This window comes from Rossellomorea sp. RS05 (assembly GCF_039822645.1).
GTDB classification, from domain to species: domain Bacteria; phylum Bacillota; class Bacilli; order Bacillales; family Bacillaceae_B; genus Rossellomorea; species Rossellomorea marisflavi_B.
The window spans coordinates 805,201-862,871 of the sequence record NZ_JBDKWY010000001.1; the positions used below are offsets into that span (position 1 = coordinate 805,201).

The 57,671-nt window shown below is 45.5% G+C and carries 59 protein-coding genes and 2 pseudogenes (2 of these 61 only partly in view); 39 read left to right on the top strand and 22 right to left on the bottom strand.

Features of this window, described 5'->3' with window-relative positions; translation table 11 throughout:
- The 6 genes from ABJ225_RS04125 to map all read left to right on the top strand — a co-directional run.
- A protein-coding gene (locus ABJ225_RS04125) for a M24 family metallopeptidase (RefSeq protein WP_347318597.1) crosses the window boundary here: on the top strand, positions 1-503 show its 3' end. It extends 592 nt beyond the left edge of the window; only the last 503 of its 1,095 coding nucleotides appear in the window; the start codon falls outside the window, past its left edge; it ends in the stop codon at positions 501-503.
- 97 nt (positions 504-600) lie between these two features.
- Positions 601-2,766 carry a DNA topoisomerase III gene (locus ABJ225_RS04130; RefSeq protein ID WP_347318599.1) on the top strand — a complete coding sequence of 722 codons (2,166 nt, stop codon included), beginning with the start codon at positions 601-603 and terminating at the stop codon, positions 2,764-2,766.
- Between the two features lie 113 nt (positions 2,767-2,879).
- Positions 2,880-3,539, top strand: coding sequence for a type 1 glutamine amidotransferase domain-containing protein (locus tag ABJ225_RS04135; RefSeq protein WP_347318601.1), 660 nt, complete (start codon positions 2,880-2,882; stop codon positions 3,537-3,539).
- A gap of 95 nt (positions 3,540-3,634) precedes the next feature.
- Positions 3,635-4,012, top strand: coding sequence for a CidA/LrgA family protein (locus ABJ225_RS04140; protein WP_347318603.1), 378 nt, complete (start codon positions 3,635-3,637; stop codon positions 4,010-4,012).
- The gene (locus ABJ225_RS04145) at positions 3,996-4,682 is read left to right on the top strand and encodes an LrgB family protein (RefSeq protein WP_347318605.1); all 687 of its coding nucleotides are present in this window, start codon (positions 3,996-3,998) and stop codon (positions 4,680-4,682) included. Before ABJ225_RS04140 ends, ABJ225_RS04145 begins: the two co-directional genes overlap by 17 nt.
- A 76-nt stretch (positions 4,683-4,758) precedes the next feature.
- Entirely contained in the window at positions 4,759-5,505 is a 747-nt protein-coding gene (gene map, locus ABJ225_RS04150; RefSeq protein WP_053427049.1) for a type I methionyl aminopeptidase, read from the top strand.
- A gap of 44 nt (positions 5,506-5,549) precedes the next feature.
- Here map and ABJ225_RS04155 read toward each other — a convergent pair whose 3' ends face one another.
- Positions 5,550-5,699 carry a DUF8096 family protein gene (locus tag ABJ225_RS04155; RefSeq protein ID WP_162838948.1) on the bottom strand — a complete coding sequence of 50 codons (150 nt, stop codon included), beginning with the start codon at positions 5,697-5,699 and terminating at the stop codon, positions 5,550-5,552.
- A gap of 247 nt (positions 5,700-5,946) precedes the next feature.
- Between ABJ225_RS04155 and ABJ225_RS04160 the strand changes: the two genes are divergently transcribed.
- From ABJ225_RS04160 to ABJ225_RS04185, 6 genes and pseudogenes are all read left to right on the top strand, one after another.
- The gene (locus ABJ225_RS04160; protein ID WP_347318607.1) at positions 5,947-6,774 is read left to right on the top strand and encodes a 3D domain-containing protein; all 828 of its coding nucleotides are present in this window, start codon (positions 5,947-5,949) and stop codon (positions 6,772-6,774) included.
- 225 nt (positions 6,775-6,999) lie between these two features.
- Positions 7,000-7,578, top strand: coding sequence for a 3D domain-containing protein (locus tag ABJ225_RS04165; RefSeq protein WP_347318609.1), 579 nt, complete (start codon positions 7,000-7,002; stop codon positions 7,576-7,578).
- Between the two features lie 251 nt (positions 7,579-7,829).
- Positions 7,830-9,413 carry a glycine betaine uptake BCCT transporter gene (locus ABJ225_RS04170; RefSeq protein ID WP_218247125.1) on the top strand — a complete coding sequence of 528 codons (1,584 nt, stop codon included), beginning with the start codon at positions 7,830-7,832 and terminating at the stop codon, positions 9,411-9,413.
- A 240-nt stretch (positions 9,414-9,653) separates the two neighbouring features.
- Positions 9,654-9,734: pseudogene (locus ABJ225_RS04175) on the top strand (YjcZ family sporulation protein); the annotation flags it as partial.
- 144 nt (positions 9,735-9,878) lie between these two features.
- Positions 9,879-10,508 carry a lytic transglycosylase domain-containing protein gene (locus ABJ225_RS04180; protein ID WP_079516110.1) on the top strand — a complete coding sequence of 210 codons (630 nt, stop codon included), beginning with the start codon at positions 9,879-9,881 and terminating at the stop codon, positions 10,506-10,508.
- 77 nt (positions 10,509-10,585) lie between these two features.
- The gene (locus ABJ225_RS04185) at positions 10,586-12,751 is read left to right on the top strand and encodes a DEAD/DEAH box helicase (RefSeq protein ID WP_347318612.1); all 2,166 of its coding nucleotides are present in this window, start codon (positions 10,586-10,588) and stop codon (positions 12,749-12,751) included.
- A 7-nt stretch (positions 12,752-12,758) separates the two neighbouring features.
- On the opposite strand, the gene ABJ225_RS04190 is transcribed toward ABJ225_RS04185, so the two are convergent.
- Together ABJ225_RS04190 and ABJ225_RS04195 are read right to left on the bottom strand one after the other, a co-directional pair.
- Positions 12,759-13,157, bottom strand: coding sequence for a hypothetical protein (locus tag ABJ225_RS04190; protein ID WP_347318614.1), 399 nt, complete (start codon positions 13,155-13,157; stop codon positions 12,759-12,761).
- A 103-nt stretch (positions 13,158-13,260) separates the two neighbouring features.
- Complete coding sequence (locus ABJ225_RS04195; RefSeq protein ID WP_063191536.1) at positions 13,261-13,398, bottom strand: small acid-soluble spore protein P; 138 nt, start codon at positions 13,396-13,398, stop codon at positions 13,261-13,263.
- A gap of 533 nt (positions 13,399-13,931) precedes the next feature.
- On the opposite strand from ABJ225_RS04195, the gene acnA reads away from it, so the two are divergent.
- The 7 genes from acnA (at position 13,932) to ABJ225_RS04230 (ending at position 18,866) form a co-directional block, all read left to right on the top strand.
- Positions 13,932-16,643: an aconitate hydratase AcnA gene (acnA, locus tag ABJ225_RS04200; RefSeq protein ID WP_347318616.1), complete on the top strand. Its 2,712-nt coding sequence runs from the start codon at positions 13,932-13,934 to the stop codon at positions 16,641-16,643.
- 110 nt (positions 16,644-16,753) lie between these two features.
- Positions 16,754-17,326 carry a peroxiredoxin family protein gene (locus ABJ225_RS04205; RefSeq protein WP_082529698.1) on the top strand — a complete coding sequence of 191 codons (573 nt, stop codon included), beginning with the start codon at positions 16,754-16,756 and terminating at the stop codon, positions 17,324-17,326.
- A 79-nt stretch (positions 17,327-17,405) separates the two neighbouring features.
- On the top strand, positions 17,406-17,552 hold the full coding sequence (locus ABJ225_RS04210; RefSeq protein ID WP_079516113.1) for an FbpB family small basic protein: 147 nt from the start codon (positions 17,406-17,408) through the stop codon (positions 17,550-17,552).
- 95 nt (positions 17,553-17,647) lie between these two features.
- Positions 17,648-17,791 carry an acid-soluble spore protein N gene (locus ABJ225_RS04215; protein WP_053427041.1) on the top strand — a complete coding sequence of 48 codons (144 nt, stop codon included), beginning with the start codon at positions 17,648-17,650 and terminating at the stop codon, positions 17,789-17,791.
- 22 nt (positions 17,792-17,813) lie between these two features.
- Positions 17,814-18,023, top strand: a complete 210-nt coding sequence (tlp, locus tag ABJ225_RS04220) for a small acid-soluble spore protein Tlp (protein WP_218247119.1) — start codon at positions 17,814-17,816, stop codon at positions 18,021-18,023.
- A gap of 109 nt (positions 18,024-18,132) precedes the next feature.
- The gene (locus tag ABJ225_RS04225) at positions 18,133-18,555 is read left to right on the top strand and encodes an acyl-CoA thioesterase (protein WP_053427039.1); all 423 of its coding nucleotides are present in this window, start codon (positions 18,133-18,135) and stop codon (positions 18,553-18,555) included.
- Positions 18,556-18,560: 5 nt separating this feature from the next.
- Entirely contained in the window at positions 18,561-18,866 is a 306-nt protein-coding gene (locus ABJ225_RS04230) for a hypothetical protein (RefSeq protein WP_347318619.1), read from the top strand.
- Positions 18,867-18,898: 32 nt separating this feature from the next.
- On the opposite strand, the gene ABJ225_RS04235 is transcribed toward ABJ225_RS04230, so the two are convergent.
- From ABJ225_RS04235 to plsY, 3 genes are all read right to left on the bottom strand, one after another.
- A complete protein-coding gene (locus ABJ225_RS04235; RefSeq protein WP_148984270.1) occupies positions 18,899-19,192 on the bottom strand; it encodes a HesB/YadR/YfhF family protein in 294 nt (97 codons plus the stop codon).
- 102 nt (positions 19,193-19,294) lie between these two features.
- Positions 19,295-20,440: a CapA family protein gene (locus ABJ225_RS04240; RefSeq protein ID WP_347318621.1), complete on the bottom strand. Its 1,146-nt coding sequence runs from the start codon at positions 20,438-20,440 to the stop codon at positions 19,295-19,297.
- Between the two features lie 151 nt (positions 20,441-20,591).
- The gene (gene plsY / locus ABJ225_RS04245) at positions 20,592-21,176 is read right to left on the bottom strand and encodes a glycerol-3-phosphate 1-O-acyltransferase PlsY (RefSeq protein WP_056536496.1); all 585 of its coding nucleotides are present in this window, start codon (positions 21,174-21,176) and stop codon (positions 20,592-20,594) included.
- Positions 21,177-21,373: 197 nt separating this feature from the next.
- On the opposite strand from plsY, the gene ABJ225_RS04250 reads away from it, so the two are divergent.
- From ABJ225_RS04250 to ABJ225_RS04285, 8 genes and pseudogenes are all read left to right on the top strand, one after another.
- Positions 21,374-22,648 (top strand): purine/pyrimidine permease, encoded by a 1,275-nt coding sequence (locus tag ABJ225_RS04250; RefSeq protein ID WP_347318623.1) that lies wholly within the window; start codon positions 21,374-21,376, stop codon positions 22,646-22,648.
- 76 nt (positions 22,649-22,724) lie between these two features.
- Positions 22,725-23,132: a CoA-binding protein gene (locus tag ABJ225_RS04255; RefSeq protein WP_347318625.1), complete on the top strand. Its 408-nt coding sequence runs from the start codon at positions 22,725-22,727 to the stop codon at positions 23,130-23,132.
- A 225-nt stretch (positions 23,133-23,357) separates the two neighbouring features.
- Positions 23,358-25,331 (top strand): DNA topoisomerase IV subunit B, encoded by a 1,974-nt coding sequence (gene parE, locus ABJ225_RS04260; protein ID WP_481900593.1) that lies wholly within the window; start codon positions 23,358-23,360, stop codon positions 25,329-25,331.
- The gene (gene parC / locus ABJ225_RS04265; RefSeq protein WP_218247113.1) at positions 25,331-27,763 is read left to right on the top strand and encodes a DNA topoisomerase IV subunit A; all 2,433 of its coding nucleotides are present in this window, start codon (positions 25,331-25,333) and stop codon (positions 27,761-27,763) included. The genes parE and parC overlap by 1 nt, the downstream gene beginning before the upstream one ends.
- A gap of 277 nt (positions 27,764-28,040) precedes the next feature.
- Positions 28,041-29,152: pseudogene (locus ABJ225_RS04270) on the top strand (alanine/glycine:cation symporter family protein).
- A gap of 86 nt (positions 29,153-29,238) precedes the next feature.
- Entirely contained in the window at positions 29,239-29,640 is a 402-nt protein-coding gene (locus tag ABJ225_RS04275; protein ID WP_347318629.1) for a DMT family transporter, read from the top strand.
- Positions 29,641-29,742: 102 nt separating this feature from the next.
- On the top strand, positions 29,743-30,501 hold the full coding sequence (locus ABJ225_RS04280; RefSeq protein ID WP_218247112.1) for a hypothetical protein: 759 nt from the start codon (positions 29,743-29,745) through the stop codon (positions 30,499-30,501).
- Positions 30,502-30,577: 76 nt separating this feature from the next.
- On the top strand, positions 30,578-31,048 hold the full coding sequence (locus ABJ225_RS04285) for a staygreen family protein (protein WP_286188395.1): 471 nt from the start codon (positions 30,578-30,580) through the stop codon (positions 31,046-31,048).
- Between the two features lie 1,026 nt (positions 31,049-32,074).
- On the opposite strand, the gene ABJ225_RS04290 is transcribed toward ABJ225_RS04285, so the two are convergent.
- The 3 genes from ABJ225_RS04290 to ABJ225_RS04300 all read right to left on the bottom strand — a co-directional run bounded on the left by ABJ225_RS04290 (position 32,075) and on the right by ABJ225_RS04300 (position 33,672).
- Positions 32,075-32,395 (bottom strand): CNNM domain-containing protein, encoded by a 321-nt coding sequence (locus tag ABJ225_RS04290; RefSeq protein WP_481900594.1) that lies wholly within the window; start codon positions 32,393-32,395, stop codon positions 32,075-32,077.
- 224 nt (positions 32,396-32,619) lie between these two features.
- Positions 32,620-33,192 carry a DUF4256 domain-containing protein gene (locus tag ABJ225_RS04295; protein ID WP_347318631.1) on the bottom strand — a complete coding sequence of 191 codons (573 nt, stop codon included), beginning with the start codon at positions 33,190-33,192 and terminating at the stop codon, positions 32,620-32,622.
- 3 nt (positions 33,193-33,195) lie between these two features.
- The gene (locus tag ABJ225_RS04300; RefSeq protein WP_218247109.1) at positions 33,196-33,672 is read right to left on the bottom strand and encodes an NUDIX hydrolase; all 477 of its coding nucleotides are present in this window, start codon (positions 33,670-33,672) and stop codon (positions 33,196-33,198) included.
- 99 nt (positions 33,673-33,771) lie between these two features.
- Between ABJ225_RS04300 and ABJ225_RS04305 the strand changes: the two genes are divergently transcribed.
- Positions 33,772-34,155, top strand: a complete 384-nt coding sequence (locus tag ABJ225_RS04305; RefSeq protein ID WP_218247244.1) for a VOC family protein — start codon at positions 33,772-33,774, stop codon at positions 34,153-34,155.
- 853 nt (positions 34,156-35,008) lie between these two features.
- Positions 35,009-35,179 carry a CsbD family protein gene (locus ABJ225_RS04310; RefSeq protein ID WP_218247108.1) on the top strand — a complete coding sequence of 57 codons (171 nt, stop codon included), beginning with the start codon at positions 35,009-35,011 and terminating at the stop codon, positions 35,177-35,179.
- Positions 35,180-35,316: 137 nt separating this feature from the next.
- Here the strand turns inward: ABJ225_RS04310 and ABJ225_RS04315 are convergent, their stop codons facing one another.
- Positions 35,317-36,855, bottom strand: a complete 1,539-nt coding sequence (locus tag ABJ225_RS04315; protein WP_218247107.1) for a DHA2 family efflux MFS transporter permease subunit — start codon at positions 36,853-36,855, stop codon at positions 35,317-35,319.
- Positions 36,856-37,033: 178 nt separating this feature from the next.
- On the opposite strand from ABJ225_RS04315, the gene ABJ225_RS04320 reads away from it, so the two are divergent.
- Positions 37,034-37,909 carry a TetR/AcrR family transcriptional regulator gene (locus tag ABJ225_RS04320; protein WP_347318633.1) on the top strand — a complete coding sequence of 292 codons (876 nt, stop codon included), beginning with the start codon at positions 37,034-37,036 and terminating at the stop codon, positions 37,907-37,909.
- Between the two features lie 39 nt (positions 37,910-37,948).
- On the opposite strand, the gene ABJ225_RS04325 is transcribed toward ABJ225_RS04320, so the two are convergent.
- From ABJ225_RS04325 to ABJ225_RS04340, 4 genes are all read right to left on the bottom strand, one after another.
- On the bottom strand, positions 37,949-38,179 hold the full coding sequence (locus ABJ225_RS04325; protein WP_218247105.1) for a hypothetical protein: 231 nt from the start codon (positions 38,177-38,179) through the stop codon (positions 37,949-37,951).
- Between the two features lie 111 nt (positions 38,180-38,290).
- The gene (locus tag ABJ225_RS04330) at positions 38,291-38,704 is read right to left on the bottom strand and encodes a hypothetical protein (protein WP_347318635.1); all 414 of its coding nucleotides are present in this window, start codon (positions 38,702-38,704) and stop codon (positions 38,291-38,293) included.
- Between the two features lie 159 nt (positions 38,705-38,863).
- Positions 38,864-40,993 (bottom strand): peptidoglycan D,D-transpeptidase FtsI family protein, encoded by a 2,130-nt coding sequence (locus tag ABJ225_RS04335; protein WP_347318637.1) that lies wholly within the window; start codon positions 40,991-40,993, stop codon positions 38,864-38,866.
- Positions 40,994-41,210: 217 nt separating this feature from the next.
- Complete coding sequence (locus tag ABJ225_RS04340; RefSeq protein WP_347318639.1) at positions 41,211-42,143, bottom strand: aldo/keto reductase; 933 nt, start codon at positions 42,141-42,143, stop codon at positions 41,211-41,213.
- Between the two features lie 164 nt (positions 42,144-42,307).
- Between ABJ225_RS04340 and ABJ225_RS04345 the strand changes: the two genes are divergently transcribed.
- A complete protein-coding gene (locus ABJ225_RS04345) occupies positions 42,308-42,904 on the top strand; it encodes a TetR/AcrR family transcriptional regulator (protein WP_218247101.1) in 597 nt (198 codons plus the stop codon).
- A complete protein-coding gene (locus ABJ225_RS04350) occupies positions 42,901-44,361 on the top strand; it encodes a DHA2 family efflux MFS transporter permease subunit (protein WP_347318641.1) in 1,461 nt (486 codons plus the stop codon). The genes ABJ225_RS04345 and ABJ225_RS04350 overlap by 4 nt, the downstream gene beginning before the upstream one ends.
- A 193-nt stretch (positions 44,362-44,554) precedes the next feature.
- Here ABJ225_RS04350 and ABJ225_RS04355 read toward each other — a convergent pair whose 3' ends face one another.
- Positions 44,555-44,710, bottom strand: coding sequence for a hypothetical protein (locus ABJ225_RS04355; protein WP_156450645.1), 156 nt, complete (start codon positions 44,708-44,710; stop codon positions 44,555-44,557).
- 96 nt (positions 44,711-44,806) lie between these two features.
- Between ABJ225_RS04355 and ABJ225_RS04360 the strand changes: the two genes are divergently transcribed.
- Entirely contained in the window at positions 44,807-45,292 is a 486-nt protein-coding gene (locus ABJ225_RS04360) for a hypothetical protein (protein ID WP_347318643.1), read from the top strand.
- Here ABJ225_RS04360 and ABJ225_RS04365 read toward each other — a convergent pair.
- From ABJ225_RS04365 to ABJ225_RS04375, 3 genes are read right to left on the bottom strand one after another with little or no spacing between them, the layout of a single operon-like run.
- A complete protein-coding gene (locus tag ABJ225_RS04365; RefSeq protein WP_347318645.1) occupies positions 45,289-46,347 on the bottom strand; it encodes a DmpA family aminopeptidase in 1,059 nt (352 codons plus the stop codon). The two genes, ABJ225_RS04360 and ABJ225_RS04365, sit on opposite strands and share 4 nt — an antisense overlap.
- A gap of 21 nt (positions 46,348-46,368) precedes the next feature.
- Positions 46,369-47,127 carry a YdcF family protein gene (locus tag ABJ225_RS04370; protein WP_347318647.1) on the bottom strand — a complete coding sequence of 253 codons (759 nt, stop codon included), beginning with the start codon at positions 47,125-47,127 and terminating at the stop codon, positions 46,369-46,371.
- Positions 47,124-47,282: a hypothetical protein gene (locus ABJ225_RS04375; protein WP_218247097.1), complete on the bottom strand. Its 159-nt coding sequence runs from the start codon at positions 47,280-47,282 to the stop codon at positions 47,124-47,126. Before ABJ225_RS04375 ends, ABJ225_RS04370 begins: the two co-directional genes overlap by 4 nt.
- Positions 47,283-47,556: 274 nt before the next feature.
- Between ABJ225_RS04375 and ABJ225_RS04380 the strand changes: the two genes are divergently transcribed.
- Both ABJ225_RS04380 and ABJ225_RS04385 read left to right on the top strand, forming a co-directional pair.
- The gene (locus ABJ225_RS04380) at positions 47,557-48,681 is read left to right on the top strand and encodes a YibE/F family protein (protein WP_347318649.1); all 1,125 of its coding nucleotides are present in this window, start codon (positions 47,557-47,559) and stop codon (positions 48,679-48,681) included.
- On the top strand, positions 48,678-49,454 hold the full coding sequence (locus ABJ225_RS04385; RefSeq protein ID WP_347318651.1) for a YibE/F family protein: 777 nt from the start codon (positions 48,678-48,680) through the stop codon (positions 49,452-49,454). The genes ABJ225_RS04380 and ABJ225_RS04385 overlap by 4 nt, the downstream gene beginning before the upstream one ends.
- Before the next feature lie 145 nt (positions 49,455-49,599).
- Here the strand turns inward: ABJ225_RS04385 and ABJ225_RS04390 are convergent, their stop codons facing one another.
- Positions 49,600-50,370 carry a PAS domain S-box protein gene (locus tag ABJ225_RS04390; RefSeq protein ID WP_218247698.1) on the bottom strand — a complete coding sequence of 257 codons (771 nt, stop codon included), beginning with the start codon at positions 50,368-50,370 and terminating at the stop codon, positions 49,600-49,602.
- A gap of 292 nt (positions 50,371-50,662) precedes the next feature.
- Between ABJ225_RS04390 and ABJ225_RS04395 the strand changes: the two genes are divergently transcribed.
- Positions 50,663-50,878: an IDEAL domain-containing protein gene (locus ABJ225_RS04395; RefSeq protein ID WP_218247697.1), complete on the top strand. Its 216-nt coding sequence runs from the start codon at positions 50,663-50,665 to the stop codon at positions 50,876-50,878.
- 168 nt (positions 50,879-51,046) lie between these two features.
- Here ABJ225_RS04395 and ABJ225_RS04400 read toward each other — a convergent pair whose 3' ends face one another.
- The 3 genes from ABJ225_RS04400 to ABJ225_RS04410 are packed head-to-tail and all read right to left on the bottom strand — an operon-like array spanning position 51,047 to position 53,332.
- A complete protein-coding gene (locus tag ABJ225_RS04400; protein WP_053427006.1) occupies positions 51,047-51,832 on the bottom strand; it encodes a glucose 1-dehydrogenase in 786 nt (261 codons plus the stop codon).
- A gap of 37 nt (positions 51,833-51,869) precedes the next feature.
- Positions 51,870-52,688 carry an SDR family oxidoreductase gene (locus ABJ225_RS04405; protein ID WP_347318654.1) on the bottom strand — a complete coding sequence of 273 codons (819 nt, stop codon included), beginning with the start codon at positions 52,686-52,688 and terminating at the stop codon, positions 51,870-51,872.
- A gap of 17 nt (positions 52,689-52,705) precedes the next feature.
- The gene (locus ABJ225_RS04410) at positions 52,706-53,332 is read right to left on the bottom strand and encodes a nitroreductase family protein (RefSeq protein WP_218247694.1); all 627 of its coding nucleotides are present in this window, start codon (positions 53,330-53,332) and stop codon (positions 52,706-52,708) included.
- A 341-nt stretch (positions 53,333-53,673) separates the two neighbouring features.
- Between ABJ225_RS04410 and ABJ225_RS04415 the strand changes: the two genes are divergently transcribed.
- From ABJ225_RS04415 to katG, 3 genes are all read left to right on the top strand, one after another.
- On the top strand, positions 53,674-54,588 hold the full coding sequence (locus tag ABJ225_RS04415; protein ID WP_347318656.1) for a WD40/YVTN/BNR-like repeat-containing protein: 915 nt from the start codon (positions 53,674-53,676) through the stop codon (positions 54,586-54,588).
- Entirely contained in the window at positions 54,581-55,429 is an 849-nt protein-coding gene (locus ABJ225_RS04420; RefSeq protein ID WP_347318658.1) for a hypothetical protein, read from the top strand. Before ABJ225_RS04415 ends, ABJ225_RS04420 begins: the two co-directional genes overlap by 8 nt.
- Before the next feature lie 260 nt (positions 55,430-55,689).
- A protein-coding gene (gene katG / locus ABJ225_RS04425; RefSeq protein ID WP_347318660.1) for a catalase/peroxidase HPI crosses the window boundary here: on the top strand, positions 55,690-57,671 show its 5' portion. The gene runs 232 nt beyond the window's last position; only the first 1,982 of its 2,214 coding nucleotides appear in the window; its start codon is at positions 55,690-55,692; its stop codon lies off the right edge, out of view.

Consider the following 57,671-nt stretch of genomic DNA (forward strand, 5'->3'; position numbering starts at 1 on the left):
GTGAAAAAGGCGGGGATCCCCATGGAAATCCAGGAGACCGTAGGCTCAAGTCAGGTGATCTCGTCCTCTTTGATCTAGGCGTGGTACTTGATGGCTATACGTCTGATATTACAAGAACCGTTGCCTTCAAATCGATCTCGGACAAACAACGGGAAATGTACGAAACAGTACTGAAAGCGGAACTTGCTGCACTGGAAGCAAGTAAACCGGGCAACCGTGTTGGGGATCTTGATTCAATCGCCCGTCACATCATTACAGATGCAGGATATGGGGGAAACTTCCCACACCGCATCGGACATGGCCTTGGGATCAATGTCCATGAGTTCCCTTCCATGAGCCATACCAATGATGGAGTCCTTCGGGAGGGAATGACCTACACAATCGAACCTGGGATCTACATTCCTGAAATCGGCGGTGTGCGAATCGAAGATGATGTGCTGATCACGAAGGACGGCTGTGAAACGCTCACATCTTATCCGAAGGAACTACAGATCATTGAATGACTTTTTACCAGCAGGTAACGTCCTGCTGGTTTTTCATATTTATCTCAGCGTTGCATGATATAATAGGAGGAAATATTCCATAAGAAAGGATAGGCCAATGAAACTTGTAATTGCCGAAAAACCCGACCAAGGTGCCACATTGGCAAAACCTTTTCCCCATAAGAAACGGCAGGGATATATCGAGATCCAGCCAAACCCGGTTTTTCCGAACGGAGCCTATGTGACATGGGCCGTCGGACATCTGCTTCAATTGAAGTCTCCTGAAAAGTATGAATCATCATGGAAAAAATGGTCCCTCGATACCCTCCCCATCGTACCCGACCGCTTCCAATATGAAGTCCAACGCAGCAAATCGAAACAATACAATGTCATTAAAAGTCTCCTTCAAAAAGATGAAGTGTCTGAAATCATCCATGCGGGAGATGCAGGACGGGAAGGAGAACTGATTGTCCGTAATATCACTACCATGGCAAAAGCTAGAAAACCGATGAAAAGATTGTGGATCTCTTCCTTAACGGAGAAAGCCATTGTGCAAGGTTTTCAGAATCTGAAAGATGAAAGTGAAACGCGAAGTCTTTACCATGAAGCCTACTCAAGGGCATGCGCGGACTGGCTTGTCGGTATGAATGCTTCAAGGGCCTATAGTCTCCTCCTGCAGGGGCAGGGCATGTCGGATGTCTTTTCAGCGGGCAGGGTCCAGACCCCGACTCTTGCTTTGATCGTAAAAAGGGAAGAAGAGATTGAACGATTCAAAAGTGAACCCTTCTGGGAAGTGAAGGCCACCTTCAATATGGAAGGAAACCTTTACGAAGGAACCTGGGTCAAGGATGGGAACACACGCATCCAGTCAAAAGAAATGGCTGAAAAAATTGCCGCGTTCTGCAAGAAAGACAATGCCCGTGTAAAAGAAGTGAAGACAGAGAGAAAAGAATTTGCACCACCGATGCTTTTCAATTTATCCTCACTGCAGGCTACCATCAATAAAATGTATAAGTTCTCTCCCAAAAAGACATTGGATATCCTTCAGAAACTCTATCAAAAAGGAATCGTCTCTTATCCACGATCCGATTCCCAGCATGTCACGAAAGGGGAGGCGGAAGCATTCCCGGAAATCCTTTCAAAGCTGAGTCAATTCAAGCCTTACTCCGAATGGATCGTGGAATCACCACCCAGCCTCATGAACAATAAACGTTTCGTGAATGATCAAAAGGTATCCGATCACTATGCCATCATTCCAACGGAACAAGTAAAAGATCCCGCCAAACTTTCCGAGGAGGAACGAAAAATCTATGATGTGGTGATCAGGAGGCTGATTGCCGCCCATCATGATAAGGCAATCATTGATTACACTTCTGTGTCCACGCTGGTAGAGGAAAGAGCAGAATTCTCATCAAAAGGAAAGCAAATCATTCAAGAGGGTTGGCGGAAGGTCATCGTCCCGACTGAAAAAGACAACGACGTCATCCTGCCTCCTCTTTCAGAAAATCAAAAGGGAAGGGTGACAAAGGCCTCTATTAAGGAAGGGAAGACCCAGCCTCCCAAGCGATATACGGAAGGCCAGTTGATCACATTGATGAAGACTGCCGGAAAACACATTGAAAATGATGAACTTGAAAAAGTCCTGAAAGCAACCGAAGGACTTGGAACGGAAGCTACACGAGCGGGGATCATCACGATGCTGAAAGATAGACAGTACATCTACATCCAAAAGAATATAGTCTATCCGACTGACAAGGCAAGGGTGCTGATCAGAGCGGTTGGCCCTCATGTACTTGCCTCCGCCGAGATGACCGCCAAATGGGAGCAAAGATTGCAGGAGATCGGAAAGGGACAAGCCTCCGCACCTGAATTCATGGAGCAAGTGAAAAAGCTAAGTGCGAGCCTTGTAAAACAGGCCACAGAAGAATCAAATCGCTGGGATTTCAACGACCTTGATACATCTTCCATCCAAAGGGAAAGAGGGAAGGGTAAGGGGAAAAGCGGGGTGAAGACACCGGTCGGCACCTGTCCTAAATGCGGAGGGAAAGTCATACCCAAAGGGAAATTCTATGGATGCAGCGAGTATAGTAAAAGCAAATGCAGCTTCAGCATTTCAAAAAAGATCCTTTCGAAAACGATTCCTCAAGCCCAGGTGAAGAAGCTTCTCAAAGATGGGCGTACGGACCGGATTGACGGCTTTAAAAAAGGAGAAAAAGAATTCTCTGCCTATCTTGGCTGGGACCCCCAGGCAAGGAATATACAGTTCCTATTTGACGTAGAGTGACGTATCTTCCATCCATTTCCTCTGGATTCCATGATGGTTTGATCGAAAACAATGTTTAATTCAAACGAAAGTGGATAAAACATAAGAGAAAGATCAAACTTGGAGGTTTTAATGTGAAGAAGATTTTAATGGTATTGACCAATTCAAGTAAAATTGATGATGAACATGAAACGGGACTCTGGCTTTCAGAGTTTGCTGAACCATATGAAGAATTTACGAATCAGGGATATGGTGTAGACGTGGCCAGCCTTAAAGGCGGAAGGATCCCCCTCGATCCGAATAGCCTTGAAGACGGCGATCTCGTCGAAAAATGGAAGGGTGTCACGAAAGAGCTTGATCAAACCCTCGTCTTATCTCAGCTCAACATGGAGGAATATGTAGGGATCTTCCTTCCGGGAGGACATGGTACGATGTTCGATCTTCCAGACAGTCCTGAATTGAAGTCGGCGCTTGCTCATTTCGCTGACAACGATAAGGTGATCGGCGCTGTATGCCATGGACCGGCAGGGTTTGTCGGTACGAAGCTTTCAAATGGTAAATGGCTCGTCGAAGGGAAGATTATGACCGGATTCACGAACGAAGAAGAGCAACAGACAGGGCTTGACTCACTGATGCCGTTCCTTCTTGAATCCCGCCTTCGCGAACAAGGTGCGAAGTTTGAAAAATCGGCACCGTGGAGTGACTATGTGATAACAGATGGTAAATTTATTACCGGACAAAATCCTCAGTCCAGCCAATCAACGGCAGAAGCCTTCGTTAAAGCATTATCATGATCCAAAAGCCAAGGGGTGTAACCCTTGGCTTTTTTTTGTCCAAACCACCACCTGGATATGTTAAAATTTTCTTACTAATCCAGGAGGGATCATTCATGCACTTCTTGCGGGTCGCTTCACAAATTTTGGGACTGATCGTTCTGTTCGAGACAGGAAAATGGCTCTCAGCCGCACTCCATCTCCCTTTACCCGGTGGGATTTTGGGAATGGGGATCTTATTTCTACTCCTATCAACGGGAGTCGTTCATGATCAACTGTTGGCACAAGGGGCATCCATTCTTTTGAAATATCTTTCGTTCCTGTTCCTTCCTTTGTCAGTCAGTGCCATCGTACTGATTCCATTCATGGATCTATATGGGTGGAAAATTCTTTTGGTACTCATCACCTCAAGCTTCATAGGATTTGTGGCCACTGCAATCCCTGCTATGCATGTCGTACGGAAAGGAAGTGCTTCCCATGACGATGACCGGTGAGATCGTGGCCATATCCGCCAGTGCGGTAATTTTCCTTTTTGCCAATCTCTTGTATAAAAAATGGACTTATCCGCTCCTGCTACCAATCTTCACCTCCACACTGGTGATCATCGGGGGACTACTAATCATCGAGCTTCCTTACGCTCAATATGCTGAATGGACCAGAGGCATCACCTATCTTCTAGGACCGGCAACGGTTGCTCTTGCGTATCCCCTGTATCACCAGAGGAGATACTTGAAAGCCTATGCACTTCCGATTGTACTCGGTTTGGTGATTGGGAGCCTGGCACAAATGACGATTTCGTATTATATGGGGAAATTCCTACGCCTTCCAGAAGATTGGAACCTTGCCGTCATGATCAAAACGATCACCACTCCCGTCGCACTTGGGGTGGGGGATATCATCGGGGCAAAGATCGAGGTCATCCCATCAGTCGTCATCATAACAGGAATGCTTGGGGCCATGGCCATTATTCCACTTCTGAGAATCCTGCGCATAAACGATGCCATCGTTACCGGTCTGACTTTCGGCGTCACCTCTCATGGAGTTGGCACGGCAAGGGCCCTTAAAGAGGGGGAAGTGGAGGGAGCCGTTAGCGGAGCCACGATGGCGCTGACGTCCATGGTACTATCCGTCATCATTCCTCTTTTGTTTTTCCTTTTTTCCTGATCCTATCGCTTTTAAAAACGTCATCCTTTAGGTATGATAAAGGATGGAGAATATATAAATAGTAAAGGAAGATTGTATGATAGTACGTAATGATGAAGAACTGAATGCACTCAAAGAAATAGGCAGGATTGTCGCGGAGATCCGTGATGAATTGAGAAACCAAACGAAACCTGGTGTGACGACCAAGGAACTCGATGAGATTGCAGGACGCATGTTTGAAGAAGCGGGCGCCCTTTCAGGACCAAAAGGAGAATATGATTTTCCAGGGTACACATGTATTTCCGTGAATGAAGAAGTAGCTCATGGCATCCCAGGCAGCCGGATCATCAATGAAGGGGATCTCGTGAATGTGGATGTATCGGGCTCTAAGAACGGTTTCTATGCCGATACCGGAATCTCATTTGTGGTTGGTCAAGGAGAAGGCGTTTTGACAGAGCTTTGCGAAACGGCAATCAAATCATTCGAAGCAGGACTGCGTAAAGCAAAAGCAGGATCCAAGCTCAATGGAATCGGAAAGGCCGTACACAATGAAGCAAGAAAGAATGGATTCACCGTCATCATGAACCTGACTGGCCATGGAGTGGGGAAATCCCTTCACGAAAAGCCGGATCATGTGTTGAATTATTTCGACCCATGGGATAACGCTCTTCTTAAGGAGGGGATGGTTCTTGCGTTCGAGCCTTTCGTTTCAACCGAAGCACAAAACGTCATCGAAAAAGGGGATGGTTGGACATACATCACTCCTGATGGCAGCAAAGTAGCTCAAATTGAGCACACCATCGTCATTACTAAAGGTGAGCCGATCATCCTGACGCAACTATAAAAAGAGAGCGATCCTACTATTAAAGGGGATCGCTCTTTTCCTGTTTAGACAATTTTGGTTTTGCCGCACTCCTGGCATTTACGGTAGAACTTCCCGTCTTCCACTCTTGATTTGAAGACATTGTTGCCACATTCGCAGCGACCGCTGTGTTCATCGGGTTCGTCTTTATATAAAACGATATTTTCCTCAGACATAACATCTTCCTCCTCATGCTCATTCCTATTCATTCTAATATAAGTCCCCAATATTGTTAAGATGAACATAATTCCAATTCATTTCCATATACACCACAATACACCTGGAAAACGCTCTCTATTACATTACTGAAATATTCTTGACTTATTATTATAAAGTTCCTGTTATTGAAATGAGATTTTACTATGTTAGTATGGTCACTGTTAGCTAATACAAACTCGCTAGCTACATAAGGAGGAATTTTTCATGAAACTAAAGAAATCGATCATTTCTGTAGCAGCTTTCACCACACTCGCGGTTGCCGGTGGTGCCAGCGCATCAGCACAAGATATCGATGTCAAAAAGGGAGATACGTTATGGGGAATAGCGAAGGAGTATGGTACATCTGTTGATCAACTCAAAAAATGGAACAACATTTCCAGTGACTATATTTACCCTGATCAAAAACTTACGGTATCTTCTAAAGAATACTACACAGTGAAATCAGGAGACACACTTTGGGGCATCTCTTCTTATTATGGTCTTTCAGTAGAAAACCTTAAGAACTGGAATGCACTGGATAGCGATTTAATCGTTCCGGGCCAAGAGCTCGTTATAAACTTTGAAGATAAATCACCTTCAGCCCCTGTAAATACTTCTGATGAGGCAGCGCCTGCCCAAGAAAAAGCAGAGGTAGCTCCAGAAGCTGAAGCACCAAAGGCAGAAGCTCCTAAAGCTGAAGCTCCTAAAGCAGAAGAACCTGCCAAGGAAGCCTCAACTGAGCCGGCTCAAGAAGAAAGCGTGGCAAAAGAACTTTCAGTGGAAGCCACTGCATATACTGCTGACTGTGCAGGATGTTCAGGTGTGACGGCTACTGGTGTCAACCTGAAGGATAATCCTGATCAAAAAGTAATCGCCGTTGATCCAAGCGTGATCCCACTAGGATCTAAAGTATACGTTGAAGGATATGGTTATGCGACTGCAGCTGATACAGGCGGTGCCATCAAAGGAAATAAAATTGACGTATTCATCCCTTCTGAAGACCAAGCAAGAGATTTTGGACGTAAAACAGTAACGGTAAAAGTCTTAGACTAATAAAAAGTCAACCGGGAACCATCCAAATCATGGATGGTTCTTTCTTTTTATGGTACCCGGTTTTCCTCATTTATACTCTGTTTTATAACAATTTCCATTATTACATCTCTGTCATCTAACTGTCATGGAGTTATAAACAGTTTGTTATAGAGATGAGGCATGACTATGTTACTATTTCCTCTGGTTGGTTCATTAGGACCACTACTAAGGAGGAATTAAACAGCCATGATAAAAGCGATCATTTCCACATTTACCCTCGCTTCCATTTTCTCCATTGGAATTGCAGAAGTATCCGCCAAAGAGAATACCAAGGAATTAGCCCTAGCTGACATCCAACATATAGATCAGTACAACTATTTCACAGATCTCGCTGAACGCCACGAAGATTCAGTTGATGAAGTAAAGGACCGTAAATCACTCATTAAGGAAGGCGTCCGAAATGAGCCTGTGATTAAAAAGGAGAAAAAGGCTACATCTAAACCAAAAGCTGAGAAAAAAAACGAACATACAGCGAAAACTGTAACAGTAAAAGCGACTGCTTACACTGCACAATGTGAAGGATGTATCGGTATTACCAAAACGGGGGTTGACTTGCTTGCAAACCCAGATGAAAGAGTCATCGCCGTTGACCCATCCGTCATTCCACTTGGATCCAAGGTATATATAGAAGGATATGGATATGCAAAAGCGGAAGACACAGGTGGCGCCATAAAGGGAAACCGGATTGACATCTATATGCAGCATGAGCAAGACGCATTGGCTTATGGAGTAAAAGATAATATTAAAGTGAAAATCCTTCAATAGGGATTTCAAAAACAGGTTGCTCCTTGGGGAGGGACCTGTTTTTGTATATCTTCAAAACGGAAAGCCATCCTATGAAGGGCTTAGAACGCACTGGATGGTTTAGTCGTTGGGGTAATGGGGAAAGGGAAAAACGTACTGCTCGCGAGATAGATCCCGTCTTGCTTCCTATCACTGCGCCACATTCTCGCTTCCGCAAGAAAACGAACAATGATTCACTACTTATACATACATAATTCGGAAGGGAGAACTTTATGAAAAAAGTATCTAACGTATTTTGGATCACCGTTGCCATTGTGGCAGCCGCTGTGATCTTCGGTGCGACTGCACCAAACACCTTTGAACAAGCTACAAACAACGTCCAAACATTTCTTACGACGACGTTTGGCTGGTATTATTTAATCCTCGTCAGCATTATTGTGATCTTCTGCATTTTCCTCATTTTCAGCCCAATTGGAACAATTCGGCTCGGTAAACCTGATGATCGTCCCGAATACACTAATTCCACTTGGTTTGCCATGCTATTCAGTGCGGGTATGGGAATTGGACTGGTCTTCTGGGGAGCCGCAGAGCCTCTCTCACATTTCATGAGCCCCCCTCTAGCTGAAGGTGGAACTGATGAAGCCATTAAGGAATCCTTACGGTATACGTTCTTCCACTGGGGAATTCATGCATGGGCCATTTATGGGATCGTTGCGCTTGCCCTAGCCTATTTCAACTTCAGAAAGGGAGAGCCTGGCCTTATATCCAGGACATTGCGCCCCATTCTAGGCAATAGGGTGGAGGGGGTACTCGGTACGTTCATTGATGTACTGGCAGTATTCGCCACTGTTGTAGGAGTAGCGACAACGCTTGGGTTCGGGGCGACCCAAATCAATGGTGGACTTACCTATCTCTTCGGTATTCCCAACAACTTTACCGTCCAGACCATTATCGTGATCATTGTCACCGTCCTGTTCATGATTTCAGCGTGGTCAGGGCTGAATAAAGGAATCAAGTACCTATCGAATGCCAACATGGTCCTTGCCGTGCTGTTAGTGATTTGTGTATTTATCTTGGGACCTACTCTTCTGATTCTAAACCTTTTCACTGATACCTTCGGCGCCTACCTCCAGAATATTATCCAAATGAGCTTCCGTATCTCACCCTTGGATAATGATCATCGTGAATGGATCAATAACTGGACAATCTTTTACTGGGCTTGGTGGATTTCGTGGTCACCTTTTGTCGGTATTTTCATTGCAAGGGTATCAAAGGGGAGAACGATTCGGGAATTCTTGATAGGGGTTCTTTTGTTGCCAGCACTTGTCAGCTTCTTCTGGTTTGCCGTATTTGGTACATCGGCAATAGACGTTCAACAAGCTGTCAGTGCCGACATTTCCAATCTCGATACAGAACAGGTACTATTCGCAGTCTTTGACGGGTTTACCGGATCAACACTTCTTTCAATCATTGCAATTGCCCTGATCGGTATTTTCTTCATTACCTCGGCCGATTCAGCTACCTTTGTACTTGGGATGCAAACGACTCATGGATCGCTCAATCCTCCAAGCTATGTCAAATTAACCTGGGGAGTGGCACAGTCTATTGTTGCCCTCATCCTCATATATAGCGGGGGGCTGGATGCTTTACAAAATGCATTGATTATTTCCGCACTTCCGTTTTCAATCGTCATAGGATTGATGATGTTTTCCTTATATAAAGCTTTGTCAAAGGAAAAGAAAGAACTGGGTCTTTACATTAAGCCAAAACCACGAAAAACAAAGGAACCGAAAACCCAAAAAGAGAAGAAACGAAATAAGCATGAGGAATCCGAGGTTCGGCCGACCGATTCTTAATCTACCCAAGCACCCTCACGAGGGTGCTTTTTTCTGGTCGTTTGACTCATTTTTTGAATCTGAATCGCCTTGAATCCCCTCTGTTTAAAGGATGTAGATTATAAGAAATAAAAAATAAAAATATGATATGTACCTACAAGTTGTCCTCTACATACATTGATATCGTAGTAAGATACTTGGAGGTGACTGATGATGTACGGATACGGATACCCTGGTTATGGATATGGCTGCGGTGGCGGAGGCGGATACGCTGGAGGCTTTGCGTTAATCGTAGTATTGTTCATCCTATTAATTATCGTTGGAGCAGCATTTGTTTGCTAATGAGATAACATAAAAGGTGCCTGGAACCACCATTACAAATAGATGACGGTGGTCCCGGGTTTTCTTTTTTGATTGTCAGAAGTAGTCTTCTGTATTAAGATACAGTGAGGAGAACCGACAATCATTACATAAAGGATCAGTGATATGGCTAAACAAAAGAGAAAATCTAAAAAGAAGAGAAGAATTTCAATCCTTGTGATCCTGGCTATCCCATTACTCATTCTTGGGCTTTATACCGTTCTCTACTATGAATATCCGTACAAGCTGTCTTCAATTGTTCAAACGGATGTACCTGAGGAGTATATGCCCATTTATAAAGCGGCCGAAAAAGAGTATGGTGTTCCTTGGTATCTTCTTGCTGCCCACCATAAAGTAGAGACGAGATTTTCGACTATGAGGACAATGATATCTCCGGTAGGTGCCGAAGGTCATATGCAGTTTATGCCATGTACATGGGTAGGATGGTCACATCCGAGCTGCTCGGGACTTGGGGAAGGGGATATCCCTGAAGAAGATAAAGTAAATCCTGATGTGATTGCTAAGTATGGCGGCTATGGGGTCGATGCAAACGGGGACGGGAAAGCAGATCCATTTGATATCGAAGATGCCATATTCAGTGCAGCGAATTTCCTCGCTCACAATGGAGCTGCCGATGGTGAAATTGAGAAGGCAGTATTAACCTATAATCAAAGTGACGAATATGTAGAAGATGTGATGTATTATGCAGATCTATTCCTTGAAAAAGAAGAAGAAGATGATAAAACTTCGATGTAAAAGGCCCTCTGGGCTTTTTTTCGTTCTGAGCATTGATTGATTTGAATATGAAACGTTCGTCAAGAAAGGGGACCTTAATGAAGCATACAGAAATCATAAGCGAATGGCAGGATGCCCTTGATATGGAAATCCTTCAAATGAAAAAAAAGCAAAACGGGGGAATAAGGGTTGAGAACGGTCGATGCATTAAGAAAGAGGAAGGGAGCTATGTTTATTGGTTTACCCTTCCTTATCCCCGTTCATTCCCAGAAGGCGGGTCCATTCAGCTGGAGTATCATCAAAAGAACCTCCAAGGGATTGTGATTTCATCGGAAGAAACGGAATGTATCATTGAAGTGGATGAATACCTGGGGGACATACTCAGTCTCGCACGTCTCATTTATGAACCCTGGGAGCTGCTGGAGAAGCTGTGGCAGCGCTTGGAAGATGTCAAAGAACGCCATGGTAAATCTTCACGTGCACTCCGTACCATCCAGCCCTCCGGAGTGACGCATCACCCGCCGGGTAAGCATCTCCTGCATGAAGCGTACGTTAGAAGTAAATACAATGATGTGACATATATATGGGGACCACCAGGGACGGGAAAAACCTACACACTTGCTCGGGTGGCCGCTTACCATTATACAGAAGGCAAAAAAATTCTCATCTTGTCACACAGCAATGCAGCCGTTGATGTATTAATAGAAGAAATGCATCATTTTTTAACAGAAAATGATCGCTGGACCCCGGGTGAAGTCGTCCGTTACGGTCAAAACCGGAAATCACTTTCTGCCGAAGCCCGTGACGTCAACTTGACCCAGCTTCTCGAACTCCAAGATCCCAAGCTGTCAGAGGAGCGTGAGAAGGTAGAAAAATACCGAATGAAGCTGAAGAAAAAACTGACAAAGAAATTTTCCAGTTATGACTCAGAACGCTTGAGCCGGCTTGAGATGCATTACCAAAAAATTAAGGAAAAGCTAAAAAGGAGGGAGGGGACGGTACTCGAAGAAGCAAGCGTCGTCGGGACCACCCTATCCAAGGCAGCCATCGACTCTTTAATCTATGATAATGAGTATGATCTGGTCATCGTTGACGAATCCAGCATGGCCTATATACCACAGCTCGCATTCGCTGCCACTTTGGGAAAGCGGATCATCATCTGTGGAGACTTCAAGCAGCTCCCGCCGATTTCCACATCATTTCATCCCCTTGTGAAAAAGTGGCTGAATGAGGATATATTCCACCGTTCAGGTGTAGCGAAGTTGATTGAAGCCGGTGGACACCACCCCCAGCTACTTCTCCTGCCGGAACAGCGCAGGATGCACCCTAGTATCTCCTCATTTACCAATCGATACATTTATCATTCCCGGGTTTATGACCATCCTTCCGTAGCGGACGCCAGGGCTCCGATTGTCATGAAACGTCCGTTCATGGGAGATGGGGGTATCTTGCTAGACGTTCCAGAGATATGTCAATGGGGATTGACTCATAAAGGATCTAGGTGGAATCCGCTATCAGGGATCATCTCGATTTCCCTTGCCCTTGAAGCCATTAAAGATGGGGTGACTTCCCTCGGGATTGTTACACCTTACAGGGCGCAGGCACAGTGGATCAAGATCCTTATTGAAGAAGGGATTCTGAGGGATTGGGAGGGTCCGGCTCTTCAACTATATGCCTCAACCGTTCACGGATTTCAAGGATCAGAAAACGATATGATGATTTTTGATGTAGTGGACGGACCGAATCACGAACGTCCTGGACGACTGCTGACAGGGAAATCGAGTGATCGTCTGGTGAATGTAGCCGTAACGAGAGCAAGGGGGAAATTCATCCTGATGGGAGATCACGGCTTCATGAAGAGAAAGGTGGGCAAGTCCATGCCCCTGCGACAGCTGATCGACCATTTGGGAACCACAGCGAGGAACACAGCGTTTCAAGAAATAGAACCGGTTTCTGCCAAACGCATCAAATGGTTTGCCCGTGAAGGTGAAATGAAGCTAGTAAAGGACCTTGCTTCTTCAAAGAGCTCGATCCACGTCTTTATCAGAGACCAACAAAAAATCCCGACAAGCATCATGACCCTCCTCCAGGCAGCCAGCCGTACAATTGAAGTCACGTTCGATGACCATATTGGAGGGACCTCCCTGATCATTGATCAAAAGATATTATGGATCAACCCGTTTGAACAAGGGGCGTTTCCATATCATTTGCGACTCTTTTCAATGGTCATATGTACCCGATATCTGGAATTGAACAGCGAGTGAAAAACGATCAGGACATGGAGTCCTGATCGTTTTTGCAATCAATGATATAGCGATCCTGAGTGAAGGATCCGGACTGTTTCTTGAAGATCATGATTTCGATGGAATGGTGTCCAACAGTGTATGAAATAGGATGGTGATCCAAAGAAAATGGAAAGGTCACCGACCGCTTGCATTTCCTATCCTTCAGGTTAAGGATAATATGGAGACGGTGACCCTCTTTCATAATGATCACGGCCTCCGGTTGTATGTGTTCAGTATCGACTTCAAGGATAAAGGATGCCGTTGATTCGAAGAACTCCAAACGGAATTCCTTTTCATCAAGCTGCGCATTGACAGGATCGAGGAACCAGCTCTTCATGTCCTCTTCCCAGCTTTCAAGGCGAAAATCCTCTTTTTCCTTCCCCATGTGACTACGACCCCCACTGATCTCTTTCAGCACAGTATATTCGGGGCTTAAAGAAAAGGTGAGGAATCAGAGACAAGCCGGGCTTTGATGCCCGGCCTGCTTGTTACATATCGTGATGCTGATTATGCTTTTGACGTGAATGGTTCCGATTTTTCACTTTGTGGGAACCACTCAATGGCTTGGGTTGTCCGGATTGTTCGGGAGCATTTTTCCTGATGTCTTTCGGTGTGTGTTTTTCCATTTTCATATGCCTCCTTGATCCGAATGTTTATCTGTGAATGAAATGGGTAGTGTATTGGTGAGAATTCCCTTTCATCAATTGGTGTTTCTTTTAAGTGTACCGTTTTGCTTCTCAGTCAGCGGCTCAGTGGACAGTTCTTCATGAATTCAATGCCTTGTACAACGGTGGCAATTGTGCCGCTAACATTCTGTTCGGTTATTCTCATTCCCTTGAGAACACCTCCCATGTTATTAGAATGCCTCAATTGGACAGCTTCTATTGAAGGGAAGAGCCACCATATTCATTTTTTCAGCATAATATTTTGAAGATGCTGACATGTTACGACACGGCGCAGATCCTTGATTTGACAATACTCTCACCGTTAATGGAGAGTGTTGCATGTTTTTGATAAGCAAAACTTATCAAAAACAATAACTTTATTGTTATTTACTTATGTAATCGCTTGTAATATGATAATTAGTGTGAGAAAAGTTTGACCATTTTTACAGCTTTTCTGCGTCAATGTACGCAAGCAGTCAGAGGGGGAACTAATTATGGCAAAGAATGATGTTTTCAATGCACGCACTTCATTTGAGCTTGACGGTAAACGTTATCATTACTACCGTCTGAGAGCACTTGAAGAAGCAGGCGTGACAAAAATCAACCGCTTACCTTACAGCGTGAAAGTACTACTCGAATCCGTCCTGCGTCAATACGACGGACGTGTCATCAATCAAGAGCATATTGAAAACTTAGCGAACTGGGGATCTTCCGAAGTAAAGGATGCGGAAGTTCCATTCAAACCATCACGCGTCATCCTACAAGATTTCACAGGTGTACCGGCTGTTGTCGATCTTGCATCCCTTCGTAAAGCCATGGCGGATATCGGTGGGGATCCACAGAAGATCAATCCTGAAATCCCGGTCGACCTCGTAATCGACCACTCGGTCCAAGTAGATCAATATGGCACGGCTACAGCACTTAAAGCCAATATGGATCTCGAATTCGAACGTAATACAGAGCGTTACCAGTTCCTGAGCTGGGCGCAAAAAGCATTTGAAAACTATCGTGCCGTTCCACCGGCAACCGGGATTGTCCATCAGGTTAACCTTGAGTACCTTGCTAGTGTAGTCCATGCCGTTGAAACAAAGGAAGGCGACTTTGAAACGTATCCGGATACACTCGTAGGAACAGACTCCCATACGACTATGATCAACGGAATCGGCGTTCTTGGCTGGGGTGTAGGAGGAATCGAGGCAGAAGCAGGTATGCTTGGTCAACCTTCATATTTCCCGATCCCAGAAGTCATCGGTGTCAAATTCACAGGTGAACTTCCAAACGGTGCAACGGCAACAGACCTTGCCCTCAAAGTTACTCAGGTGCTCCGTCAAAAAGGTGTCGTAGGCAAATTTGTTGAGTTCTTCGGACCAGGAGTTGCAACACTGCCTCTTGCAGACCGTGCAACCATTGCCAATATGGCTCCGGAATACGGTGCGACATGCGGATTCTTCCCTGTTGATTCAGAATCACTTGACTATATGCGCCTGACTGGTCGTGACGAAGCTCATATCTCCATGGTGGAAGAATACTTGAAGCAAAATGATATGTTCTTCACGCCTGAAAAAGAAGAGCCTACTTACACTGATGTAGTGGAACTTGACTTATCTACTGTAAGTGCGAACCTTTCAGGACCCAAACGTCCACAGGATTTGATTCCGCTTGCTGATATGAAAGAAGCGTTCCATCAATCTGTAACGGCTAAAGAAGGTGTTCAAGGATTCGGTTTGGACAAAGCTGAATTCAAAAAGACTGCAAAATATTCCACAGCTGAAGGCAAGGATGTCGAAATGCCGACAGGTGCCATCGGAATCGCTGCCATCACTTCTTGTACGAATACATCCAATCCGTACGTTATGCTTGGAGCGGGACTAGTGGCCAAGAAAGCCGTAGAACTCGGTATGAACGTTCCAGATTACGTCAAGACTTCCCTGGCACCAGGTTCAAAAGTCGTAACGGGATACTTGAGAGACTCCGGATTGCTTTCTTACCTTGAGGAAATCGGATTCAACCTGGTCGGATATGGTTGTACGACTTGTATCGGTAACTCCGGTCCACTTCGTCCTGAAATCGAGAAGGCCGTATCGGACGCAGACTTATTATTGACTTCCGTCCTATCCGGGAACCGTAACTTCGAAGGACGGATCCATCCTCTCGTAAAAGCAAACTATCTTGCTTCGCCTCCACTTGTTGTGGCTTATGCACTAGCAGGTACAGTGGATATCGACCTTGAAAAAGATTCACTCGGAAAAGATAAAGACGGAAACGATGTCTTCTTCAACGATATCTGGCCTTCACAGGATGAAGTCAAAGATGTCGTGAAATCGACCGTTACACCTGAGCTTTTCCGCAGGGAATATGAGCACGTCTTCACAGAGAATGAGCGTTGGAATGAAATTCAGACGAGCAATGAGCCTCTATACAGCTTCGATGATAGTTCGACGTATATTCAGAATCCGTCATTCTTTACAGGCCTTGCTCCAACGCCTGAAGCCATCCAAGGACTTGATGGTCTTCGCGTTGTAGGGAAGTTCGGAGATTCTGTTACGACTGACCATATCTCTCCTGCAGGCGCAATCGGCAAAGATACACCTGCCGGAAAATACCTTCGTGCCAATGGTGTAGAGCCTCGTGATTTCAACTCTTACGGTTCACGTCGTGGGAACCATGAGGTCATGATGCGCGGAACATTTGCGAATATCCGTATCCGTAACCAGATCGCTCCTGGTACAGAAGGTGGATTCACAACCTACTGGCCTGAGGAAGAGATCATGCCAATCTATGATGCGTGCATGAAGTATCAAGAAGATGGCACAGGTCTTGCAATTCTTGCCGGTAAAGATTATGGCATGGGATCTTCACGTGACTGGGCAGCTAAAGGTACGAACCTTCTTGGCATCAAAACGGTCATCGCAGAAAGTTATGAGCGTATCCACCGTTCCAACCTTGTCATGATGGGTGTCCTTCCGCTTCAATTCAAACAAGGCGAAAGTGCTGAAACCCTTGGATTGACAGGTAAGGAAGCCATCTCTGTAAATATCACCGATGGAGTCAAGCCTCGTGATATCCTTACAGTTACAGCAATCAAAGAAGATGGTACGAAAGTAGAATTCGACGTACTCGCTCGATTTGATTCTGATGTGGAAGTGGATTACTACCGTCACGGCGGAATCCTGCAAATGGTTCTTCGCGGCAAGCTTCAATCATAATTCAGATGAAAGCCCCCGTCCTGTACGGGGGCTTTTTGTATGCTTTTCCCCTCATATATATGGACATGCCTGCATAACGTTAGAAGAGGATGTCCATGGAGGGGATTAAAATGAAATCATTTTTCGGTTTATTACTCATCGCCCTATTGGTTTACAGCCTATATGTTGAAAATCAATCCCGACCATCCGCCCTCTTGGCAGAACAACAGGGATTCGATCAATTGATCGATATTGAAGAAGGTGATCCGGGGGAGGTTCCGGTAGAGCATTATCCTGGACCAAACGTAGGGGACAGGGCGCTTGACTTTACACTAAAAACTACAGCAGGCAAGACGGTCACCTTATCTGAATTACGAGGGAAAAAGGTTATCTTAAACTTTTGGGCCACGTGGTGCCCTCCTTGCAAGGATGAAATACCGATTTTTCAAGAGTTTCATGACAAGCAGAAAGAAGACGTGGCAATGCTGGCGGTTAACATCGATCCACAATACAATGTAAAACAGTACGAGGACAATATGGGAATCACATTTCCCGTCTTACTGGATGAAGATGATAAAATCAATTCTGCTTACGATATTCTTACCGTTCCCACAACGTTCATAATTGATGAAAAAGGCGTGATCATTCACAAGAAGGTCGGAGCCTTCACTTCTCTGGAGGAGTTGGAGAAAGCAACGGACTGAACGTGCCTTATGAAGTTTAAACAGTCTGATAATTGGCTATACTGTTTATACAACTTCATTGATGATAAGGCGGTGTACCATGAGAAGACCAAGGAAAAGAAGCTTTACTGATTTAGTTAACGAAAATAAAAAGCAGCTGATGCTTGATCAGGATGCCATGAATGCCATTGAGGAACGAATCGATGCACGTTATGAGATCAAGCGTTCATTAGACAGAGCCGAGTAACCATCGGCTTTTTATTTTTGTCTTTTTCCTGCCAATATTTTTGACTGTTTCGATCAAAAGGAATGGACAGACTAATGGGTAAGGAGGGGATGTTCATGAGTAATCCGAAGCGCAACAGCAAACAGTTTGTTCCTAACCATATCGGTACCCAACAAAGGGCTGCCGGAGGCAATAAAGGAAAACAGATGCAGGATACATCAGGTAAACATGCACAAGTGATTCAAACAAAGGGTGAGTAAAGCTCAAAAGGGGGAACTTGGTATGAATCATCGTCCAGACGATCGACGTGACAACGCACAGAAGCTTCAGAGTATGGTCCAGAATACGCTGGAGAACATTGATAAGGCTGAAGAATCCATGGCCTTTACAGACAGTGAGGAACAGCTCGAGTCCATTCGTCAGAAGAATGAAAGACGGAAGGAAAGCATCGAATCCTTCCGTCAAGAAATCAAAGATGAATCGCATTCATAATGCAAAGCCACCCGTAGTTAACGGGTGGCTTTCTTGCTAAGCACCACAATTCATTCCTTTCCCATGTTATGTTAAAATGGGATGGACTTTAAAAAGAGGTGCTATTACTATGCAGATATCAGAAAAAACGATTGAAGTACGCTATGCAGAAACGGATCAAATGGGTGTCGTGTATCACGCCAATTATCTCGTGTGGATGGAACTCGGCAGAACGAAACTCATTGAAGACTTGGGCTTTCAATATGTAGAGATGGAACAGCAGGGAATCCTGTCTCCTGTCATCGACTTGAACGTCGCTTACAAGACACCAGTCCGATACGGGGAAAAAGCATTGATCAAAACATGGATTGAAGAATATGATGGCATTCGTGTTACATACGGATACGAAATCTATAATGGCGATAATAAGCTCGCCCTGAGCGGTGAGTCAAGACATGCTTGCGTCAAAAAAGAATCCTTCCGTCCAGTGTCTATTCGGAAGACGTTCCCGGAATGGCATGAAGCATACGAGAAGGCGAAGAAAAAGGACTGATCGATATGGCCTTTGGCATCAACCGTTCAGAACTGAACCAATGGAAAGCTCGGGTGGAACAAGGAGAAATCGCCTTTTTAACACACTTTTGGCTGGATCCCCGATTCCCAAATGCAAAAACCGTCACGAAGGCGGGTTGCTCCAATTTGAACGCACTCATAGAGTGGGGGATAGGGTATGGTCTGAAGCCTGAATGGATCGATCATCGTCATAGCGGCTATCCCCATTTTGACCTTCTTGGTGACAAACAACTGCAGGTCCTCCTGGCCGAAGGGCTAGAGGACCACATTGAACGGTTCCATATGAAATAAGAAAAGGCTGACCTTGAAGGCCAGCCTTTTTCTTATGCTTTTTTATATTCGTAAGCAGGTTCTTGTCTTTTGGAGTCAAACTCCACGAACAGGTCATGCCCGTCAAAAAACCATAGATCTCGTTCTTCAATGAAGAATGTCCGATCAGCCTTTTCCAACGTTTCCACTGCTTCAATCGGTTCTTCCTTGCTGACTCCGAGTGAGAAGCTATCATGCAAAGGACTGGATCCTCCGTATCGCACATAAAAGCGGACATACTCGCCTTCCTCTACGAGCATTTCGTCTTTAAACCAGGCAAGTGCTTCATCTGATAGATGTATCTTCATCGACCGAGACTCCCTTCCTTATATGTATTCAACCTTCAGGTTCCCCCTTATTATAGCTTGAACAAAGGGAAACCACTAGTCATGCGCTCGTGTACGTCCTTCTTATTGGGCAATTCCATCAAACATATGCGTGTTGATTTCTTTTGCAGAGTTCGAGATTAAGCCTTTTTTATGCGCCTCTGAAAGGGGGTGTAGACGGTAGTTTGAATACCCCTGTTCCGACACATACGTCGGTTCGAAGTCCACTGATGGATAGGAGAGGGACACACGACCATTTTGAATCGTTTTATTCACCGTTATAACAGCCATTCCGCCTATATCCTTGTAATCATCCTTTTGACCTGAAAGGAAATTTCCCAATGAGTACACGATGACCGCTTCACGTCCATCTTCTGTTTTCACTTTCTCGATAGGCTGCAGTACATGAGGATGGTGACCCAAGATGATATCGACACCGTTATCTGTCATGAGTTTCCCCAGCCGCTTCTGTTCTTCATTTGGGAAACGTTCATATTCATTTCCCCAGTGAAGGCTCATTACGACCAAATCCACGTCAAGTTCCCTTGCCCTTTTGACTTCATTGATCATTTTGTTTTCATCAATCAGATTGACGAGGTACTCTTTACCGGAAGGCACAGGGATGCCGTTTGTTCCGTATGTATACGATAAGAGAGCGAATTTGATACCATTGACATTGAACGTACGGATCGTTGCCTGATCTTCCGGATTTTTAAACGTTCCCACATATGGCATGGACACCTTCTCATAATAATCGATGGCACTCAAGAGACCTTTTTCACCACGGTCGATGGAGTGATTGTTTGCCGTTGTCACGACGTCCACACCAACGTCCTGGAGGGTATCGACGATTTCATGGGGACTGTTGAAGGACGGATAAGTGGACAATCCGATCTCGGTGCCACCTGGCGCCGACTCCTGATTGGCAATAAGGAAATCAGGGGAGTTGAGAATGTCTTTAACACCGGCAAACATAGGCGCAAAGTCGTATGAACCATGCTTTTCCGCATCTTCATACACACGGTCATGCAGAAGGATGTCCCCGATCCCAGCAATGGTGGCGCTTGTCTCAATGGACTTATCCTTCACTTGAAGCTGTTTGACTACGTGCTTATCAGAAGTAATTGCATCTGATTTCGTGCTTGCATTATTAAACTGCATGCTCAAAAGACCACCGACTGCAATCAGTAATAGAAAGGCAATCGCGAGTCCGATCATTTTTTTATTCACATTCATCATCCTTTTTAACTAGTTGACTCCACCCTATTTTACACAAAAATGAAGCGAATAGGCGAAATTTTTTAAATTCATGCAGGATTCAGCATGTTAAAGTCGCGAAAAGCAAAAGAAAAAGCCCTGATATGGGCTTTTTCTTGATGCATCAAATCCATGTGACTTTCGGTTCAGTCTTATTTTTGATACGGGCTATATTGCTTCGATGTCTGTAGATCACAAAAGCTGTGAGCACGCCTACCACGATGATAAGGGGAACATCCCAGATGATCAACGTATAGATGAAGGCGAACACGCCTGCCATCATCGAGGAAAGTGACACATATTTGCTCAAGTAAAGACTGATGAAGAAAACAACCAAAAGGATGACAAACACCAGCGGGGCATAGCCAAGGAGGACGCCTGCAGATGTGGCTACCGCTTTTCCACCTCTGAACCCTGCAAAAATCGGGAACATATGACCCACGACGGCTACGACTCCCGCCAGGAGCTGATAGTCATGTGTACTGGCAAAAAGCAAAGGGATGAGCGTTGCAGCCGTTCCTTTAAGGATATCCATGGCGGTCACGGTCATTCCAGCTTTCTTACCCAGCACCCTGAAGGTATTGGTTCCGCCAAGATTTCCGCTTCCGTGTTCGCGTATATCTATTCCGTAAAAGGACTTTCCAATCCATAGTCCTGAAGGGATGGAGCCCAGTAGGTAGGATAGCACGAGTATAAGGGCTAAGATCATATTCATTTCTCCTTTGATATAACTAATCCACTCTTATAGTAACATGTTTTACCTATTTGTTGGGGAAAAATACTGCAAAAATTAGTACCTGTTCTTAAAAGTAGATAGTGAGTGCCTTTCTATAACATATGATTCACAGTGTCACAGATATGTTAAAATGAATCGTTAGACTAGAAAATAGAAATGAAGGTGTCAACATGCAACTCGTTTTAGCCGCACTCCAGTGGATGGCATTCATGATCGCAGGATCCATTGCCGCTCCCATTGCGATTGCCGACCTATTCCAACTTTCTCCTGTCGAGACGGCTGGATTCATCCAGAGAACCATTTTCGTATTAGGTGCCGCAAGTCTGATTCAGGCGCTCATCGGGCATAAACTGCCGATCAATGAAGGACCTGCCGGTTTATGGTGGGGTGTGTTCACCATTTATGCAGGATTTGCCGGTACGTTGTACGATTCACACAGTCAAGTGTTGGGCGTACTTCAAGGGGGGATGATTGTAAGCGGAGTCATCTTCATTATCCTGTCCTTAACAGGTTTATTGAAAAAATTGACCACTCTATTCACCCCTACGATCACATTTATTTACCTTATGCTTCTGATCCTTCAGCTGAGTGGTTCGTTCATCAAGGGTATGTTCGGCATCCAACATGAGGGGCAGCCGTTCAACTGGCTCGTGCTTCTCGGCAGCGCCCTTACGATCCTCATCGCTCTCTTCCTGCAGGGGCATAAGGTTCAATGGCTCCAGCGATATTCGATCATCTTCGCCTTGATTGGCGGTTGGATCATCTTTGGGCTTTTAGGACTGACCAAGACCACGTCGGTTTCTAGTAGCTGGTTTTCCCTTCCGGAGGTGTTTGCTTTCGGAAAACCCGTCTTTGATTCGGGGATCATTGTGACGGCCATCTTTATCACCTTCCTGTTGACGACGAACATGATCGCTTCGATCCGGGTCATGGAAGAAGTGATGAAAAAAAGCGGGAAGGAGGTCCCGGTCCGCTACACGCAAAGTGGTATTGCTGCGGGTATCAACCAGCTTCTTGGTGGAGGTTTCTCCGCAATCGGCTCCGTCCCGATTTCAGGAGCTGCAGGATTTGTTGCTTCTACCAGACTTTTCTCTACGCTACCGTTCATACTCGGAAGCATCATCATCGTCGTCGCAAGCTTCGTACCGAAAGTGATGAATGTATTTGCCAGCCTCCCGGCACCAGTCGGGTACGCAGTCACCACCGTCATCTTCATCAAGATGGTCGGACTCGCCCTGGACGAATATAGAAAGGTAAAAGAGGTGGAGCGTGTCCACTTTACAGCCGGAATCGCGTTGATCATCGGTGTAGGCGCCATGGGGGTATCGGCCAGTGCCTTTGAAGGCCTTCCAGTCATCGCTGCGTCGATCCTGAATAACGGTCTTATTCTTGGCACGATCGTAGCAATCATAACCGAACAGATCCTAATGAAAAAAAGCACTTAATTGTTGAATCCAAAAGGAATCGGAGATTAGGGTGGAGAATTAAGGGAATAGTGATGTCTAAAGGAGGTTATCAACCATGGAGAATCCAAGTAGAGAAGAAATCGGTCGCATCTTGAAACGGTCGAAGCGGATAGCGGTCATCGGACTGAGTGATAATCCCGCCAGGACCTCCTATACCGTCTCCCAGGCGATGCAGGCCAGCGGTTATGAAATCATCCCTGTCAATCCAACAATCGAGTCCGCTCTCGGGGTGCAGGCTGTCAGCAGTTTAAAAGACATCGAGGGTTCTGTCGATATCGTCAATGTCTTCAGACGTTCTGAATTCCTACCTGAAATTGCCCGCGAATTTGATGCGATCGATTCGCCAGTATTCTGGTCCCAGCTAGGTGTTGTGAATGAAGAGGCCTATTCCTTCCTCAAAGAAAAAGGGTATACGGTCATCATGGATCGTTGTATCAAAGTGGAACATGCCCTAACAAGATAGGATTTACAGGCAAGCGGCGAATGATGCCGCTTGTTTTTTCTGTGACATTTCTGCAGAAAAATGTTATCCGGGATTATGTAAATTCAGGGATTTTCATTTGCGAAATTTAAATATAACGCTAAAATAAAGCATAGTGGTTCACCATTTTGCGGGTGAACGAACATGCGTTCTTATGGTATAGTAGTACATAGACAAGTAAGTGAAAGTGTTGAAAGGGGAATGTTCGTGGCCAGTCAGAAAAAGACCATGGATTACAATGATGATGCCATTCAAGTATTGGAAGGCCTCGAAGCCGTAAGAAAACGGCCGGGGATGTACATCGGGTCCACCGATACAAGGGGACTTCATCATCTGGTTTATGAAATCGTCGATAATTCGGTGGATGAGGCGTTAGCCGGTTTCGGTAACGAAATCATCGTCACCATACATAAAGATAATAGCATCTCCGTGCAGGATAAAGGTCGCGGGATGCCAACGGGAATGCACCGTTCCGGAAAACCGACTCCGGAAGTCATCCTGACTGTCCTCCATGCCGGAGGGAAATTCGGACAGGGCGGATACAAAACGAGCGGGGGACTTCACGGCGTCGGTGCATCCGTCGTCAATGCCCTTTCAGAGTGGCTGACCGTCACGATTGAAAGAGATGGGACGAAATATCAACAAACGTTCATCAACGGTGGGAAGCCTGAGACAACGCTCGAGAAGATCGGGACGACCAAAAAGACGGGTACTAAGATACACTTCAAACCCGATCCGCTCATCTTCAGCACAACCACCTATAATTACGACACCCTTTGTGAGCGTCTTAGGGAATCAGCTTTCCTTCTTAAAGGGTTTAAAATCGAGATTATTGATGAGCGACATGATCAAAGAGATGTATTCCTTTACGAAAGCGGGATACAGGCGTTCGTGGAGTACTTGAATGAAGAGAAGGACAACCTTCATAAAGTTGCCTTCTTCGAGGGAGAGAATCACACCATCGAAGTTGAATTTGCCTTCCAATTCAACGATGGATTCTCAGAAAACATCCTTTCATTTGTCAACAATGTCCGCACCAAGGACGGCGGAACACATGAAGCGGGAGCCAAGACGGCCATGACGAGGGTTTTCAATGAATACGCACGGAAAGCAGGCATCCTGAAAGAACGCGATAAAAATCTTGAAGGAACCGATATCAGGGAAGGACTGTCAAGTATCGTTTCGGTACGTATACCGGAAGAACTCCTTCAGTTCGAAGGCCAGACAAAAGGGAAGTTAGGAACAAGTGAAGCACGCTCCGCAGTAGATGCTGTTGTCTCCGAGCACCTGCTATATTTCCTTGAAGAAAATCCAGACACCAGCTCATTGCTGATCAAGAAAGCCATCAAAGCGGCACAGGCGCGTGAAGCTGCCCGTAAGGCAAGGGAAGAAGCAAGGAATGGTAAAAAGCGTAAGCGGTCCGAAACTGTACTATCCGGTAAATTGACACCGGCACAATCAAGGAATCCCGAGCGAAATGAACTTTATCTTGTGGAGGGTGATTCCGCAGGCGGATCAGCGAAACAAGGTCGGGACAGGAAATTCCAGGCGATCCTTCCCCTAAGAGGAAAAGTAATCAATACGGAAAAAGCCAAGCTTGCGGATATTTTCAAGAACGAAGAGATCAACACGATCATTCATGCAATCGGTGGAGGAGTGGGGCCTGAGTTCAATGTCGATGATATCAACTACGATAAGATCGTAATCATGACTGACGCCGATACAGACGGTGCCCATATACAGGTTCTCTTATTGACGTTCTTCTATCGCTATATGAAGCCTCTTGTAGAAGCAGGAAAGGTGTATATAGCCCTTCCACCCCTCTATAAAGTGAGCAAAGGCGCCGGAAAGAAGGAAAAGATCGAATATGCATGGACAGACGAAGAGCTGAAGGGTGCAGTCGCCAAAATCGGAAAAGGGTATATGATCCAGCGCTACAAAGGACTGGGTGAGATGAATGCCGATCAGCTGTGGGAAACGACAATGGATCCCGAAACCAGGGCTCTTATCCGCGTGAAGATCGATGATGCAGCCAGAGCGGAACGCCGTGTCACCACTCTGATGGGTGATAAGGTCGAGCCACGTAGGAAGTGGATCGAAAGCAATGTAGCCTTCGGTCTTGAAGAAGAAGGTAGCATCCTTGAAAATGAGAACATCATGGTCGCAGAGGAGGGGCAATAATGACATCAGTGGAACGCTATCAAGATCTGCCTCTTGAAGAGGTCATCGGAGACCGCTTCGGTCGTTACAGTAAATACATCATTCAGGAACGTGCCCTTCCCGATGCACGGGACGGTTTGAAACCGGTACAGCGTAGGATCCTTTATGCAATGTATGTGGATGGCAACACACAGGAAAAAGGGTTCAGAAAATCGGCCAAAACGGTCGGTAATGTCATCGGTAACTACCATCCCCACGGAGATACATCAGTCTATGATGCCATGGTGAGGATGAGCCAGGAATGGAAGGTCCGGAAGTATCTTGTTGAAATGCATGGGAATAACGGGAGCATCGATGGCGATCCTCCCGCTGCCATGCGTTACACAGAAGCGAGGCTTTCCGCCATTTCCATGGAACTTTTAAGGGACATCGACAAAAAGACCGTCGATTTCATACCGAACTTCGATGACACGTCCGAAGAGCCTACCGTCCTTCCTTCACGATTCCCGAATCTTTTGGTAAATGGTTCAACAGGAATCTCGGCCGGGTATGCGACGGATATCCCTCCTCATCATCTCGGAGAAGTGATTGATGCGGCCATCATGAGGATGGATCGCCCTGACAGTACGGTGGAAGAATTGATGACCGTCCTGAAAGGGCCTGATTTCCCAACCGGAGGAATCATCCAAGGCATCGATGGGATCAGGAAAGCCTATGAAACAGGGAAAGGGAAAATTGTCGTTCGCGGAAAAGCGGAGATTGAAAGCATCCGTGGGAGCAAACAGCAGATCGTCATTACGGAAATCCCATACGAAATCAACAAAGCCAACCTCGTCAAGAAAATGGACGAATTCAGGGTCGACCGTAAAGTGGAAGGTATTGCTGAAGTGCGGGACGAAACGGACCGTCAAGGGTTACGCGTCGTGGTTGAACTGAAAAAAGATGCGGACGCGACGGGTGTACTGAATTATCTATACAAAAACAGCGATCTGCAGATCACCTATAATTTTAATATGGTGGCGATCTCGAATCGACGCCCTAAACTGATGGGACTCCGACAGCTTCTTGATTCCTATATCGCTCACCAGAAAGAAGTGGTGACGAACCGGACGAAGTATGACTTGAATAAGGCAAAGGACCGCCAACATATCGTAGAAGGATTGATGAAGGCACTGTCGATCTTGGATCAAGTGATTGCAACCATTCGGGCATCCAAAGATAAACGGGACGCAAAAAACAATCTGATCAGTGAATTCGACTTTACAGAGGCCCAATCAGAAGCCATCGTAAGCCTCCAGCTATACCGACTCACCAACACGGATATAACGGCTCTTCAAAAAGAAGCGGAGGAGCTTGATAAGCTGATCACAGAACTGAGTTCGATCCTAGCCAGTGATACAAAACTCGCAAGTGTCATCAAGAAAGAGATGAAAGCGATCAAAAAGACGTTTGCTGATGACCGCCGTACGATTATTGAAGATCAGATCGAGGAGCTTAAAATCAATCTCGAGGTATTGATTGCAAGCGAAGATGTCATGGTGACCGTCACGAGCGACGGGTACATCAAGCGTACAAGTCTCCGCTCCTACTCTGCATCCAACGGACAGGACCTTGCCATGAAGGAAACCGACAGGCTCCTTGGGCAATATGAGATGAATACGACGGATGTGCTACTTGTATTCACGAACAAAGGGAATTACGTTTACTGCCCGGTTCATGAACTGCCGGATATCCGCTGGAAGGACCTTGGGCAGCATATCGGCAATATCGTACCGATCGATAAGGATGAACAGGTCCTAAAAGCGGTACCGGTTAAAGAATTCGATCCATCCCTGTATCTCATGTTCATCACGAAAAACGGAATGGTAAAGAAAACGGAAATGCTGCAGTATAAGGCACAGCGCTACTCCCGTCCTCTTGTCGCCATCAATCTAAAAGGGGACGATGAACTCGTAGATGTGCATGTAACGGATGGGACACATGATCTCTTCCTTGCCACCAACAGCAGCTATGGACTCTGGTTTGCAGAAGAAGAAGTCAACACGGTCGGACCGCGTGCAGCGGGCGTGAAGGGAATCAACTTGAAAGAAGACGATTTCGTCGTTTCAGGCAAGATCATCACGACTCCGGATAAACAAGCGGTCGTACTCGCGACTCATCGCGGGGCCATCAAGAAGATGAAACTCTCAGAATTCGAAAAAACGGGCAGGGCCAAGCGCGGCGTCATCATGCTCAGGGAACTCAAATCGAATCCCCACCGCGTATCAGGCGCTGAAATCGTTTCAGACAAGCAAAGCGTCACTCTACTCACCAGTAAAGGCAAGCTTGAAACGGTACAGGTATCATCCATCCGCTTCAATGACCGATACTCCAATGGCTCATTTGTCATTGATGAAGGGGACAGTGGAGCGGTTACCAAGCTTTGGGCAGTGCCAGCACCTGATCAAGAATAAAAAATTTTCATTAAACCAAATCCATCTGAAAGAGGGCTTAACCATCTTCCAGATGGATTTTTTATAACGATAGAGTACATATGTCACAGGTATGGTACACATTCTGGACTGAATTACCATGGACTAATAAAGTTGGAAAAGATAAATTATAAAAAAACCTAGGGCACCCCACCGGCTTTTAGGTTTTTTCTGATTTTATGGAAGAGTTGTGTAGAAAGCGATTAGACAAAAAGAATGAGGGTAAATCAACTCTGAGATCACATGTGGGAGGAATTAGATGGAATTATTCAACAAAGTCATGTCCGGTACGAGTGACATCATCTGGACGTACATACTTATTGCAGCCTTGATCGGACTAGGAATCTATTTTTCCATACGGACTAAATTCGTACAATTCCGATATATCAAAGAAATGGGGAGGCTGTTGACGGACAAGAATACCGCTTCAGCCGAAGGGAAGCGGGGCATCTCTTCTTTCCAAGCATTCACGATCAGTACAGCATCTAGGGTGGATAAAGGGAACCTTGCAGGGGTCGCCACGGCCATTGCAGGAGGTGGACCCGGGGCCGTATTCTGGATGTGGCTTATTGCCCTTTGGGGGGGGAGCAACCAGCTTCATTGAAAGTACGCTCGCTCAAATTTACAAGGTAAAAGACGGGAAGGACGGATTCCGCGGAGGACCTGCCTATTATATGGAGAAGGGACTCAACGCAAGGTGGATGGGGATCCTATTTGCCATCATCATTACATTCTGTTTCGGGCTTGTGTTCAACTCGGTTCAATCCAATACGATCTCACTGGCCATGAATGAGGCCTATTCGTTCGATCGCTTGACGATAGGGATCATCCTCGCTGTACTCACGGCTGTGATCATCTTCGGTGGAGTCAAGAGGATTGCCAGTGTGACGCAGATTGTCGTACCTGTTATGGCCATCTTGTATTTTTTTCGCATTGTTCATCTTGATTCTTAATGTGACGGAAATCCCGGGTATGATCGCCCTTATTTTAAAAATGCATTCGGTATCAGGGAAGTCGCAAGCGGCAAGCGCAGGGGTCACCCATCCAGCAAAACAGGGACTCATCCAGACGTTAGGGGTATTCACAGACACCCTGATCGTCTGTACGTCGACAGCATTCATCATCATCCTTTGGGACCTGGCTGATCTCTTCATGGGTGTGATGGCCATCATCAACCTCATCGCCCTTACGCTGCTCGATAGAATTGCCATAGCGGCTCTGAGGGATTACCGACAGCAAAAGAAAGAAGGGAAAGATCCGGTCTTCTACTCCGATTCCATTGAAGGACTGAAAGGAATCGAAAGCTGGGATCCTAAACCTAATAAGAAAAAAAGATTAACTGACATCATTCTAGTGCATGACTCATCTTAAAAAGGTCGATTCCATTCCGGGATCGACCTTTTTAAGATGAGTTATCGATTAAAGGTTAGTGATAAAGGATTGAATGAAGCTTTCTGTTGGACTGCCTTAATGCATTCAGCAATATGGAAGATCCCTTCACTGATAGATTGTTGATCCACCTGAGAGATGCTGATTCTTATTTTCTCATACCAGTAGTCTTGAATGTACATGTTGATATGCTGAAGGCACCACTTTTGGCGTGGTTGAGCTTGTTCTATCTTGGTGTGATCAGTCAATTCCTTGCGTATGTCGCATGGTATGGGGGCATGTCCTTAGGAGGCATTGCAAAAGTAGGGCAAATCCAATATGCACAGCCCTTCTTCATGATTGGATTTTCATTCCTTTTTCTAGGAGAACCCGTCACCTGGTGGACCATTGCCTTTGCAGTCATCGTGGTCTTATGCGTCACAATTGGAAAAGATGCGCCGGTGAAGGGCGTTAAGCCGCGCTCTTCATAAAACGGTTCTTTAACCGAACAAAGAGGCTCTGTATCGTTCGCATAGTTTCCCTGCATTGAGAGAAAATACTAAGGAATATAAATAGCGGGGAGCGAATGAATGATGAAAAAAGAGTTGCTTTTTGCATTCGGGGCCTTTTTCCTGATGTCTCTGCATGCGATTGCAGGGAACAGCCTGACTGAGCCTCCTCAAACGGAGACCATGACAATCAAGACCTACAAAAAAGATGTAACTGGAGATGGTAAACGGGATATTATCAAACTGAACGCCATCCCATTTGAGCCTGATGCGCTGTTTTTAAAACAAATATGGGCCACGATCTCAAAATCTGAAGGCGGTAAACTCAGAATCGATTATGAGGGAGGCTACGAACCGGAAATCACGTTCGCTGACCTCAATCATGACGGAGTCAAAGACCTTTTATACCGTGCGGCGACCGGAGGGAGTGGAGGTTTGTATGAGAATGCCCTTCATACGGCGAAAGGTGGAAAGATTCAGGAATTGGAGCTTCCCTCGGGAATTACGATTGACGCACATTTTGAAGATCAGTATAAAGGGATCATTTCCTTCCCTGACACACAGCAGTCGTATACGGTAGACCTTTCGGAGCGGAAAGATGATTACGAGCGGCTTGGCATCTTTACAAAAGGCATCCTGAATGAACCGACGGAGCTCATGGTTGCACCGATTTCATTTTTTGAACCAACCAAGATACGGGGTAAGAAGGGAAAAGGGCTGAAAGGATATCAGCAGATCAGCGGTGCCTACCGTGCAGATGGTGTCGGTACGGCCACTTCTTATTGGTATTATGAAGACGGGAAGTGGAACCTCATGAAGATTGTATGGAAAACGGATCGCTAGGCACCCTACAAGCCCATTCGTCATATTCTAAAGGTATGTGAGCCCATCAATCCACAAGGAGGCTTATGCTGTGAATATGATCGATCCAGGACGTCTGCATGTCACGTACAGCCCGCCTGCATCCATTTTTGCCCCGATTGACCACAGGAGATATACTATGACTCATTCCGATTCTACGGGCGAGCTATATGTGACGATCGGCTGTGAATACGATGTGTCCGCCATCAATCCCTATATGAGGGATGAAGTACTGACAGAATGGGTGAGGGAGGATGGGCAATACCGGCTTAATGGACGCGTTTATATCTCCGGAGGGGAATTCGACCGACAGATGGCGCAGGTTCGCTACATGATCTTCAAAAGGGAGATGGGGACCGCATTAGCAGCCATCGTGAATGGTGATGCTGGATTTTTCACCTATCATCCATGGCTACTGGATGCACCCATCACGATTCATTTTGAATCGGTTTTCCTGGAGTATGATCAAATGGTTTATTTTGGAACACCCAGACAATATGTGTGGCAATCTGAGCATAAGGATTCCTGATCTTTATGCTTTTTTGCATTTTCGAAAGAAGTAGGAATTATTTGTTTGTGTAGTTAATTTTAACTTTAAATGTCAACAGTGATGCAACCACAAGCAACGGTTATCAGAAAATATGCTTGCAGGTGTGATTGTTTAAAGAAATTTTGATGAGATGAGTCAGAAACTCCATGATAACGTTATGAATAATGGTCACGTAATAAGCATTGAGTAACGCCATCAATAAACGCTAAAAACGGTTCAATAGCAGAAATTCAAAATTTTTATTATGTCTCACTAAAATAAGTATACTTATGATACGAGACAGAAATAACAAAAATCAACCAACTTCCTATAATAAATATTATGTAAACTAGAAAAAAGCAAGACTGACTCTTACTCAACCACCCCCACTTATACTGATCATATACTGCAGATGCCTGATACCCGTTCAGATGGATTTCACCTCAAAAATAAAGTCCTTATAAGACTGTGATTGAATGTAATATTGTATCCTCCATGAACCTTTACCATACGAACGCCTCATTCAGTTAACCAGTATTTGAACACAAGATAAATCACGATATAGATCATATAATGCGGAAAAAATCGGTACTTTCGATTAAAACCATGTTTTATCCCATAGCTGGTCAAAACCTTGACTACTCGAAGCAAAATGACAACATAAAGAAGTCCTATTATAACCCGAATCCATACGATTTCCACTGTCGAATTAATCCAAGGAATGAACGCTACAGCGAATGTAAAGACAATAAAGTATAAAAAATTTTCAAGTGACCGTCCTTCGTTTTCTGATCGTTGAGGTGAATCAGCCATATTGCTTTCCTCCTATATCGCACCGTTCAAAGAGCCCCGTAAAACTCCTTCATTTATTGCCTTATTATGCACTATTCGTCTCCCTACTCCATTTTTCCTTTATTTGCACTTAATTACATATTTTATAGAAACAAAAAGTGGATAATTCCTTTCCCCTTCACGTAAAAAACACCCTTCGGCCACCACTGGCTAAGCAGTAATGGCCGAAAGGTGCTATGAGATGGGATTGAGATTATCAGTCAATCTATTAGCAGATAAAGAATCCCGGATATGGACAGTGAATACCGCTCTGCATGCTCTTTTGCCAACGATTTCTCCAAACGTCAAAATCAAAAACGTCATTCCAAACGTACTGACCAAAATCCCGGCGTTCCCTCCGATAAGGTCGGTTGCGAGTTTTGCCGAGATACTTGCAGCTGCGATATTTACGATATTGTTTCCAACGAGGATGGTGGAAAGTGCCCGGTCGAAGTCTTCTGCGATCTTATAGGCTTTTATACTCCCCTTGACTCCTTCGTCAGCAAAGTTTTTCAATCGTATTTTGTTGACACTTGAGAAAGCCGTTTCTGCTGATGAAAAAAGGCAGTAAGCATGATCAACACAATAAGTATAACAATCGATAAAACAGGTAATTCGTCAAAAAAACGTTCACTCTTCTAGTGGTTCAGTCGTTTCCATCCTCTTTGGATGAACTTCAGGGCATTTTATACGTATCGGTTTACTTCATGTACAGTAATTTGACTAGTGAAGCCGCTCCCTCATATATAGAGTACGCCACGGAAGCCCCTGGCAGCATAATAGGATTCTGCTCCGTTGTGATAAACGAATACCTTGCCGTAACGACGATCGCAGAATAAAGCTCCTCCAAGGTTCCTTATATCCTGAGGAGTCTGAATCCAACTCGACGTCTTCAAGTCGAATTCATCTAGCTTTTGAATGGAGCGATATTGATCCTCGGTCAGAAGGTCGATTCCCATGAAAGCCGCCAAATCCATGGCGTTGTGCTCAGGCTTGTGCTTCTTCCTAGACTCAAGTGCCTTTAGGTCATAACAGGCACTTCTCCGTCCTTTTGGGCTTTCCTTCGAACAATCGCAAAACACGTAGCCGCCCCCCTCTTCTATTCCAATCACATCTGGTTCTCCCGACGTTTGCTCCATCTGATTCAATGACCATAGTTTTTCTGGCCTTTCCCACAGGGCTTGCTCGACCTCTTCCCATACGATCCCTTCGTGCCGGTGCATATGGGTATGGAAGCGATCCTTCAATGTACTTATCAGTTTATCAACCTCTTCATGAGAAAGGTGCTTGTGTTCATTTGTGGATGCTGTCATCATTCATTCCTCCATGTTCATATTTTTTTTCGCAAGCAGACGGTCAAGATAGGGTGTTATGTAGCTGAGATATTCATCGGTAAGTCCTATCGGAAGGTTTTGAAGTGAAAAATACCTAAGATCGATGGATTCACTACAGTCCTTCTCCATCCTTCCCCTCACGTCATCCGCTACGTACACGGCGGTTACAGAATACAGCTCGTCCTGATTTGCCAGTTTGAAATAGTAGTCTTCCCCAGAGTGGATTCCAAGCAGCTGGAGCTGCCCGATTTCCAATCCGGTTTCTTCCTTTACTTCCCTGATCGCCGCTGCCTCCAAGCTTTCACCAAGTTCCAGCAGTCCACCCGGAAGCCCCCAGTCATCGTCCGTTCTTTGCTGAAGGAGAACTTCCTTGTATTGATTCAGGATGATCACCACCGACCCTGCCAGGATAAGAGGTCTGTGTCCAACTCGTTTTCGAAGTTCTTTAATATGCTCCATTCAATGCCCCCTTCATATTGCTCGTATTTATATATTATACTGGATATGGTGTAGGCCATGTCAAAGTGCCTTCATCTACTAGAGAAAGGATGATCGACTATAATTGAGCGATTGGATCACGTTGTTCTGACAGTTAAAAATATTGATGATTCCCTTCGGTTCTACACAGAGGTATTGGGGATGGAGGAAATGACGTTTGGAAATGGACGGAAAGCATTGGCGTTTGGTAACCAGAAAATCAACTTGCACCAATACAAGCGTGAATTTGAGCCTAAAGCAGCCCATCCGACACCCGGTAGTGCTGATTGGTGCTTCACCACCAGTCTGGATCCAGACTCCCTCCTAAAGCATCTCACCGCTCTTGGAATAGCCATCGAAGAAGGTCCCGTGACAAGAACCGGCGCTCTTGGCACCATCTGTTCCATCTACATACGTGACCCGGACAACAACCTGATTGAACTCTCTACCTACATAAACGAATAGCCTACATAGGAGGATGCGGACAGTCAGCAAGCTATCCTTTCCTAACAAAGCAAAAGCAACATGCCACCCTTCTGGATTGTTCTTCCTGATACAGAACAAATGTTCCCTCCCCCGTAAAAACGGCACTTTCACCAGTTTTAGGCTATTAATAATCACTATTAATTACATTATTTACATTAATTTCAAATGAATTACGCAGCATGATTTCTCTAAAGGCTTTAAATGCAAAAACAGGCCGTTTATGTCCATTTCTTCACGCTTGCCCATGCGGTCCCACTCATGAAGAGGAACCGTTCAATTGTGTAAATCACGAATGTGAAAGACTATGGCTACAGATGAAACCTTTTTACACCATCGCCAAAGACCTGGCTGGTTATAATAACACTGCCCTCTCCCTCACTCTAAGCTTTCTTCGCTCTGAAGCCATGCAAGAATTGTTCGGAGCGTAGGAATAAAACTGTCGGGAAGGTGCATCGACCGATCCCCACTTCCTTGCAGCGGAATCCCCGGCGTTTATCGGAGAAGCGGGGAAACATCTTGCACTGGATCCGGAGGTATACGCTTCAGTGGTAAATACCTTAGCTCAAGGGCGCTATCGGACATATTTGGATATACAGATGCCGATGGCACTTGTCTACACTGGGTGAACCATTATAAGGAGCATATGGAAGGCGGAAACGAATAGCAGTGATTTACTGGTTACGGCGCTTTATGTGTACCACAACTTCTTTTCATCTCCTATCTTAATTTCAAGATGACCCTTGCCATGATCGCCGGATGAAATTTCAATCAATAGGGTTAAAATCTGAAAAAAGGGGTAAATAAGATGTATCTTATTAAGGAGGTTATCGACATGAATAAAGATCAAGTAAAAGGAAACGTAGAACAGGACAAAGGTGAAGCTAAAAAGCAAATGGGGAAAGCAACAGATGATAAATCCCTTGAAACAAAAGGACGCATGGAAAAAGGGAAAGGGAAAGCGAAGGAAGCGTTTGGTGATATGAAGGAATCCTTCAAAAAATAAGCAGACATACATAAAGGGAACTTCCATATGGAGGTTCCCTTTAGTCTTTATTACGCATCAGCGCCCTTCTCCACCCCTTCCCTCATTCCAAAATCCAACAAAAAACCGATGAACCAAAAGGTTCATCGGTTTTTAAATCAATTTTCAGCAAGCTTCGTTGTTGCTTTCGGTTCGTTCGTCTGAGGTGCGCCCTCCGGATCCGGAGACGGTGTGGCTCGTTTGATGAAGAACGAAAGAATCAATGCTACACCGGCTATGAAGGTTGCTACGAGGAATGCATCATTGATTCCTTCAAGCATTGCCTGCATACCGATCTGGGCTTTCATTTCGGCCATGGCTGCAGCCGTCGGTTGACCACTTGTTGCCTTCTGAAGGGCTTCAGCAGCAAGCTCTTCCCCGTGTGTCGTGGTACGCGTAGACATGACCGTCACCAGCAAGGCCGTACCGATGGCACCTGCCACCTGGTTCAACGTATTGTTCATCGCTGTACCGTGAGGATAATAACGTGCAGGAAGCTGATTCAATCCATTTGTGGATACAGGCATCATGACCATGGACATTCCAAGCATGCGCACGGAATAAAGGATGATCAAATGGGTGTACGTTGTATCAAGTGTCAATTTGCTGAATGCATAGGTAGTGACTACTGTAATCGTCAAACCTGTCATGGCAAGAATACGTCCACCGAATTTATCAAAGAGACGACCGGTGATCGGTGACATGATCGCCATGATGATGGCACCTGGCAGCAGAAGCAGACCGGCATCCATCGGCGAAATACCTCGAAGAGTCTGTACATAGATTGGCAATAAGATCATACCTGAGAACAGTGCCATATTAACGACCATGGCAATCGCTGAAGAAAGGGCGAACATTGGGTAGCGATACACTTTAAAGTTTAACATCGGACGTTCTTGACGAGATTGTCTGATGATGAAGGTGAAAAGGGAAACTACACCGATGGCAATCGCTCCATATACATACGGGCTATCCCAGCCTTTGTCTCCTGCAGAACTGAAGCCGTATAGGATTCCACCGAATCCGATGCTTGATAGAAGCAATGAGAAGAGATCCAATCTCATGGCAAGCTTCTCTTTTTTATCCTTGAGCCTGAAGAAACCGATCAGTAGCACTACGATCGCAATCGGCGTGATGAAATGGAAGAGCATCCTCCAGTCATAGTGCTCGATAATCCACCCGGATAGAGTCGGACCAATTGCCGGAGCAAACATAAGGATCAATCCAAACACTCCCATAGCTGCCCCCCTCTTCTCAACCGGGAAGCTTACGAGCATGACGTTCATAAGTAGCGGCATCATAATGGCAGAACCTGATGCTTGAAGCATCCTTCCGCCGAGCAGCACTGGGAAGATCTCAGCAGTACCTGCAAGGACCGTACCTGCTGTGAAAAGCAGCATGGCTGCGAGGAACAGGCGTCGAACGGAATATTTCTGGATCAGGAATGCTGTTGCTGGAATCAAGATCCCATTCACAAGCATGAAGCCTGTTGCCAGCCATTGGACGGTAGATGGTTGTACCTCCATATCCTTCATGATAGAAGGCAGTGCAATGTTCAATAGTGTATTGTTTAGAAACGTGATAAAAGCACCAATCATTAAAATGGCAATAATTCCATAAGGGGGGCGTTTACCTGTTGCATTAATTTTCTGTTCCATTTTCTCCTCCTGTACTACGGGTCTAATTTATTAGACTTCTGTTTCACAAAGTACATCATATACCACTGGTTTATAATTTGCAATCATAAAATTCCGGTTTGCGTAAGGGTTTGTAGAAGCCGTATATTTGCGGTACTATTACATCTAGACAGGTAGTTTATGTATAAAGGATGATTGTATGAAAGACCGTAAGTTGCACGTGATTAAAATGTCTCATCAGCTCTTTATCGAAAAAGGGTTTCTGGCCACGAGCATCCAGGATATCTTGAATTACAGCGGAATTTCCAAAGGTACATTTTACAACTATTTTTCATCCAAGAATGAATTGTTAATGGAATTGTTTAAATCCATCTATATTAAGCTGGAAAAAGAGAGAAACGATCTCCTGATTGGACAGAGTTCCGATGATCTCAATATCTTTATCCAACAGATCGAACTTCAAGTTGCAACGAACCGTTCGAACAAGCTATTGACGTTATTCGACGAAGTGGTCGTTCTCCATGATGAAGATTTGAAGGAGTTCTTCCATCGCGGACAGCTACGCATGCTCCGTTGGTATTATAAGCGGTTCATTGATTTGTTCGGTGAGGAGAATAAGACGTATCTGCTTGATTGCACGATTATGTTCATTGGTATTCTGCACCAAAATCTGAAGTATCATTCCTTTGCCTTCGAAGGATCTGATGCCAATCTGCATTCGGTTGTCCAGTATAGCGTCAACCGCATTGTCCGGGTAGTAGAGGAAGCGGCTGAGTCCAGAGAGCAGCTCTTCGATTATGAGTTGATCGATCAATGGATGCCGGACTTCCGGGATCAGGATCCAGATTTTCAGAAAGAACTCCATCATGCCATCCTCTCCATGAAGCGGCAACCACTGTGTGATACGCCTAGATATACAGAGCTTCTTGAATTCATTCGGGATGAAATGCTCCATCATCCGAAGCCCCGCCGCTTCCTTGTTGAGAGTGCAATGGACACATTGCGTCAAAACGACCGATTCTCCGAGGAAGCTTTGGACAAATTGAATCTTCTTATCCACTCGTTTTTTGATTAACGCAAAAAGCCATGCAGATTTTGAACCTGCATGGCTTTTTTATGCCAGGCTGACGTAAAAAAACGGTGTTCCCTGACCTAATACCGTTCCATATCGACCTGGTCCTGTGTAGCAACCATAGCCTACACCCTTTGGTGTGAGAACGGGTGCAACGGGTCGCCTTGGAATAGGGGGATAAAACGATGCAAGGGAAAACGGTCCATAGGCGTAAAATGCATCGGGAGAAGTTGCCTGGCCGTAATGAGGACCTTTAGATTCAAAGTTGGGCATGGGTTCCCTCCTCTCTGTCTCTCCCATCCTATTCAGATCAGTTTCACAGTGCTTTTGAACCACCGGAACATAGGCATAAAAAAAGCCCTGAGCATCGTGGCTCCAAGACTTCTACAGTTGGTGATCAAGTTGAAAATCCGAGAGAACTTCGATATGACTAAATCCTGTGCATGCATCTTCATAAAATCCTTCATTCACGAGCTCTGTAAATGTCACGACGGTTTTGGTATTTGTATCAAGATTGATGCGTTTTACGTTCATATCCATGACGTGGTATACGTACAGATCATTTTTTTGTTCATCATATCCAAGGATCGGTCCGAAATAGGCTTCTGCTTGAATGGAAGGGTGCTTGAACGGGTAATCGTGTTGAAAGTACCATTCACATGCAGGAAAATATTTGAGAGATAAAAATTCCAACTGTTCGACTTGATGATCGATGACATCCCTGGATTTTTTCCAGTCCTTATAAAGCACTTCCGCTGTAACGATGTGGTGATTGATCAATTCGGTCAGATGGGTCATGATGAATCCCTCCAATTGATAATGTCCTTATCTTCCATACCTTTACTATAACGGATGCCAAGCTCCCTGTGTGTAAGGATTCCATGAAGAGTTTGTAAAGATTATAAAGATGACTGTATGAACGAAAAAGACCCCTTTCAAATGAAAGGGGACCAACAATCAGTTGCTTTCTTTTCTTTCCTGCTTCGTCTGCTTTTCAGCATCGTCTGCATTCTCAATTTTCTTATTCACATCATTCGTATTTGCGGAGAATTTTGCACGTTCTTTTTTAAGTTCGAAGTATTTATCCATCACGCGTTTCCCGATCTTTTTATCCAAGTATGGATCGGATACCCCGCTTGCCTGGATGTGTGAGTATGGGATGACAACAGCATACGACACTTCAGGGTTATCTGAAGGTGCATATCCGATGATCGTTGTATTGTAGTTCAATTGACCGTTCACATACGTTTCAGCGGTCCCTGATTTTCCAGACGCATCGTATGGAGCGCTGTTGAACTCGGTATACGCAGTCCCTCTCGGAAGATGATAGACATCGTGGAATCCAAGCTGTACATGATTGATCTGAGCTGATGTGGCATCAATCCTATTTAACACTTTCGGCTCATCTTCATATACGATGGACCCCAGCCGCTTCTTATCTTCAGAGGGTTCCCTGATCTCTTTCATCACATGAGGTTCAATCCGGTATCCACCATTGGCGATTGTGGATACATATTGAGCAAGCTGCATCGTAGTATACGTATCAAACTGACCAATTGCATAATCCAGCAGGAACCCTGGATCCGTTGCTGTCCCTTTCAGGCCAGATGATTCACCCGGAAGGTCCAACCCGGTCTGAACACCCAACCCGAACTGGGCAAAGTGGTTTCGGAATACAGAGAATGCCTGAGGGTTATTCACGATCGGTTCATTCGGAACATATTCTGCCCCTGCAACTCTGAGAGCCACTTTCCACATATAGGCGTTGGAAGAGATCCTAAGAGCGAATCGATCATCAATCGGCATTTGGCCGTATTTGTTGAACCATGATGACTTCACGGGTGTCCCTTTGATATGAAGAGGTTCATCGATCAGTGTCTCTCCAGGGGTCAAATTCCCCGTCATATACCCCGTCAGGACGGTCGCGCCCTTGACGGCTGAGCCTACTTCATATGAAGAGGTGAACGTCCCGAGAGCGGCATCTTGAAGCTCGTATTTCCCCGTCTTGCTATTCTTTACATACTGTTTTCCTGCCATGGAAAGGACTTCACCCGTGTTGGGATTCATCATTACCACGAATGCCCGGTCAAGGTTCGGTGACACGTCCCTGTGGGCTACCTGCTTAGACAACTCATCCTCAATGATCTTTTCCACTTCCCGCTGGAGGTCCATATCGATGGTCAGGACAACATCCTTCCCGCTATGACCAGACTGCACAAGTTTGGAATCAATGACGCTTCCGTTTTTCGTGATATCCTGGATCTGCTCTTTCTGACCTTGCAGTACATCTTCATACTGCAGTTCAACATAGCTTTTTCCGACGCGGTCATTGCGGTTGTATCCTTCGGCGAGGTACGCATCGATGAGATTCTTCGGGAGTCCTTCTTTTGATGAAGATACATTCCCGAGGATGGTCCTGAGCGTATCGTCGAATACATAGGCCCGCTTCCAGTCTGTTGTTGTATTCACACCCGGAAGTTCACTCAAGTGTTCGCTGACTTTGGAGAACTCTTCGGTCGTGACATTTTCGTTTTTGACGATTTGCGGGTTCAGGGCATATCCCCCGGCAAACTGCCGATAAATCGAGATGATCTGAAGGTCTTTTTTTGTCAAAGAATCAAGTTCCTTATCCGTGATACGGTCCAACTTCATCTTGTAGACCTTATCATTCACGTCATCAGAGGATAATTCCTCATCCGCTTGAAGCTTCTGGACTTCATTCTTTGTGACGAGGGCTTCTGCCTTTTTAGGATGCTTGGTGATCCAGTAGTCCTTTTTGTCCCGTACGGTCACACCTTTCGGATCCATCGTGATGTACTTGGATAAGTTCGTTGCCACTTCAATCATTTCATCGATAGAAGTCGTACTTGTCCTTGTATATGTAATGGCGTTGAGAGGAACGTTATCCACAATGACATTCCCGTACCGGTCATAAATCTTACCGCGTGGAACACTCGTCTTGACGACAACATCCTCCGTTCGTTCCACCTCATTCTTATAGTTTTCACCGTGAACGATCTGCACGAAACCCAGCCTCATCTCAAGCATGGAAAACAATAAGAATACAGAAAGGAACAACAGGTTCATCCTCATAGGGACGATACTTTTGTTCTTGGATTTCTTGCTGTTTTTTCTCACTTTCTACAACACTTCCTTTATGTGAAAAACGTAACATTATCTAGTGTATATAAAATTTCTCTATTTTTCTACCATTAACTTTGAATCATATAAAGGATGTAAGAGATCTTTTGCTCTAAAAAATAATAAACCCGACAGCTATCGGGGCTGCCGGGTCATGAAAAAATCAGGAAAATAACTGATCGATGAACGCTATTTCGCTATCTGAAAGGGTCACGTCCCCTGTTTTGAGATTCCGTACGACTTGATCACTTCTCTTCGCGCCTGGAATCAACACATCAAGGGATGGTCGGGAGAAATACCATGCTAGGACGACCTGGCTGATTTCCACACCTTTTTCATCAGCAAGCTTTCTTAGCTCCTCGACCTTTTGAAGGTTGGACGTAAATGTACTTCCTTGAAAGTTTGGCATATCTTTACGCAGGTCTTCAAAGGTGTCGGACTCCTTGTATTTGCCCGTTAAAAGTCCCGCTTCGAGGGGGAAGTACGGGATGAATGTGATCCCATGCTGCTCTGTATAGGGAAGCAACTCTTTCTCGGCCGATCTTTTTAAAAGATTGTACTCAGCTTGTAGTACGTCCACATAGCCGTCCTTGTTCGCTTCTTTCAGCTGACCAAGGTCGAAATTCGAAACACCGATTGCCCGGATCTTTCCTTGATCCTTCATTTCTTTCAATGCACCGACTGCTTCATCCTTTGGCGTATCTTCATCAGGGAAATGGATATAGAATAGGTCGACATAATCTGTTTGCAGTCGTTTTAAAGCATCATCGACTGACTGTTTGAGAAATGCGGGCGAGTTGGTGATGCTGACATTTCCTTCTCCATCCAGCTGATGGGCGGCTTTTGTCGCGATGGCCAAGTCCTCTCTCCTATAGTCTTTGATGACTTCTCCGACCAACTCCTCCGACCTCTCCGGACCATAGATAAATGCGGTGTCGAGCAGGTTCACTCCATGATCGAGAGCTGTCCTGACAACTTTTTTCCCTTCTTCCTCATCAAGATTCGGGAACAAATTATGCCCTCCCACTGCGTTGGTTCCAAGTCCAATAGGAAAGACTTTCACATCTGAATGTCCCAGGTTCACCTTATTTTTCATCTTGCTTCACTCCTTTAATTCAATCACTTGATGATACACTCCTCCATTTTCCCTTTTGAAAGACGATATTAAACATATGGATTTTTTTATTTGACTACAGAAGGAAAGATTGAGTATATTTATATAGACCAATCTCTATAATTCTTAGTAAAGGTGAGCGTTTAATGAAGAATAATCCTACAAAACGGCTGATTCTTGAAACGGCAGCACAGCTATTTCAAAAACAGGGCTATCACGGCACCGGTATCAATCAGATCATCGAAGTAAGCGGGACACCGAAAGGTTCTCTGTATTACCATTTTCCGAACGGGAAAGAGCAGATTGCCCAAGAAGCGATCAAACTTGTAAAAGACCATATTGTCGAACAGACAAAATTGGATCTTCAACAGGATAAAGATGCATCCGAAGCCTTTCGACGACATATCCTTAATATCGCTAACTTTTACGATTCTGATAACGACACGGAGTGGCTTAAGATCGGGACCCTTGCTTCTGAAACAGCGGCTACCCATGTAGAGTTGCGATCTACATGTGAACTGGCTTTTAAAGAATGGCAGGGGCTTTATGCCGATGCATTGATTTCAAGGGGGTATCCCGAAAAAGCAGCCGGGACACTTGCCATTACAATCAATGCGCTACTAGAAGGTGCCACCACCATTTCGTTGATTGCCGGAAACGGAGATACTCTTCGAATCATAGCTGAACAAATACCTAACCTACTTCATAGAGAGAATTCAGTACAGGAGGACATTAAAATATGAGTCATAGTCAATCGAACACATCTACACAGAGCGAGGGAACCTTTAAGGTTCTTCCGATCCTCACATCATTTCTTATCGCCGGATTCATCGGCCTCTTCAGTGAAACGGCACTGAACATGGCATTGAGCAATTTGATCCAGGATTTTGGCATTCACGAAACAACCGCACAGTGGCTGACAACGGGTTACCTTCTCACCCTCGGGATTTTGGTACCTGTCTCTGGACTGATCCTGCAATGGTTCACGACGAGACAGCTGTTTGTCGTCTCACTGGTCTTCTCGATCATCGGGACCTTCATTGCAGCGATCGCCCCGAACTTCGGCTTCCTGATGGTGGCACGTGTCGTGCAGGCAATGGGTACCGCACTGATGCTTCCGTTGATGTTTAATACCATTCTCTTGATTGTTCCGCCTCATAAGCGCGGTAAGATCATGGGGCTCATGGGACTCGTCATCATGTTTGCACCGGCGGTAGGTCCTACGCTGTCCGGCTTGATCCTTGAATCCCTGACATGGCACTGGATCTTCTGGATATCTCTGCCATTCCTGTTGGTTGCACTGGTTTTCGGTAGTTTCTTCATGCAAAATGTATCGACACCGACCAGACCAAAAATCGATATTTTATCCATCATCCTTTCTACGATCGGATTCGGAGGAGTCGTGTATGGTTTCAGTTCAGCTGGGGAAGGCGGAGGTTGGAGTGAACCTGTCGTCATCATTTCCATTGCCGCCGGAGTCATCGGGCTTATCATCTTCTGTCTTAGACAGCGAACCATGGCTCAACCGATGCTGAACTTGAAAACGTTCAAATACCCAATGTTCGTTGTCGGATTGCTGCTTGTTTTGATCTGCATGATGGTCATTCTGTCATCCATGATCCTGCTTCCACTATACTTGCAAACGTCACTTGCCATGACGACATTTGCCGCCGGTCTTCTCTTATTGCCGGGTGGGATCATCAATGGACTGCTATCCCCGATCATGGGAAGCCTGTTCGACCGCTTCGGTCCTAAATGGCTTGTCATACCTGGCCTTGCCATTGTCATCGCATCACTTGCCGGTTTCTATACAGTGGACCTTGATACGTCTTCCTACTTCATTGTCGGGATGCATATCCTGCTCATGATCGGTGTATCCATGATCATGATGCCCGCCCAGACAAATGGGTTGAATCAATTGCCACCTGAGCTTTATCCTGATGGAACGGCCATCATGAACACCCTTCAACAAGTTGCCGGTGCCATAGGAACCGCTGTTGCAATCTCGATTCTTTCTTCTGGTGTGAAATCTTATATGGAAGGCGGTGCGGATCTCTCAAATCCGTTAACCCCGCTTCTTGCATTCACATCAGGCGTACAGAATGCATTCCTATTCGCCATTATCGCCGCAGTTGTCGGATTCATCGTCGGACTGTTCGTCAAACGGGTGAAAGTCGATCACCCCATGAGCTCTTCCTAATGAAAAAGGTGCACAGACTTCAGAAGAAGCCGTGCACCTTTTTTAGTTCATTTTTTCTTTCAATCTCTCCAGGTCCCCCTGTACCTTTGACAATCGTATTGATAAGACGATCATTTTGGCAAAGGTTGAGACCCGCTATGCTCATACATAATGTTTTGATACCTAAAGTCCCCACTCTACCAACCCCTTGTGCTTACATCCCGCTAAGAAAAACGGAATAAATGCCCCATAATCCGATGAAAAATGGAATCATTGACAGAACGATGATCCCTATGCTGTGACGCCAAGCCCCCAATGCCATCAAAATGAGACCGATCACGAGCAGAATGGAAATGGTGCTGAATGTCATCTTCCTTCCTCCTTTCAGACGGATAAGATGAATGGCCTTTCATCATACTATACGATAGTACCCTAACTCACTAAGATTCAAGGAGTTGCTATCATTATGGAAAAAATCATCCACAGACTGGATTTTGGTGCCGAAGGGCTGTGGTTCCCCCTCACGGTCAGCCTGATATTGGCTCTATGCATGTTGATTCAGCCGAAACGATTGATATCTTGGGTGGAACTATATATAACATTCGGGGTCGTTGGCTTAGCTGCATGGCTTTCAGATGTGTTGGTCATGAGGGTCCTTGACTGGGTCGATCTGGGAGATGCGAAGATAACAGGCATCGGCGAGGTACTTAGCTATACACTCGTTCCTACGTCTCTCGCCATTCTTTACCTGAACCTGACACCTTATGAAAAACGTTGGAGACATTCGATTTTGTTCACTTTGTTATCTTTTCTCATACAGGCTGGCATGGAGTATGTCGGATATGTGAAAGTGGTGTCTCCCCTCATTCTTTACATATCGCCGATCTTCTACCTGATCGTATTCAGATTCATCCTGCCCATTCATCTCAGGATCATACGGAAGCAACACTAAGCCAACGTAATGTCGTATTTATTAATCAGATCCTTGAATGCAGGTCTTTCGTTCCCATCACGACCGATGACATGGGTAGCCGCAACAAGGGAATTGAGGACAGCCTCTTCTGTTGCTTCCCCGACAGCCCTGAATGCAACGTCCATATCCTCTTCATGGATGACCGGAATGGATAAAAGCTTTCCGCTTGGATGATGAGGAATGGTGGTGTGGGTGGAGAAGCCGATGACCACCTCGCCACTCCCCGAAGTGATGATGGATCCTGTGCGAGATAAACCGGTAACGGATCGTTTGATGATCCGATGCAGCTGCCTTTCAGAGACGGGCAGATCCGTTGCTACTACAATGATGATGGATCCTTTATCCCTTTCATCACGCTCCTGAAGGATGGCCTGTTTCAACTTTTCCCCTACAGGATTTCCTCCTACCATAAGATCGCTCAATATCCCAAAGTTTGAGAGCACGAGTACGCCAAGGGTGTAGGTACCGTGATCGAGGGGAATGATTCGAGAGGAAGTACCTATTCCACCTTTCAACGAATAGCAGAGCATGCCTCTTCCTGCTCCCACACTGCCTTCCTCTACTTGTTCTCCAGCTTTGTGTATGGCATCGAAAACATGTTCCTTCCGAACCACCTTGGCCCTGACATCATTCAGCAGCATATCATTGCATTCACAAACGACAGGATTCACCGTCCCTGTCGTTCTGCCAATCTCAGGATTGTGTTCAAGCATGTAATCTATCAGTGCATCAGCGGCGACTCCGATGCTCAGTGTATTCGTCAGGACGATTGGCGTTTCAAGTGTGCCCAGTTCATTGATCTGGATCAACCCCATGCTTTTACCAAAGCCATTGATCACATGGGAAGAGGCTATGAGCTTGTCTTTAAAGAGAGATCCCTGATGGGGCAGGATGGCAGTGACACCGGTTTGATGTGGTCCATCATCAATGGTCGTATGTCCGACAGTCACTCCCTTTACATCGGAAATGGAGTTGTGCTTTCCCGTTCTCATCCTTCCTATTTTGACTCCGTAGTCCCTGATTCGTCTCGTCATGTCAGTCTTCCTCCTTGTGATTTATCCATCCAACGTACCTCTTCCGAGCAGGAATGTTTTGACCATGGCGAAATATTCACGTATGTAGTAGTTGGCCCTCACAAACCATGGCGTCGGAGCTGCATACCCTGAGGCATCAAGTCCCACGTCCCGGGCAAGTATTTTGGACCTGGCTAGATGAAAGTCATTGGTCACAATCAGGACCTTCCCCTCCTTCAATCCTCTATCCTCCAGGACTCGTAGAGAGAACAACATATTCTCATATGTATTGGTGGATTCATCTTCATATATGATCCGGCTTCCATCGATTCCGTGGGCAACCAGATGCCGACCCATCGCCTTGGCCTCACTGATGGACTCTCCCGGACCTTGGCCTCCAGATACAACTACAGGAAGATCTTCCCGTATCTTCAGGATTTCTACCCCTGTAGCAAGGCGGGACAGGAGCGTTTTGGAAGGTTCTTCTCCTTTTAATCCGGCACCGAGGATCAGGACCGCACCATAGTCGTCTGAAAGGTTCCCTGTTTCGTCAGCTTCTTTTAAGATGTACCCCTCAACCCCTGCAAAAGTACCTACAAAAATAAGATAGGCTGCACCAATCAAGCGATAGGCCCACAATCGTTTACGTAAACGTAGAACAACCAATACATATATGATCAGTCCATTTATCAGTATGAATAACAAGCCGAACGTCACACGGAAAAACAGGAACGCACTGACAGTGCCTAGAAGAGCCAAGATCAACAGGGCCCTCTTATTCTTGAACTCCCCCATCTTCATTCTTCAGGGCCACTTTGACGCTTTTTCAACGTATGATTGATATTATTCAAACTGATCAGAATCAGGGACAGCATAATAAATGTCACCAGTTCCCCTGAAAAAAAAGAATAGACTCCAACAATTAGCAGAATGAAGCCATACCATCTGTTACTCACGATTCATCACTCCCTAACACTCATTCAACTCTATCCATTATTTCAAATTACTTACAATGTGACAATGATTATTTGTACGTCTGTCCAGCAGATAACGCGGTCACAAGTAGACTAGTCTTTATCTACCGTCCTCAGGCAGATTATAGACGAGAGCTCCGTTGGGTAAGGTCCATTTTTTTCCCTTTCCTACAAGCGCTGAATGTTTCTTTGCTTGAAAAAAGAAGTTGTGGAATAATAATAGACGTCTTTTCAACTCAGGAGTGATGAAGGAAATATGAATCGTAAAAAACAAATCAACCTAAAAAAGTGGATACTCTACATTGCTTTAATTGTACTATGCGTTACGTCCATCTACTTTGTACACCATAATGAAAACTATTATGATCGACCGATTGCGGAAGTGACCGATGTGAAAGTGACCGGTACACGGGATATCACCGACATCAATGGGAACAAAGATATGCTGCATGAACAGGAAGTCCATGCAACGGTGAAGAACGGTCCAGAGAAAGGAAAAGACATTCTCTTAAGCAATACGTTCTCGACCTCCAAGGCGTATGATCAAGAATACAAACCGGGAAATGACTTGTTTGTCTCTATCAACGATCCAGATGGACAGGGTCAATTAAAGGGATCCATAGATGACGTGAAGCGTGACACATCCCTCATCATCATCGCATGGGTTTTCATTTTCCTAATGGTCCTGGTCGGAAAGCGCCAAGGATTCTATTCTCTCGGAACCCTTTGCATCAATGCCGTCATCCTTTCATTCGCTCTTGATATCTATTTGAGCAATGACCGGATCGGATTGCTTGCAGCTTGCGGTTTGGCTGTCGTCCTGTTCAGTTCCATCTCGCTCCTGTTGGTAAACGGGTTTAACCGGAAAACCTATGCCGCGGTCATTTCCACGCTAGTCGCCACGTTTGTGACCTTGGTCATCAGTTTCATTGTCATCAAATCTACAGCAGCAAACGGGCTCCGTTATGAGGAGATGCAGTTTCTGACCAGGCCGACCGAGACCGTATTTATGGCTGGGATCCTTGTGGGCTGTCTGGGTGCCATCATGGATGTGGCCATTACCCTTTCTTCATCCATTTTCACCCTCTATGAAAAGAATCCTTCAATCAGTACAAAGGCATTAAAAGATGCTGGCTTGGAAATCGGACGGGACATCATGGGGACGATGACAAATATCATGTTTTTTGTCTATATCAGCGGTGCTATGCCGATGCTGATTCTCTATTTCAAGAATGCCTCACCGCTTGGTTTCACTTTGTCGATGAATCTCTCTTTGGAGCTTGCCCGTGCCCTGACGGGTGGGATTGGCATCGTCCTTGCGATACCCATCGGGATAGCCGTCTCCATCTATTTTATCAATAAGAGGAGGGCCGTATCATGACTGTTCAATTCATCCTTGCTGTCATTCTCTTTATACTCATGACGGCTGTGGGAGGTAAAAAAGGGGCGCGATCCTTTGTTGCCCTTTTTCTCAATTTCACCGTGCTGATCCTTTCAATCATCATCATGAACAACCCGGGAGCCAATCCTGTCGTCATCACCTTATTTGCTTCCGCACTGATCAGTTCCATCACGTTATTCTACATCAGCAGATGGGGAACCAAGACGATCACTGCTTTCCTTGCTACCATTGTAACCACTTGCATCCTTCTCGTCTTTATCCTTTTGTTTACAAATCAGGCGATGATTCAGGGGTTCGGGGAAGAAGAAATTGAAGAACTTTCACCATACTCTCTTTATGTAGGGGTGGACTTCGTCAAGATCGGTGCAGCCATGATCCTCATGAGTACCATCGGAGCCATCATCGATCTGACCATTGCCATTTCCTCTCCCATGCAGGAAATCAAACATCATAATCCAGATATTGATCGCCGTTCTCTTTTTGCATCTGGGATGAGTATCGGTCGTGATATTCTAGGGACAAGCGCGAATACGCTATTCTTTGCCTTCTTTGGAGGATATATGGGCCTCTTACTATGGTTCAAGGATTTGAAGTACTCACTGGGTGAGATCGTCAATTCGAAAGTGTTCAGCTCTGAAATGATCTTCATAGGCTCCTCTGCCATTGGCATGGCCCTTGCCATTCCCATCACTGCTGCCTTAACGGCTTATTTCCTTGATAAAAAGAAGCTAGGTAGGAATGGATCCTATTGAGTGAAGGAGTGTTCCCTACACATCATCTCCATAAAAAAAAAGCCCCGTATATGCACGGGGCTTTGCTATGTGTTTGAGCAAGATGTACTATCAGTATTACCTATATAATTTGATTTAATCATATTATAGTTTGATTATCACAGATTCACGACGTCTGGACCTCATGCTTGACCTCCAGGATATCCAAGGCTTCTTTGACGCTCCATGTGACAGGCAGGCTTGAAAGATCGATATCCAGGTTCAATGCTTCGAGTACGAGCTCGGGGCGCAGTCCCGTTATGAATGTGCCGACCCCAAGAAGTCCCAATACATAATGAACTTTAAACAGCGTGTCAATCACAAGATTATCCACAGAATACATTCCGGAGAAGTCGATGATCAGGTATGTAATCTGCTGCTCCCTGACTTTTACCGGAATGAGATCCAACAGGGCCACTGCTTTATCATGATCAATCTTTCCTGTTATCGGAAGGATGGCGATATCATCAAGCAAGGGGACGACAGTCGCAGATAGTTCATTGATTTCCTTGATCAACTCAACCTGCCTTTGATTGGCTTCGCGTTTCCAACCTATATCGCGTATGTAGGACTGAATTGCCTGTTTGCCTGCCACAGTGACAGGGTGGCAATACAGTTCGGCTTCGACCGTGGTACCGTCCATACGATAAAGAAGCTCTTCAATGACCTCAGCCGGTTTGCTATAGGCAGACTGGATCCGTTCTTTTATTGCCTCCCTCGATGAATCCTGGAATATATCAAGGGGACTCAGACCGATAACCCCTTCCTTCGTCGTCCTGAAGAACGATTCTGCTGCACGGTTGATATACAGGATCTGATAATCTGTATGGATGATGACAGGCTCGAGTGAATATTCGATGACCTCTCGATAGTCTATAGTGGATATGGCTTCACTCACGTTCCTCACTCCTTTTCCTCAACGATACAGGTTATCGTAAGACCACGCAAGGAAGTTCCCTTGGTTTCTCATTTTATTATGAAGGGGCTTGCTATGAAACGCGTTTCATATCGTAGTATAAATGATGGGAGGTGTTGACATGCCTCCCGGGCTCATATTAAAAGCGTGACCTTGAACAGGGGCGTGATTGATGATATGGGCTTTTTTAAGCTTATATAGAATACGAATCAATTTGTTTGAATATTATGTAAAATTATTGTATAATAGAAAAAAGGTCAAGGAGCTGATAGTCATGAAGAGGCATTTGTTGAACTCACCGCAGTCTGATGAAAGCAGTATCCACTCTTTACTAGCTGAAATGATCCTGGACGAGGCTCTGCTGAATTTCCGTAAAGAGAAGATTGAACAGGAAATTGACCGTGCCCTATGCGAGAAAAACAAAGACGATTTTCTACGTTTGTGTAAAGAACTACATGAACTCCATCGACAATACGGTTATACAATGTAGTATACATCCCGAGTTTATTAATAAGGGGCATTCTCATATGAGAATGCCCCTTTGCTGCTTTTTACCCATATTCACGTAGAGTCCTTTTTTCGATACCCTTGCTATTATGGGTGTAAACAAAAATCCGAAACCTCCCCATATAAAAGGGAGGTTTCGGATTTTTACTATTTAGCCTCTTCCAGCTTGGAAAGAAGGGTATTTAGTCATTCCACCGTCGACGAACAGGGTTACACCGGTCACATAGCTTGCTTGCTCAGAAGCGAGGAAGGCCGCTACGGAAGATACTTCTTCCGGTTTACCGATGTAGCCCATCGGGATCATGCTTTCAACGTCTGCACGTTGTTCTGGATCATTGAATTTCTCTGCATTGATCGGCGTATCCATGGCACCTGGTCCAATATTGTTCACGCGGATACCCTTTGGAGCATATTCAAGAGCGAGTGTTTCGGTCATCAGTTTCATGCCGCCTTTACTTGCTGCATAGTGGACGAATAACGGCCAAGGAATCATCTCATGTACGGAAGACATGTTGATGACGTTCCCTTTGATGTCATTTTCAACCCAATACTTGATGGCTTCACGGCTTCCGAGGAATGCTCCCGTCAGGTTCGTATCAATGACCGCCTGCCAGTTATCCAATGATAGCTCATGTGATGCCACAGGATTTTCAAAGCCTGCGTTGTTGATCATGATATCCAATGTACCGAATTCTTTAACAGCCGTTTGGACAAGATTGATCACATCGGCCTCTTTTGACACATCACCATGTACGATGATGGCTTGGCCACCCGCTTCTTCTACTTCCTTTTTAACTTCAAGAGCTTCTTCTTCCTTACTGCGGTAGTTGATGACAACTTTTGATTGCTCTTGTCCGAAACGTACGGCCATGGCGCGGCCCAATCCTTTGGACGCACCTGTAATAACGACTACTTTATCTTTTAGATCTTGATACATAATGATTCCCTCCTGTTGTTGATTTCCTCTTTGATTGTTATTTACCAAAAGAACGTTCTTTAGTCACCTTAATGAACGCCTCGTCCCCTGATTGTTCGCGTGCCTTAAGGGCCTGAATGGCATCTTGACCTGCAGCATAGCGTATGCGGTCTGTGCCGTCGGTAGCTGCTTCAAAAACGACCTTCGCGATGGTGATGGGTTCACTTGATTCGATATTGGAGACGAACCGGTCCTGGAAAGCGCCCATTCCAGCATCATAATCCTTTATGGTTTCAGATGACGTTTTCTCCAATGAACGACCATCAAAATCAGTGGCCACTCCCCCTGGTTCAATAAGCTTAGCCTTGATACCGAGCTGGCTCAATTCAAAGCCAAGGGATTCAGTAAAACCTTCTACCGCCCACTTGGTGGAATGATACAGACTCAAATATGGAAAGGCAACTCGTCCGCCCAGGGATGATACGTTAATGAACATTCCATCTTTATTCTTCCTGAAATGAGGAAGAAACGCTTTTGTGACTTCAAAGAGCCCGAATACATTGACCTCGAACTGCTTTCTAATCTGATCATCCTCTGCAAGTTCAAACGGGCCCATCAGCCCGAAGCCTGCATTATTGAGTACGGCATGCACTTTGGGATAGTCGGATAGGATTTGATCTCTGGCAGCTTCAATGCTCCCATGATCCGTTACATCCAGCCGGTATATCTGTATATTCCCGTTTTTCTTAAGTTCAATCTCTTTTTCCGGAGATCGCATGGTGGCCGCCACATTCCAGCCATTTTCAGCAAAGTAGCGGGCGGTGGCCTTCCCGATTCCCGATGATGCTCCGGTAATCACAATGGTTTTGGATGTCATAAGGTCATTCCCCCATTTTATTTCCAGAAAGTGATATCATTAACAGGCAAGCGATAAGAAGGATATCCTTCATCAGCTGCTTTACCCATGGATATGAGCATGATCGGAACGTAACGGTCTTTGTCGAGTCCGAATTCTTCTGCGATGATGTCTTTCTCATAGCCGCCGATCGGATTCGTGTCGTAGCCGTGGGCACGTGCCACGAGCATCAGCTGCATGGAAACAAGTCCTGCATCGATCAGTACTACATCTCGTAGATCATTTTCAAGTTGGTTATCATAATGTGCTTTAATTTTCCCGAGCTGCATGTCTTTGATGTCCTGGGGCATATAGCCGAGCTCAACCGCTTTGTCATAAATCACATCTGCATTCTCGATATTTTTCATATCTCCGAAGACAGCCACGACAGCTGCTGACGTGTTTACTTGTTCTTTATTGAATCGTGCCATTTGAGCAAGCTTTTCTTTCCCTTCCGGTGTATCGACGACCATGAATCTCCAAGGCTGCATATTGACAGAAGAAGGAGCGCGGCTAGCCTCGGTAAGGATCTGCTCCATTTCGTCACGGCTGATCTTCACTTCCGGATCATACCTCTTGATGGAGCGTCGGTTTAAAACAATATCGTTGAAATCATTAGGTTTCATGTGTGATGTTCCTTTCTTGGTTGAGAGTAAATTCCACAATTAATTGACGGGTCAATAATTGATACATCAAACACTATAAAACATTTAAGCGTTCAATGCAAGAGAAGAGCTCATATGAAAATATTCCTCTGATTTCAAGGATATTTCATCTCATTTCCCTTCAATCGTTGACACGTCAATTAATATAAACCATCATGGATTGCATTTCAAGTGATGTGTTTCACAAACATTTTTCAAGGTGCTTTTAGTATTTCCTCGTCCATATTTCTTATCATTGGTCACATATGTTTTCCTAAATGGTAAAATAGGGATCTGAACACTAGAAAAAGGAGCCTTGAATCATGAAAAAGATTATTATTGGAGGAACTGCCTCCTTACTGGGCATCGGTATCGCAGTCGGTACCTACCTGTTCGAAACCGCTCCCTCTACCCACTTGCCATCAGAAATAGGAACGCCTCCGAAGCAAAAATCTCCTCCGGAAAACGACGATACCCTTCAACCGATTGAATCAAATGGTCCTATTGGTTACGCCCTAGCAGGTGAGCTTAAAATCACCTATGATGACGGAGAGCATTGGTCCCGCGTACCAATCGGAATCGAAGACCTTTTTGGCGGGGAATACAATGGACAGGAGAACGAGCTGATCGAACACAGCTTTTTCCTATCTGAAGATCGCGCTGCCTTTCTGTATGTAGAAGGAGCGGACGATCAACGTGTAAAGCTGCTTTATTCCCTTGACCAGGGAGATACATGGAAAGATGCAGATATAGGCAGGATGACAGCTCCCCGCTTCAGGAAAGTGGATTTCCTCAATGAAAATGAAGGCTATGTAGTGTATACCGGCGAGAGGACCATGTCCTCAGAAGCAACGAAGGTATTTATGACGCATGACAGTGGAGAAACATGGACGGAGGTGTCCCACCCGGATCACTATCGCCTGCTGTACGACGGGAATTTCATTGACGAGAATACCGGTTTTTTATCTTATGGGATCCTAAATCCAGAAGAACCCGACCTTTATGTCACCCAAGATGGGGGACAATCCTGGGTATCAGCGAGTATTGAGATACCTGATGAGTACGATCTCATCTTTACCACTGCTGAAACTCCCTATGTAGAAGGGACTGACTTGGTTCTGTTGGTAAATCAGGGATCTAGCGGCGATTACAAAGGGGGGAAAGTGAAAGGAAAATTCATATCTAAGGATAATGGTCTCTCTTGGTCATTCCAAAACGAGGTGGATGCAGATGAATAAAGGTAAGCTGGTTATGGGATGGTGTTGTTTTGCCTTTTCGGTTATTCTCTTCCTATTCCAAGGACTTTACCTGATCCTCCGCTTAAGATGGGGGATTGAATATGCAGACGATCGACTCTTCTATCTCCTCATCACTTTTATCGTGGTCTTTGCAACGGTGGCACTGATTTTACTAATGGAGTTGAAAAGAAATGGGAAGGCGTTCGTTTTAGGGATTGCGACCATATTCATCCTTTTACACGGGGTCCTTTTATTCCGTCACATGAAGGATATCAATGAATTGGTTTCCCTCTCACCGGACTGGAAGACCTATTTTGTGTTGAAACAAGATCGGCAAACGGGTGAAACCGTCTATTACAGACCCTATTTTGGACCATTTGTCAAACCAAAAGAAACGCTCCCTTTTCCAATGAAAGGAAATGCGAAGGTGAAATGGATTGAACAAGATATTGTCGCAGCAACCTACCACGCAGAAGATGGTTCTATTCATCAATTCATCGGCACATTCGGAGATCGTGGTCAAGGTTCCTCCTACACGAATGTGGCACTATCCTTTCCGGGAACATGGAAAGGCGAAGATTTTATTCTTACTAGCACCACTGAGGGTCTCACCGTTAAGCATGAGGATGAAGTCGAACGCTATTCATGGGAGAATATCGTGCAGTTCGGTACCCTGGCTGTCGTGCTGACTGAGAATGACGAAGCCAGATGGACGGTCGCCTTAGGGGGAGATTTCATCAGCCATGAGAATGACCCTGCCCCCCCTTCCGGCTCTATTTACCTTTACGAAGCTATCGATGGAAGCAATGAACCGGTTCCCCTTACTTTATCTTCTCCTTGACCGTTGCATATGAATGGCTGATATTTAGTTGATAACCTTATAGCTTTTTCACTAACCCCATAAAGGTGACCCTTCCTCTCCCCTTTATGGGGTGTTTCTCTCTCCCTTAAAAGAAATGTTCACCCATTCATAGTTACCGCTTTCTTTCGGGAACAGCCTGGCTTATAATAGTAATTAAGAATAATTCTAATTTTCAAATTTTTCACAAATTATGAGTTCCACCCCTATTTCAACCCCTTATTTTGAAAGGAGAATGGTCGATGGATCACAATCAAAAACCTGATCAGAAAAAACATAGCGCAGCGGGACAATGTCCCGTCACCCACCACAAGGATAGTGCCATAACGACGTCAAGGTCACCACGAGGAACGACGAATAAGGAATGGTGGCCAAATCAGCTTAATCTGAATGTCCTTCGTCAGCACGATCGGAAGTCGAACCCTTATGGAGAAGATTTCGATTATCGTCAAGAATTTGCCAAGCTGGACTACGAAGCATTGAAAAAGGACCTCCACTCCCTCATGACCGATAGCCAGGATTGGTGGCCAGCAGATTATGGGCATTATGGTCCCTTCTTCATCCGCATGTCTTGGCACGCGGCAGGTACATACCGGACATCGGATGGACGAGGCGGCGGAGCATCGGGTTCCCAGCGATTTGCCCCGCTTAACAGCTGGCCGGATAATGTGAACCTCGACAAGGCACGCAGGTTACTCTGGCCGATCAAGCGCAAATACGGGAACAAAATCTCTTGGGCGGATCTTCTCGTCCTGACGGGTAATGTGGCATTAGAATCCATGGGGTTGAAGACGTTCGGTTTTGCAGGTGGCCGGGAAGACATTTGGCATGCAGAGGAAGATGTATATTGGGGCACGGAGAAAGAGTGGCTCGCAGACAACCGCTACTCGGGAGATCGTGAACTGGAAGATCCCCTTGCAGCAGTTCAGATGGGACTTATCTATGTCAATCCTGAAGGACCGAACGGGAAGCCTGATCCAAAAGGCAGTGCCCGGGATATCCGGGATACCTTCGGCAGGATGGCCATGAACGATGAAGAGACGGTTGCACTCGTCGCTGGCGGGCATACATTCGGTAAAGCCCACGGTGCAGGAGACCCTTCACACGTCGGGGATGATCCTGAGGCAGCTACACTTGAGAACCAAGGACTCGGTTGGCTCAGCAGCTACGGAAGCGGCAAGGGCCGTGATACGATTTCGAGCGGAGTCGACGGTGCCTGGACGACCCATCCGACAACGTGGGATAACGGGTATTTCGACCTTTTATTCGGCTATGAGTGGGAGCTTACCAAAAGTGCTGCAGGAGCATATCAATGGACGCCGGTGGATATGGGCGAAGAGCATATGGCACCCGATGCCGAAGACCCATCGGTCAAAGTGAAGACCATGATGACGACTGCGGACATGGCACTCAGGGAAGATCCAGCCTATGAAAAGATCTCCCGCCGATTCCATTCCAATCCAGACGAGTTTGCTGATGCTTTTGCACGTGCCTGGTTCAAACTCCTTCACAGGGATATGGGGCCAAAAGTCAGATATCTTGGTCCTGAAGTTCCGAGTGAGGAGCTAATCTGGCAAGACCCTGTACCGGCAGTGGATTATGAACTCTCCGATTCAGAGATTGAAGAGCTGAAATCAAAGATTCTGGCTTCAGGATTGAGCACTAGCGAACTGGTCAAGACGGCATGGGCTTCTGCATCCACCTTCAGGGGTTCGGATATGCGCGGCGGAGCCAACGGTGCACGCATTCGCCTCTCCCCTCAAAAAGACTGGGAAGTGAATGAACCTGACCTTCTCCAAAATGTGTTGAACGTGTATGAAGACATCCAAAGCACATTCCATAAAAAGGTGAGCATCGCCGACCTGATTGTCCTTGGTGGTACCGCTGCAGTAGAAAAAGCAGTCAAAGACGGAGGCTTCGACGTACAGATCCCGTTCTCCCCTGGACGTGGTGATGCAACCCCTGAACAAACCGATGAAGAGAGCTTCGACGTCCTGAAGCCGGTTTCGGACGGTTTCCGTAACTATCAAAAGCAGGAATACTCCATCTCTCCAGAAGAAATGCTCGTTGACAAAGCGCAGCTGCTTGGATTGAGTGCCCCTGAAATAACTGTGTTGATCGGAGGAATGCGCTCGCTAGGAGCAAATTATGGGTCAAGCAAGAGTGGCCTTTTCACTAAGCAGCCTGGACGCCTGTCGCCGGACTTCTTCGTCAACCTCCTCGA

Coding starts and splice junctions, on each gene's coding strand:
- ABJ225_RS04320 (WP_347318633.1), top strand. CDS start 37,034: ATGAAAGACCGTAAGTTGCACGTGATTAAAATGTCTCATCAGCTCTTT.
- ABJ225_RS04310 (WP_218247108.1), top strand. CDS start 35,009: ATGAATAAAGATCAAGTAAAAGGAAACGTAGAACAGGACAAAGGTGAA.
- ABJ225_RS04155 (WP_162838948.1), bottom strand. CDS start 5,699: ATGTCTGAGGAAAATATCGTTTTATATAAAGACGAACCCGATGAACAC.
- ABJ225_RS04335 (WP_347318637.1), bottom strand. CDS start 40,993: ATGAACCTGTTGTTCCTTTCTGTATTCTTATTGTTTTCCATGCTTGAG.
- ABJ225_RS04330 (WP_347318635.1), bottom strand. CDS start 38,704: ATGACCCATCTGACCGAATTGATCAATCACCACATCGTTACAGCGGAA.
- ABJ225_RS04395 (WP_218247697.1), top strand. CDS start 50,663: ATGAAGAGGCATTTGTTGAACTCACCGCAGTCTGATGAAAGCAGTATC.
- ABJ225_RS04185 (WP_347318612.1), top strand. CDS start 10,586: ATGAAGCATACAGAAATCATAAGCGAATGGCAGGATGCCCTTGATATG.
- ABJ225_RS04195 (WP_063191536.1), bottom strand. CDS start 13,398: ATGGAAAAACACACACCGAAAGACATCAGGAAAAATGCTCCCGAACAA.
- ABJ225_RS04285 (WP_286188395.1), top strand. CDS start 30,578: ATGATCGATCCAGGACGTCTGCATGTCACGTACAGCCCGCCTGCATCC.
- ABJ225_RS04140 (WP_347318603.1), top strand. CDS start 3,635: ATGCACTTCTTGCGGGTCGCTTCACAAATTTTGGGACTGATCGTTCTG.
- acnA (WP_347318616.1), top strand. CDS start 13,932: ATGGCAAAGAATGATGTTTTCAATGCACGCACTTCATTTGAGCTTGAC.
- ABJ225_RS04130 (WP_347318599.1), top strand. CDS start 601: ATGAAACTTGTAATTGCCGAAAAACCCGACCAAGGTGCCACATTGGCA.
- ABJ225_RS04400 (WP_053427006.1), bottom strand. CDS start 51,832: ATGTATCAAGATCTAAAAGATAAAGTAGTCGTTATTACAGGTGCGTCC.
- ABJ225_RS04340 (WP_347318639.1), bottom strand. CDS start 42,143: ATGAAAAATAAGGTGAACCTGGGACATTCAGATGTGAAAGTCTTTCCT.
- ABJ225_RS04235 (WP_148984270.1), bottom strand. CDS start 19,192: ATGAAGATACATCTATCAGATGAAGCACTTGCCTGGTTTAAAGACGAA.
- ABJ225_RS04410 (WP_218247694.1), bottom strand. CDS start 53,332: ATGAAACCTAATGATTTCAACGATATTGTTTTAAACCGACGCTCCATC.
- ABJ225_RS04170 (WP_218247125.1), top strand. CDS start 7,830: ATGAAAAAAGTATCTAACGTATTTTGGATCACCGTTGCCATTGTGGCA.
- ABJ225_RS04415 (WP_347318656.1), top strand. CDS start 53,674: ATGAAAAAGATTATTATTGGAGGAACTGCCTCCTTACTGGGCATCGGT.
- ABJ225_RS04350 (WP_347318641.1), top strand. CDS start 42,901: ATGAGTCATAGTCAATCGAACACATCTACACAGAGCGAGGGAACCTTT.
- ABJ225_RS04420 (WP_347318658.1), top strand. CDS start 54,581: ATGAATAAAGGTAAGCTGGTTATGGGATGGTGTTGTTTTGCCTTTTCG.
- ABJ225_RS04280 (WP_218247112.1), top strand. CDS start 29,743: ATGAAAAAAGAGTTGCTTTTTGCATTCGGGGCCTTTTTCCTGATGTCT.
- ABJ225_RS04255 (WP_347318625.1), top strand. CDS start 22,725: ATGGAGAATCCAAGTAGAGAAGAAATCGGTCGCATCTTGAAACGGTCG.
- ABJ225_RS04355 (WP_156450645.1), bottom strand. CDS start 44,710: ATGACATTCAGCACCATTTCCATTCTGCTCGTGATCGGTCTCATTTTG.
- ABJ225_RS04250 (WP_347318623.1), top strand. CDS start 21,374: ATGCAACTCGTTTTAGCCGCACTCCAGTGGATGGCATTCATGATCGCA.
- ABJ225_RS04315 (WP_218247107.1), bottom strand. CDS start 36,855: ATGGAACAGAAAATTAATGCAACAGGTAAACGCCCCCCTTATGGAATT.
- ABJ225_RS04205 (WP_082529698.1), top strand. CDS start 16,754: ATGAAATCATTTTTCGGTTTATTACTCATCGCCCTATTGGTTTACAGC.
- ABJ225_RS04370 (WP_347318647.1), bottom strand. CDS start 47,127: ATGAAGATGGGGGAGTTCAAGAATAAGAGGGCCCTGTTGATCTTGGCT.
- plsY (WP_056536496.1), bottom strand. CDS start 21,176: ATGATCTTAGCCCTTATACTCGTGCTATCCTACCTACTGGGCTCCATC.
- map (WP_053427049.1), top strand. CDS start 4,759: ATGATAGTACGTAATGATGAAGAACTGAATGCACTCAAAGAAATAGGC.
- ABJ225_RS04380 (WP_347318649.1), top strand. CDS start 47,557: ATGAATCGTAAAAAACAAATCAACCTAAAAAAGTGGATACTCTACATT.
- ABJ225_RS04145 (WP_347318605.1), top strand. CDS start 3,996: ATGACGATGACCGGTGAGATCGTGGCCATATCCGCCAGTGCGGTAATT.
- ABJ225_RS04345 (WP_218247101.1), top strand. CDS start 42,308: ATGAAGAATAATCCTACAAAACGGCTGATTCTTGAAACGGCAGCACAG.
- ABJ225_RS04225 (WP_053427039.1), top strand. CDS start 18,133: ATGCAGATATCAGAAAAAACGATTGAAGTACGCTATGCAGAAACGGAT.
- ABJ225_RS04190 (WP_347318614.1), bottom strand. CDS start 13,157: ATGGGGAAGGAAAAAGAGGATTTTCGCCTTGAAAGCTGGGAAGAGGAC.
- ABJ225_RS04215 (WP_053427041.1), top strand. CDS start 17,648: ATGAGTAATCCGAAGCGCAACAGCAAACAGTTTGTTCCTAACCATATC.
- ABJ225_RS04180 (WP_079516110.1), top strand. CDS start 9,879: ATGGCTAAACAAAAGAGAAAATCTAAAAAGAAGAGAAGAATTTCAATC.
- ABJ225_RS04160 (WP_347318607.1), top strand. CDS start 5,947: ATGAAACTAAAGAAATCGATCATTTCTGTAGCAGCTTTCACCACACTC.
- ABJ225_RS04230 (WP_347318619.1), top strand. CDS start 18,561: ATGGCCTTTGGCATCAACCGTTCAGAACTGAACCAATGGAAAGCTCGG.
- parC (WP_218247113.1), top strand. CDS start 25,331: ATGACATCAGTGGAACGCTATCAAGATCTGCCTCTTGAAGAGGTCATC.
- ABJ225_RS04325 (WP_218247105.1), bottom strand. CDS start 38,179: ATGCCCAACTTTGAATCTAAAGGTCCTCATTACGGCCAGGCAACTTCT.
- ABJ225_RS04385 (WP_347318651.1), top strand. CDS start 48,678: ATGACTGTTCAATTCATCCTTGCTGTCATTCTCTTTATACTCATGACG.
- ABJ225_RS04300 (WP_218247109.1), bottom strand. CDS start 33,672: ATGGAGCATATTAAAGAACTTCGAAAACGAGTTGGACACAGACCTCTT.
- ABJ225_RS04360 (WP_347318643.1), top strand. CDS start 44,807: ATGGAAAAAATCATCCACAGACTGGATTTTGGTGCCGAAGGGCTGTGG.
- ABJ225_RS04210 (WP_079516113.1), top strand. CDS start 17,406: ATGAGAAGACCAAGGAAAAGAAGCTTTACTGATTTAGTTAACGAAAAT.
- ABJ225_RS04165 (WP_347318609.1), top strand. CDS start 7,000: ATGATAAAAGCGATCATTTCCACATTTACCCTCGCTTCCATTTTCTCC.
- ABJ225_RS04295 (WP_347318631.1), bottom strand. CDS start 33,192: ATGACAGCATCCACAAATGAACACAAGCACCTTTCTCATGAAGAGGTT.
- tlp (WP_218247119.1), top strand. CDS start 17,814: ATGAATCATCGTCCAGACGATCGACGTGACAACGCACAGAAGCTTCAG.
- ABJ225_RS04405 (WP_347318654.1), bottom strand. CDS start 52,688: ATGACATCCAAAACCATTGTGATTACCGGAGCATCATCGGGAATCGGG.
- ABJ225_RS04365 (WP_347318645.1), bottom strand. CDS start 46,347: ATGACGAGACGAATCAGGGACTACGGAGTCAAAATAGGAAGGATGAGA.